This is a genomic window from Tateyamaria omphalii (assembly GCF_001969365.1).
GTDB classification, from domain to species: domain Bacteria; phylum Pseudomonadota; class Alphaproteobacteria; order Rhodobacterales; family Rhodobacteraceae; genus Tateyamaria; species Tateyamaria omphalii_A.
In genome coordinates this window covers 3,695,001-3,752,284 of the sequence record NZ_CP019312.1, presented here as the reverse complement: position 1 = coordinate 3,752,284, position 57,284 = coordinate 3,695,001, and the positions used below count along the sequence as shown (strand labels likewise).

Below are 57,284 nucleotides of genomic sequence, written 5' to 3'. Positions count from 1 at the left end.
GCCGGAACTCGACGGATTCCCAACGGGGCGCGAGGGCGGGAACTGCAAACTGATGATCCCCGATCAGGATGAGTCGAAAACAGATTTCGCCGCACGCCTTCGTGACGGTCCAGCCCCGGTCCGCCGCACCTATACTGTTCGGACATTCGATGCTGGCCGCCAAGAGTTGACGATCGACTTCGTGGCCCATGGCGACGAGGGTCCAGCGTCACGATGGGCGAGCCGCGCAAAACCCGGTGACTTTCTCGGCTTTGCCGGGCCGAGCACGCCCAAAGTCACTCAGTTTGACGCGGATTGGTATCTTGTGGCGGCGGACCCTTCAGCCATCCCGGTCGCGGCGGCAACACTTGAGGCGATGCCACGCGACGCCAAAGGTGTGGCAATCTTCGAAGTGACCGCACCCGAGGACAAACAAAAGATCGCCATACCTGCCGGCTTCGATGTGCATTGGCTGATCCACCCTGATCCGCATACGCCGTCGCGTGCTCAGGAAGACCTCATTCGGTCGATGGACTGGCCCAAGGGCCGGGTCAAAACCTGTATTGCCGGTGAATCTGGCGTCATCAAATCGCTGCGCGCATTTCTGATGAACGAACGCAAATTGCCAAAGGAGGACATGTACATTTCAGGCTATTGGAAAATCGGTCTGGTCGAAGATGAGCATCAAAAGGCCAAGCGCGATGGAAATGCCTGACGCCGTCTTTTCCTGGAGCTTCCCGTCTCGGATGCACCAGTGATACAGGCCGCTTTCTGGCGGCTTTATGACCATAGCGATGCTCACATGCCCATTGGTGTTGATCTTTCGCGGCTGGCCTGGCGTGCAGTGGCCGAGAACGAACCGGGGTTGCGTCGGCGCCTCACGCAGAACGATGGGCCTGTCAGGACAACACGTCATTCCGCGCACACTGCCAGAGCGGCCGGTATTGACCTTCGCATCAATGAGACAGCATCCAAGGACGCGACGACTGCGTGCTTTTCGTCCCATCGGCCGCACGGTGAGATTTGCTGCGGATCCTGGGACCCGAGGGTGTCAGTCCATTCGCCTTGGCTCGCCTTGGGCTGTCCGATGAACGCTCGTTGACGCCGTGCGCTTTACGGGCAAGCGGAGCGAGCGTTGAAAGCTGCGGTACGGTCAGGGCGCGCACGGAACTTGCACCGCAGACGGGACAGGCGCACGGCGCGTCAAAGCGGCTGACAGGCGCCATTTCCTGAAACACGCCATGTTCGGCACAGATGTAGTCATAAAGGGGCATTTCAACTCCGTGTGCAAAGAGCCCTGCGGCCTGCGTGAGACCGCAGGGCATGTGTTCTAGAGGTCCGGCGCGGTGGGGATGTCGATTGAGCCGTCGAGATACTTCGTTGGCCCGTCCGGCCCCGGCATCAAGTCGCCCTCGAAAATATCCGTGGGCAGCCAGAGGGTTGCGCAGGCATTTGGATAGTCGACGATGCCAGACACATGTCCCTGCACGGGCGCGGTTCCAAGGATGGCGAGGCCCTGTTCACGCGAGTAACCGAACTTGGTCATGTAGTTAATCGCGTTCAGGCAGGCCTGGCGGTACGCCTCGGTCATATCGACATAATGTTGGTTGTCATCCTCATCGACCGAGATGCCTTCGAAGATCAGATAATCGTCATATTTCGGCGTGATCGGCGATGGTTTGAACATCGGGTTTTTGACGCCGTATTTCGCAATCCCGTCCTTGATAATGCTGACTTTGACGTGCAGCCAGCTGGCCATCTCGATACCGCCGCAGAAGGTAATCTCACCGTCGCCCTGACTGAAGTGGGTGTCGCCCATCGAAAGACCGCCGCCCTCCACATAGCAAGGGAAGTAACAGACCGAGCCGCGGCTGAGGTCCTTGATATCGCAATTCCCCCCGTTCTCGCGGGGCGGCAATGTGCGCGCCGCTTCGGCGGCGGCGGCATCACGGGCCTCGCCGGTCATTTTCCCCATATGGGCCGCTTGGGTGTTGGGCAGTTCTGCCAACGCTGGCACGCGGGTGGGGTTCGTGTCGAACAACGCTTTTTCGCGGGTGTTCCACGCGTCCAGCATCTTGCGATCCGGCAATGTGCCGATCAGACCCGGATGAATGAGGCCCGCGTAGCGTACGCCTGGAACGTGGCGCGACGAGGTGAACATACCCTTGAAATCCCAGATGGATTTCTGCGCGGTCGGGAATTGCTCCTGCAGGAAACCTCCGCCGTTGTTTTTGGAAAAGACGCCGTTGAAACCCCACTGGCTGCGGTCCAGTGGGCCAACATCCAACAGCTCGACGACCAGCAGATCGCCGGGTTGCGCACCGCGCACGCCGATTGGTCCGGACAGGTAGTGCACCTGCGGCAATTCCACGTCGCGCACATCCGCGGCGTCATCGTTGTTGGCAATTTGGCTGCCGGTCCAGTCATAGGCCTCGACAATGAAATCGTCACCGGCATCAACCCATTCGACAATCGGGATATCCGGGTGCCAACGGTTGTGAATTTTCTCGTTGGTGTGCGGGCTCTCATCCAGATCGACCCGGATCAGCGTGTCCGCTGAATAAGACGCCATAGGTGTTTGATAAGTGTCAGGCATTGGTATCCTCCAAGTTGGGTTTGACTACACGGACAGGAATTTTGTGACCTTGGCCTCGTCGAGGCTGTCGCGCGGACTGTCATGAACAAAGCGGCCATTCTCGATCACCATGACGCGGTCGGCGACATCGAGCGCAAAGCTTAGCACCTGTTCTGAAACGACGATGCTCAGGCCCTTTTGGTCGCGGATTTTACGCAGCGTGCGGGCCATTTCGCGGATGATTGAGGGCTGGATGCCTTCGGTCGGCTCATCAAGCAGAAGGACTTTGGGGTTTGAAGCCAGAGCCCGTGCTATGGCGAGCTGTTGCTGCTGTCCACCAGACAGGTTGCCGCCGCGCCGGTTCTTCATCTCGAGCAGAACCGGGAACAGTTCGTAAATGTCGTCCGGTACGGTTTTCTGTCCCGTGACAGTAAGCCCGGTTTCCACGTTTTCCTTCACCGTCATGGCCGAAAAAATCATGCGGCCTTGCGGCACATATGCGATGCCCCTGGCGACGCGTTGGTGTGACTTGAGCCCGGTGAGAGCCGTGTCACCAACTTGAACCTCTCCGCCACGTTCGGGCATGATGCCCATCAGCGTTTTCATCAGCGTGGTTTTGCCCATGCCGTTGCGGCCCATGATGGCAACAATTTCGCCCGGTTTCACATCAAGGTCGAGGCTATGAAGCACCTCGCTCTCGCCATAGGAGGCACGCAGGGATTTGACATTCAGCATGGCGGCTCTCCTCAATGACCCAGATAGACTTCGACAACTTTGGGATCGTTCTGCACACGCTCCATTGACCCTTCGCTGAGCGTTTTGCCCTGGTGCAGCACCGTAACCCGGGTCGCGATGTCGGCGACGAACCCCATGTCGTGCTCGATCACGATGACCGAACGATCCTGAATGATGCGGTTCAGCAGTTCTGCGGTTTTCTTGCGTTCGGCCACCGACATGCCCGCCACCGGCTCGTCCAGCATCAACAGCTCCGGGTCCTGGATCAGCAGCATCCCGATCTCCAACCATTGCTTTTGCCCATGGCTCAGGAACGCCGCCTTTTCATCAAGCTGGTTGTCGAGAAAGATCGTCTTGGCGATTTCGATGATACGGGTCTGGATCAGATCGTCGCGCCGGAACATCAGTGCACCAAAAACGCTGTGGCCCTTGGGATAACTAAGTTCCAGATTTTCCGAGACGGTAAGGTCTTCATACACGCTGGGTGTCTGAAACTTGCGCCCAACGCCCGCATTCACGATCTGGTCCTCGCGCATTGACAGCAGCTCTTTGTCCTTGAATTTGACCGTGCCGCCGGTGGCCTTGGTGCGCCCGCAAATGAGGTCCAGCACCGTGGTCTTGCCCGCCCCGTTGGGCCCGATGATCACCCGGCATTCGTTTGGTTCAACATAGAAACTGAGTGCATCAACGGCCTTGAACCCATCGAAGGACACCGTGAGTTCCTCAACGCTCAGAATGAAACGGTCTGACATCGACAAATCTCCTTATTCTGCCGCGGCGCGGGACGACGGGGCAGCGCTTTCAGCGGGTTCAACCGGTTTGGATTTGCGGAAAAGCCCCTCAAGCTGCGGTTCGATCTTTTCGGACCACAGCCCGGCCAACCCGTTGGGAAAAAACATCACGACCGCGATGAACAACCCGCCCAGACCCAGCAGCCAAAGCTCTGGAAACGCTTCCGAAAATGAAGTTTTGGCCCAGTTCACCAACAGCGCGCCATAAACCGCTCCAAGGATCGAAAGCCTGCCGCCAACGGCGCAAAAGATAACCATCTCGATCGAAGGAACGATGCCGACCAGTGTGGGCGACATGAAACCCACCTGCAGCGTGAACATCGCCCCGCCGATACCGGCAAAGGCAGCCCCGAGACAGAAGATGAAGATCTTGAAATTGGCGACGTTGTAGCCCGAAAAGCGCACGCGATCTTCTTGATCGCGCATAGCAATCAATAGCCGCCCAAGTTTGGATTTTCGTACATATTGCGCGATCAAGAGAACGGCGAACAGCAGCACGCCGTTGACGAAATAAAGCGTCGTCTTCGCTTCATCCGTGCGGATATCCCACCCCAGAAGCGTGCGCAGGTCCGTGATGCCGTTGACGCCGCCGGTATAGCCCTGTTGCCCGATGATCAGGATTGTAAGGATCGCGGCAAAGGCCTGGGTGATGATCGCGAAGTACACCCCACCCACACGCCGGGTGAACATGGCAAAGCCGATGATGAAGGCGAAGGCCACCGGCACAGCAACCACCGCCAGCAGGGCCAGAGGCAGGCTATAGAAGGGCTGCCACCAGACAGGCAGTTCCGTCAGCTGGTTCCAGTCCATGAAGTCGGGAATGCCGGGGGTGGACTGGATCGACGTATTCTCGGGCGTCGACGCTTCGAGCTTGAGAAACATCGCCATGCAGTAGCCGCCCAAGCCGAAAAAGACGCCCTGCCCCAGGCTCAGGATGCCGCCCGCGCCCCAGCACAGCGCAAGGCCAACCGCGACAAAGGCGTAGGTGAGGTATTTGCCAAAGAGGTTGAGGCGGAAACTGTCCAGTACCGCTGGCAAAAGCACGAAGATCACCGCCGCGAGGATCAGGAAACCGATCAGCTCTTTGCGGGTCATGAAGGAAGTACGTGTCATCAGAGCGGCCCCTTACTTACGCAGTTTCATGGCAAAGAGACCCTGTGGGCGGATCATCAGGATGCCGACGACCACCAGAAGCGTCAGAACCTTGGCCATCGAGCCGGAGAGGAAGAACTCCATGATGGATTGCGCCTGAGAGATTGAGAATGCCGAGGCAATTGTGCCCAGCAGCGACGCGGCGCCACCGAAGACCACCACCAGGAACGTGTCGACAATGTACAGCTGCCCTGCCGTGGGGCCGGTCGAGCCGATCATTGTAAAGGCCGAGCCCGCAACACCCGCGACCCCGCAGCCGATGCCGAACGTCAAACGGTCGGTCCATTCGGTGTTGATGCCAACGGCGCCCGCCATCACCCGGTTCTGGTTGATCGCGCGCACCTGCTTGCCCCAGTTCGAACGGAACATCATGATGTAAACGCCAACCGAGATGCTGACCGCCAAAACCATCACGAATATGCCATTGATGGGTATTTCAATAAGGTCCGTCACGGGCATGGACCCCATCATCCAATCCGGAATGGACACGCCCACCTCGCGCGCACCAAAAACACTGCGATAGACCTGCTGCAGAATAAGGCTCAGCCCCCAGGTCGCCAAAAGCGTATCAAGTGGCCGTTTGTAGAGGTGCCGGATCATGGCCCATTCGACCAGTAACCCCAGCGCGCCGGACGCGATGAACGCCAGAAACATAGCGACAAAGAAGTACATGCCGAACAGCGCCGGCACATGGTCGGCAAACAGGTTCGACATCAGGTAGGTGACATAGGCGCCAAGGATCATGAACTCCCCGTGCGCCATGTTGATGACGCCCATCTGACCAAAGATGATCGCCAGACCAAGCGCCATCAACACGAACACAGAGAAAAGGATCAGGCCAGCAAAGCCTTGCATGGCAAAGATCGCGCCAAGTTCGGGCCAGGAATAGTCGGCAAACATGTTGCAGCTCCAACGAGACGAATAAGACAGGGAGAGGGGCGGCTAGGGCGACCCGGCGTAGGAACCAGGTCGCCCATCAGCAGATGCTTATTGGTAGCCTTCCGGGAACGGGTCCGGCTCAACAAGCTCTGCGGTCTCGAATACGACCTCGTATTGTCCGTCCGCCTGCGCCTTGCCGACGCGGGTCTTGGACCAGAGGTGGTGGTTTTCATGCACCTTGACGTAGCCTTCGGGTGCAGTGGTGAGCTCGATACCCGGTGAGGCCGCGCGCACCTTGTCCACGTCAAAGCTGCCGGCCTTCTCGACTGCCGCTTTCCAAAGCCATGGACCAAGATAGGCGGCCTGGGTCACATCGCCGATCACGATGTCATCGCCCCACATCTTCTTGAATTCTTCCACGAACTTGACGTTGTTCTCGTTTTCAAGCGACTGGAAGTACTTCATGCAGGCATAGGCGCCTTCGATGTTCTCGCCGCCGATGCCGCGGATCTCATCCTCGGTCACCGAAATGGTCAGCACGATCGGGCTTTCCTCCGTCGGATCAATGCCCGCCGCCTTCAATTGCTTGTAGAACGCCACATTCGAGCCACCCACGACGATGGCATAGATCACATCCGGCTTGCGCAGGCGGATCTTGTTGATGACCGAGTTGAACTGCGTGTGGCCAAGCGGGTAGTATTCCTCACCCACGACCTTGCAGCCTTCCATGAAGTTTTCGATGTGCTTGCGCGCGATCTTGTTCGACGTGCGCGGCCAGATGTAGTCCGACCCAAGCAGATAGAATGTCTTGGCATCCTTGGTCTGGTTGACCCAATCAAGGCCCGCAATGATCTGTTGCGTGGCCTCCTGGCCGGTGTAGATGACGTTGGGGCTCTGCTCGAGGCCCTCATAGAAGGTCGGATAGTAGAGAAACCCGTTATGCTGCTCGAACACCGGCAGAACCGCTTTGCGGCTGGCCGACGTCCAGCAGCCCATGACCGACGCCACCTTGTCGTTAACAAGCAGCTTGCGCGCCTTCTCGGCAAAGGTCGGCCAATCAGAAGCGCCGTCTTCCTGGATGTACTCGATCTTGCGACCCAGGATGCCGCCCTGCGCGTTGATCTGCTCAATCGCCAGCTTTTCGGCCTGAACGGAGCCTGTCTCGGAAATCGCCATCGTTCCAGTGACCGAGTGCAGGATGCCGATGGTCACGGTGTCGTCCGTGACGGCCAGGCCGGTGGTGTTGATCTCGGCGGTCGGAAAATCGGCGGCTCTCAGATCTTTCGGCAGGAACAAGGCAGCGCCGAGTGCCGTGCCCCCGGCAAGGATCTGGCGCCGGGATAGACCTGCGGCATTCGTCTTGGGTGTCTCGTCTGGCATATCGCCTCCTTCGCAAAGCGGTAAAAGAATGGACGATTCTTGTTCGCCCTCCGCAAATGAGCATCAGAGTGATTGCTGCGGCGCAGTATACGTTAATTGACGTATATGCCTGCGCGTTTTGCGCAGTAGGGTAGTTGTCACTCTGCTTGGAGACACTGGGGGCGCGAGAAGCGGTATGATCCGTGATTGCAAAATGCGCCCGCTTACAAGGACACCAGAATGGCTAGGGCGCTTGGGGCAACGCGCGAAAAGCGCACCTACAACCGTTGGGTCGCCAACGAAACGATGGAGGATTTTGCCCTGCGCTTCACAGCGCGGCGTGCGCGACGGTGGAGCTATGGTCGCGTGGCGAACACGGCGATCGGCTCGATTTCATTTCTGGCACTGGAAGCCATCGGCGGGGCCATCACCCTCACGTACGGCTTTGACATCGCAATCGTGGCGATCATGGTCGTGGGGGTGATCCTGTTTTTGACGGGGCTGCCCATTTCCTACTACGCGGCACGCTACGGGCTCGACATCGACCTTATGACGCGCGGGGCAGGCTTTGGTTACATCGGCTCGACCGTCACCTCGCTCATCTATGCCTCATTCACCTTTATTTTCTTCGCGCTGGAGGCCGCGATCCTGGCATTGGCGTTGGAATTCACACTCGGGGTGCCGCTGTTTCTGGGCTATGTCGCAAGCTCACTTGTGGTGATCCCATTGGTCATCCATGGCTTTTCCAAGATATCAACGTTTCAGACATGGACCCAGCCGCTTTGGGTCCTTCTGCATATGTTGCCCTTCGTCTTTCTCGCCTTTGTGGGCTACGACATCGACAACTGGACGTCCTTCGCCGGACCAGAGGAAGCCTCTGACACCTCCCGTCTCTTGATGTTTGGCGCCGCCTCCGGCGTGGTGTTTTCCTTGGTGGCACAAATCGGCGAGCAGGTTGATTTCCTAAGGTTCTTGCCAGAACCCAAGACAAAGCAGGACAGGCGCAAATGGTGGCTGGCACTTCTGGCCGCCGGGCCCGGCTGGTCGATTCTGGGTGTGCTGAAAATGCTGGCTGGGTCCTATCTCGTCACATTGGCCATCCGCGAAGGCGTGTCAGGCGAGGATGCCTCTGACCCGACGCGCATGTACTACGTGGCCTTTGACCAGCTCATCAATTCGCCGTTCCTCGTCCTGGCACTGACAGGTCTGTTCGTGATCCTGTCGCAGCTCAAGATCAACGTCACCAATGCCTATGCAGGCTCCATCGCGTGGTCGAATTTCTTCTCCCGCCTGACGCATACCCATCCCGGGCGCGTTGTCTGGCTTGTGTTTAACGTCTGTATCGCATTGCTGCTGATGGAACTGGGCGTGTTCACCGGGCTGGAGCATGTATTGGGCGTATACTCCCACGTGGCCGTGGCCTGGATCGGCGCGCTTGTCTCTGATCTGATTGTCAACAAACCCCTCGGCCTCAGCCCAAAAGGCATCGAGTTCCGTCGCGCGCATCTCTACGACATCAACCCGGTCGGCATCGGGTCGATGTTGATTGCCTGCCTTCTGGCGTTCCTGTCCTATGGCGGTCTGTTCGGGCCTTTGTTCCAGGCGTTTTCATCGTTCGTCGCGCTCGGGTCGGCCTTTGCGCTGGCCCCCATCCTCGCATGGGCGACCAAAGGCAAATACTACATCGCCCGCCCAAGCCAAGAGTTTCCAGAGGCTTTGCATTCCTGTTCGGTGTGCGAATTCCGGTTCGATCCCGAGGATATGACCAACTGCCCGTTCCATGCCGGTCCCATCTGCTCGCTCTGCTGCACGCTGGAGACCGCCTGCCACGATGTCTGCAAGCCCCACGGCCGTGTCGACCACGTCATAAGGCATTGGCTCTTTACATACCTGCCCGACCAGATCGCCCGTGCGTTGATGACCCGGCATGCCCATTTCGTCATCGCCACAATTGTCATTTCACTGGCATTCGGCGGGGTGCTCAACCTTGTCAGCAGCTTCGCCTCGGCCCCCAATTTCGACGGCGTGCTTACCGTGATCTTCGGCACCGTCAGCATTGTCATTGGCATTTCGGTCTGGATGTTCCTGCTCAGCGGCGAAAGCAGGCGCAGCGCAACCGCCGAGGCGGAGCGCCAAACCGAACGTCTGCTCAAGGAAATCCGCGCCCACGAGCGCACTGACCGCGCCTTGCAAAAGGCCAAGGAAAAGGCAGAGGCCGCAAACCTGGCCAAGACACGCTATATGTCGGGGCTAAGCCATGAGTTGCGCACACCACTCAACGCGATCTACGGATTTGCACAGCTACTTGAAAAGGATGCGCGCCTTGAAAACTGGCGACCTTCCCTGACCAGCATCCGCCGCTCCAGCGAGCATCTCGCGGGTCTCATTGACGGGCTTCTCGACATCGCGCGGATCGAGGCAGGGCGCCTTGAAATCATGCGTGACCAGATCAACCTGCGGGTGTTGCTGACCCAGGTGACCTCGATCTTTGAGGAAGAGGCGCGCATCAAGAATATCGCGTTCGAGCTGCGGACCGAAGGATTGCTTCCAGCCTTCGTACGGTCTGATGAAAAACGCCTGCGCCAGATCATTATCAACCTGCTGTCCAACGCCATTCGCTACACCGAAGAAGGGTCAGTGGTGTTCAAACTCACCTATCGCAATGAGGTGGCCATCATCGAGGTTACCGACAGCGGCATTGGCATCGCCCCCGAACATCTCGACCGCATATGGCGCCCGTTCGAGCGGGGGGAGCAGCGTGACATCCATGGATCGGGGCTGGGGCTGACGATCACCAAATTGCTGGTCGAGATCCTTGGCGGCGAGATCGACGTCGAAAGCGCCGTCGGCGAAGGCAGTCGCTTCCGTGTCCGGCTTATGTTGCCTTCGGTCACGCAGAACGTGTTTGACCACAGAACCATGAACCCGGAAAGCGACGCCCTGCCCGTTGACGGCTACGAAGGACCGCGCAAGACGATCCTGGTGGTGGATGACGACTTCAACCACCTGGCGCTTGCTGAAAGCTTCCTGACAAGGTTCGGGTTTGTTGTCCTCTGCGCGTCCTCTGTGGACGTGGCCAAGACGATGCTTGCGGATGCGCGTCCCGACATCATCCTGCTCGATATTGACATGCCCGGTCACGACGGCTGGAGCTTTGCGCGCGCATTGCGGACCGGCCACCATCAAAACACGCCCATCGTGATGATCTCGGGCCATGCCAATGAGGAAGGGCTGCACCGGGCAGAGATTGGTCTGCATGACGCGTTTTTCGCCAAACCCTACAACCTTGATGAGTTGCTGCTGCAGATCGCCGAATTGCTCAAGGTCAAGCTGATCATGGGGCAAGAGCGGTCTGCCCCCGTTCTGCGCACCATGACCGACAAGGAACGCAAGACCCTGCTGGATGCAGCACAGATCGGTCACGCGCGCGCGCTGCGCACCGCGCTCGATGACCTTCGAACCGCGGGCGTTGGACCAGTATCACTGATGCGCGCGCTTGATGCGTGCTTGGAACAATTTGATATGGAGGGCCTCGCCCGCCTGCTTGAGGACGATCATGAAAACGCTTGAGACAGGTGACAAAAGCATCGCGCTTGTTGTCGATGACAACCCGGACTCGCTGGGCATGGTGTCAAGCGCCCTTGAAGCGCAAGGCATGACCGTCCTTGTCGCGCGCGACGGATATTCAGCCATCAAGTTGACCCACAGGGTGCAACCTGACGTCATCCTGATGGATGCCATCATGCCGGACATTGACGGGTTTGAAACGTGCCGTGTACTCAAAACCGGGCCCAATCCGACCCTTGCGCCGATCATCTTCATGACCGGCCTCTGCGATCAGGAACATGTCGTCAAAGGCTTGCAAGCTGGCGGCGTCGACTACATCACGAAACCGGTAGTGATCGAAGAGATGATCGCGCGCCTTAGCACCCATGTCGTCAACTCCCGCATGTTGCAAAGCGCCCGAGAGGCGATTGATGCGTTTGAACGCCCCGTGCTGGCGTTCGATGAGAATGCCCAGTTCGCATGGGGCTCCAAAAGCGCTCTGGATCTATTGAAAGAGACCGAATTTGCACTGGACGAACCCGCGTTCCAGACTTGGCTGCTTGGCTGCGTTGTCCGCCCGGTTTCTGATATCAACCCACATGTAAGCGAAAGCATTGCCGCTCATTTCATGGGCCTGTCGGCCACACGTGAAATTCTGGTCAAGCTGGCCATGCAGAACGACGCACGCAGGGAAGACAGGCTGCAAACTGCCTTTAACCTGACGGCACGCGAAGCCGAAGTGCTCTACTGGCTGACACTGGGCAAAACCAACCGGGACATCAGCGCAATCCTGAGCCTGAGCGCACGGACAGTGAACAAACATCTCGAACAGGTGTTCCAGAAAATGGGCGTCGACAACCGTACATCCGCCGCAGTGCTGGCCGACCGGCAACTGAGCAGCCGCGGCTGAGCGTGCATGGATCTCAATCTCGGCTTCGGTCCAGAGGTCCGGATGCCTCCACAAACGCAGCACATGACCGGTTCCAGCCCGTGCCGTTTTTCACAGCGATCATAAAGCGCAGAAATTGTGCGGCGGCTTCGTTCCGCCTCGCGGTCCTCGATTTTACATCTTCTACGGCGGCCTTGCGAGACTTTCTTACCATTGATTGTATTCCACAAAGCGCTCGTTTAACGGGATGGTTGGGAAATTCTCGCCAAATAGTTGACGGCTTGGGGCACCCACTAGCGGGCGGCCCCATAGAACGTAGAGCAAATGGAAAGCACAATCACGACCTCATCGAATGGGAATACTTGGGAGATTGTGCCTGCCAATACTGTCGCGGCAATAATTCTCGCATTGCTATTTTTCTACCTGTTTTTCAGGCACATGCTTTTCACCCTAATGTTAATGGACCTTATTCTTGGTTGGCTTCGCAAGTTTCGTTGGTTCCCAAAAGAAGGCAAGCGCCACAAAACCATCATTCATTGGTTTATCGCGCTAGGTCTATTCTTGGGGTTCCTCGGTGCTGCAGGTTCTGCGGGTTGGCTAGAGTTCATTCCTAAGTAAATCACAGCGTCTTCAGTGGGTGGGTATGGGCTCCAAGCAGTCATTGGCAGACTTGGCACACCCCTTGGCTCGGTGCACGGATGTCCGCCCCCAAACGGCAAAACACGCGCATTTGCACGCCCATTCGCGCAACCCACGCTCTCATCACAATCCGCGCCACATCGCTGGTCTCCGCAAAACACGTCGCGGCCCCGATTGGCGGCGCGCGGCCTGCGGGCACGCCATCGGCGTGTCAACCACCCCGCACCGATGCTGTGCGAAACTGCTTGTGGTCACTGGCGCACACGCTCTCTAGCTTTCAAGGTAAAGGAGACACCGCATGACCGCCCAAGTCCCCGCAGAAACGCGCGTCGGCCACATCCACCTCAAGGTAACCGACCTCAACCGGTCCATCGCCTTCTACAGCGACGTGCTCGGCTTTGCGCTCACCCAGCGCTACGGGGATCAGGCGGCTTTTTTGTCGGCGGGCGGATATCACCACCACATCGGTCTCAACACCTGGCACACGCGCGGGGCAGGCCCGGCGCCCAAGCGCGCGGCCGGTCTTTACCATGTCGCCTTCCTGTTCCCGGATCGCGCGTCGCTTGGTGCCGCCCTCGCCCGCGTGCTGGATCACGGCACCCCGCTCGATGGTGCCGCCGATCACGGCGTGTCCGAAGCGGTCTATATCCGCGATCCCGATGACAACGGCATCGAACTCTACCGCGACCGGCCAGAGGCCGATTGGCCGCGCGATGCGCAGGGCCAACTGGTCATGGTCAACGACCCGCTCGATGTCGCGGCGCTCTTGGCCGAGGGGCGTTAACCCTCTGGTCATGTTTCGCACCGTACGCCCCGTTAATCCCGGTTCCAGTGCATATGCGGTGTACGGGCTGTGCACAGGGTGTGCACGCGCCGTGCATCGTCAAAACCCCTGTTTTGCTTGGCGTTAACCGTGATTCGCGTCGAAATGATCGAACACTCCACCGAACGTTGCGCGGCCGCACGTTTTCCGCCACGTTCAACCCCAAAACCGGAGGGGACATGAGCACCGCATTATTCTGGGACGAGCGCACCATGTGGCATGGCGGCGGCAACTATGCCTTCACCGTTCCCTTGGGCGGTCTGGTGCAACCTCTGGCCGCCGGGGGCCTGCCCGAAAGCCCCGAAACCAAGCGCCGGATGAAGAACCTGATGGACGTCACCGGCCTCACGAACGACCTCCATGTCACCTCTGCCGAGGCAGCAACGCACGACCAACTCCTGCGTGTGCATCCGCAGGAATACCTCAGCAAATTCAAGGCCCTGTCTGATGATCAAGGCGGCGAAATCGGCCACCACGCCCCCTTCGCCAAAGGTGGATACGAGATCGCAGCCCTCGCCGCTGGCCTCACCACAGCTGCCGTCAAAGCGGTGCTGAAAGGCGACCACGAAAACGCCTACGCCCTCGCCCGCCCGCCGGGCCATCACTGCGAGGCGGACACCCCCATGGGCTTCTGTCTCATGGCCAACATCGCCATCGCGATCGAGGCGGCCAAAGCCATCCGGCCCGACCTGCGCGTCGCCGTTCTCGACTGGGACGTCCACCACGGCAATGGCACGGAGTCCCTCTTCTATAACCGCCCAGACATCCTCACCATCTCCCTCCACCAAGAGGGAAATTACCCTTTAGATACCGGTCACTTAGCCGACCGCGGCACAGGCGCCGGAGAGGGCGCGAACCTCAACCTGCCGCTCCCCGCGGGCACCGGTCACACCGCCTATCTTCACGCCATCGACCGCGTCGTCACCCCAGCCATCGAAGCCTTCAATCCCGACCTGATCATCGTGGCCTGCGGCTTTGACGCCGCCGCCGTCGACCCCCTTGCCCGGATGCTCGCCACCGCAGAAACTTTCCGCGAAATGACATTGAAAATCAAAACACTAGCGGAACGCCTGTGTGACGGCAAACTCGTCCTCAGCCACGAGGGCGGGTACTCCGAAATCTACGTCCCCTTCTGCGGCCACGCCACGCTCCAAGCGCTCTCTGGCAGCAAGATCACCGCCCCCGACCCCATGGCCCGCGCCCTGACCAACCGCCAACCGGGACCAAGGTTCGACGCCTTCCTGCGTGGCGAAATTGACCATATGGCGCAACAACTTAACCTCTAACCCCTTGACGTCGCAGCCCTTCGCCACGACATGCAACCCAACATGTAAAAAGGCGTAACATATGCCCGCGAAAAACCAAGCCGCCCTCGATTTCCTCCTCACCCGCCGCTCCCGCCCGGCCAAGACGCTCACCGAACCCGTCCCCGACCGCGCGACACTCGAACAGCTCCTGACCGCCGCCGCCCGCACGCCAGACCACGGAAAGCTGGAACCCTGGCGCTTTATCGTACTGGGCAAAACCGCCATGCCGCGCCTGGCCGAGGCGGCCGAAAAACGCGGGCAATCCCTCGGCCTCGACCCCGATCAAATCGCCAAAGGTCGCAGCCAATTCGACCAAGGGCACCTTGCCGTTGCGGTCATCGAAATCGACCGGAAAGTCGAAAAAATTCCAACACTTGAAATGACTTACTCGGCGGGCGCCGTCTGCCTGTCGCTCCTGAACGCGGCCCTCGCCGCAGGCTGGGGCGCCAATTGGCTCAGCGGCTGGCCCAGCCACGACCGGGGGTTTATGACCGACGCACTCGACCTCGCTGACAACGAACGCATCGCCGGTTTCATCCACATCGGCACCGAAACCTCCACTCCGCCAGAACGCCCCCGCCCCGACGTGCCCGCCATCACAACATGGGTCGACAGATGATCCTCACCGCCTTCTTCTCGGCCCTCGGCCAGATCAGCGACCCGCGCTTCCGCCGGGTCCTGCTCTTGGGCATCGCCCTGACCATCGCGCTGCTGGTCGCCGCCACCACCGGCTTTGTCTGGTTCATCGGCTGGCTCACGGCTGACGGGGTGTCACTGCCATGGATCGGCACAATCACATGGTTGGGCGACATCATCACCTGGAGTTCGTTCTTCCTGTTCCTGGTCCTGTCCATCTTCCTGATGATGCCCGTAGCGTCAGCGATCACCTCGATGTTTCTGGACGAGGTCGCGCAAGCCGTTGAAGACAAACATTATAGCCATCTGCCACCGGCGCAAAACGTCCCCTTCGGTGACGCGCTTGTGGACACGATCAACTTCCTCGGCGTGCTGATCGGGGCCAACATTCTGGCGCTGATCCTCTACGTGATCTTTGCCCCCGCGGCCCCGTTCATCTTCTGGGGGCTGAACGGGTTCCTGCTGGGGCGGGAATACTTCACCCTCGCCGCCATGCGCCGCGTGGGGCGCGCACGGGCCAAGGAGTTGCGCAGCGCTCACAATGGCACCATCTGGCTGGCGGGCACGCTCATGGCGATCCCGCTGTCAATTCCGCTGGTGAACCTGCTGATCCCGATCATCGGGGCCGCCACGTTTACCCATATCTTTCATGCGGTTACAGCGGCTCCAGCGCCCGGTCAAAGAAGTTCATATCGTCCAGACTGATCCACCCGGAAAAGATGATGCCGGCGATGATGATCCACAAAACCAGCGACACCCACGTCACGATCCACGCCTTGCGGCGTGTGTGGTGATGTTCGGGCGCGCCTGCATGGGTGCCCGGCTCGATCTCGCCCAGATCACCTTGGGTCTGCACCTTGATGGGCAGGGCGATCAGGAAACACAGCCACCAGATCACGGCATACAGAACAAGGGCCGAGGTGATGCCCATCAGACCTGCTCAAGCTCGGTCAGGGTGCCGTTCATGTCCTTGGGATGCAGGAACAAAACCGGCTTGCCATGGGCACCGATCTTGGGCTCTCCATCCCCCAGCACACGCAGGCCGCTGGCCTTCAGGTGGTCGCGGGCAGCGATGATGTCTTCGACCTCGTAGCAGACGTGGTGGATGCCGCCCGAGGGATTCTTGTCCAGAAAGCCCTGGATTGGAGAGTTGTCCCCGAGCGGGTAAAGCAACTCGATCTTGGTGTTCGGCAACTCGATGAAAATGACGGTCACACCGTGATCGGGTTCATCCTGCGGCGCACCCACATTGGCGCCCAGCGCGCTGCTGTATTGCGCGGCGGCGGCGTCAAGGTCGGGGACGGCGATGGCGACGTGGTTCAGGCGACCGATCATGTTCATGGGCTCCTTTGGCTTGCGTTTGCGCCCTTATCACCAAGCATCGGGCGAGGTGCAATGTGACGTTAACGCGCTGTTAGGCATGGGCACGTAACGATGAGTCGCAAGAGATTTTGGAGGATCTGATGGACACGACGGACCCGTTCAAGCCAACCTACCCTGCCCCCACGCCCTTGCGCCCCTTGCTGGGCCTGACCGTTCTTGTGATCGAAGACAGCCGCTATGCCTGCGAGGCGATGCGCTTGTTGTGCCTGCGCAGCGGAGCGCGCATCCGGCGGGCCGACACAATGCGCGCCGCCCGGCGACATTTGCAGGTCTATCGACCTTCGGTAGTAATCGTTGATCTGGGCCTGCCCGATGGCAACGGGGCCGATTTGATCCACGAACTTGTGGGTGCCGCGCAACGTCCCGATGTGATCCTTGGGATTTCAGGCGATGCCGACAGCGAGCGTCGCGCCCTTGATGTCGGTGCAGACGGATTCATGGAGAAGCCCGTCGTGTCACTGGCGCAATTTCAGGAATCGATCCTGACCCACCTGCCGGACGACCGCCAACCCCTGGGCCCGCGCGCCCTGCCGGAGGGAGAGGTTGAACCCGATCCTATCGCCTACCGCGATGACATGGTTCACGTCGCCGACGTCCTTGAGGATGCGCAGGATACGCGCGCACTGGACTACGTGGTGCAATTCCTGGGCGGCGTTGCGCGCAGCGCGCAAGATACCGAGCTGTTACGCGCAACTGATGCGCTGGCGGCAAAGCGGGCGCGCGGCGATGCAGCCGCATCCGAGACCGCGGTGATTGCGGGATTGGTGCAGGAGCGTTTGGCCGAAAAGATCGCGATCTAGCCGCGGCTTAACTCCGCCGCGCCCATCGGATCATCGGTCACCCGCACCAACCGGGTCAGGTCGGACAGGCGTTCTTGCTGCACTCCGTCAGCGTCAAAATTGCTGTCCGCCAGCCAGGCACCAAAGGCTTCCTTGAGCGCGGGCCATTCCGCGTCGATGGCGGCAAACCACGCGGTGTCCCGGTTGCGGCCCTTGACGACCGTGGCCTGCCGGAAAATTCCTTCGTAACTGAGGCCCAGCCGCTGGGCCGCGCGGCGCGATCCACCGTTCAACGCGTCGCATTTCCATTCGAACCTGCGATAGCCCGCCTCGAACGCCCACCCCATCATCAAGTACAACGCCTCGGTCGCGGCGCGCGTTTTTTGCAAGGCTGGGCTGAAATTGATGTGCCCCACCTCAATGCTTCCCGCCTCTGGCGCGATGCGCAGGAAACTCGCGACGCCCTCGTAGCATCCGGTCGCGATGTTAAAGACCGCGTAGAATTGCAGGGACGGATCCTGCTCCATGTCGCGCACCCAGCGGTGGTATTGCGATGATGACGAAAAGGGGCCGTAAGGGAGAAAGTCCCAAACCCCATCGTGGCCAACATAGGCGCGGTACAGCAATGCCGCGTGGGTGTCAGCGCGCAACGGCTCAAGCCGCGCATGGCTGCCTGTCAGAACCAGCGTTTCGTCGGGCACAGGTGGCGGCGTCCAGTTTCGAACCGGCGCGGCATTCACGGAATAAATCGCAGTCATGCCGGGACGTTAGGCAAGGTTCTGCCCAAGGCCAAGAGGATTGTCGCCGCTCACAGCAGAAGGCCGGGATCGCCCCCCATATCAAGGCCCGGGAACACCGCACCTTCCAACACGCCCCGATCCAAACCGGTCAATCCGCGCATGACCCACGCCGCATGGGCCCGAACATCGCCCGTCGGCATCAGATCGCGCTGCTGGTAGAGGTCCCCATCGCCAAGGCCTGGCCATTGACCAAAGACATGACCGCCCTTGATCGCGCCACCGGCCAGGAGCATCAGACCACCGGTGCCGTGATCCGTTCCACGGGTGCCGTTCTGTCGGGCCGTGCGGCCAAATTCCGTCATCGCCACGACTGCCGTCTTGCTCCACGTGTTGCCGCGCATCTTGCCACGCAGGGTCACAAGCGTTTCTGCCAGCCGTGTCAAAGCCTTGTCCAGGTGCCGTTCCTGACCCGCATGCGTGTCCCACCCGTTGAGCGAGAATGCCGCGATGCGCGCATCTTCGGACAAGCGGGCCGCGGCGAACTGTGCAATCTCCAGATGCTCGCCCTTCAACTGCTCATTGTCGCTATCGCTGACCTGCGACAACACCTGCGCCTCTGCCAGTGCTGCATGCAGCGCCGGATCGCTTTCGGTGACAAGCTCAAGCAACCGAACCGCCTGCGGGCTGATGTCCAACTCGGCCTCCGGCGACCAATTCGCCACCTCCGCACGGCCCTGGACAAGGCGCATGTCGCTGTGACCAAGGGCAAAGGCCGTCTGCGACGTCACCCCCGGAACGGCCTGCAACATGCGGTTCAGCCATCCGTCCCGCACCCCGGCCATGGTCGTCGTTCCCGCCTCAAGCAGATCCTGACCGTCGAAATGACTGCGCTTGTCGCGATAGGGGGTCGACACTGCATGCACGAAGGACAGCTGGCCCGCATCCCACATCGGCATCAATGGCGCGAGGCTGGGGTGCAGCGCAAAATAGCCATCCAGGTCCAGCGCACCGCCCTCGGGGCCTGGGGACATTTCGCCTCGCAATGCCCGGAAAGCAGGATCGCCATAGGGCCGCACGACGTCCAACCCGTCCATCCCGCCGCGCAGGATGATCACCACGAACCGCGTGTCCCAAGGGGCTGCGGCAAATGTGACGGGCGTCAAAAGCGGACTGGCCGCCAACGAACAGCCGATCAACCCGGTGCGGGCCAGAAAGTCGCGGCGAGAGACGGAAGAGGGCATCACGTTCTCCTATCTGCGCTGAAACGCGGGGGACATCAGGACGAGGCCAATGGCTTCTGACCGCGTTTCGGCGGCCCCGGCAGCAAAGCGCACCGGCTCAGTGGCAAAATCGCCAAGCGCATGGTCCACAAAGTCGCGCGGATCCGGCAACGGATCGACCAACTCGCCCGGAAAGGCCATCGCCCAGGACACGCGCAGGGCAAGCCCCTGCGGCGTAATCCATTCCGGGTCTTCCTCGGCCCACCCATCTGGCCCGCTCGGTGTTTCCCACCGCTGGCCCATGTTGAACAAGGGCTGCATGAAAATGCGTCTGATCCACCGTTGCTCTTGATCGGCAAAGGACGCAGGCGGCACCGCAAGTGCGCGCAGCGCAGAGGACATGAAATCAATGGGCGGCTTGATATTGGACAGCTCGCGTGTCCACACGGACGGATGCGACAACAGCGCCTCGTAAACAGGCATCAAAGCGCCATTATGTTCCAAAAACGCTGTCTCCATCGCATCAATCAACGCGGGATCCGGCGCGTCGCTGCCAAAATGTATCGCCAGCTTGGTCGCAATGTGGCGGGCCGTTGCAGGATGGAGCGCAAGGTCCGTCAAAACCGTACGAACTGTGTTCAGGTTTGCAGTCTCGCTATACGTGACGCCCAAAACAGTCTCTGCGCCCGGTTCCGCGAGCCGCTTTTGAAATTTCATCCCGTTGCGCGCGTCAAACGTAAGCCCGGTCAGCAACTCTGCAAGTTCGGTCACGTCCGTCTGGGTATAAGGCCCATCCACGCCCAGAGTGTGCAGCTCAAGCAGTTCACGGGCGAGGTTTTCGTTCAGCCCGACCTTGCGGTTCTGGCCGATACGCTCTGCACGCTGGCTGTTTGGCCCGATGGACACCCGTTGGTCCAGGTAATCGACCATCAGCGGATGCGTCACCGCCTCGATCAGCAATTCTTCGAAATTGCCTGCAATGAAAGGGCGAATGGCATCCTCGATGTAAGGGGACGTGCCGCGCCGGATGACACCCCGCTTGCCCATGGCCGTGAAATGATCGGCCCAAAAGGCCACGATCCGCTCGCGAAAGGCGGTTTCGGTATGAGCCCGCCGCAGCATTGTATGACCAAGCCAAACGGCCAGATCCTCGCGCGCTTCCTTGTTCAGCACATTGCGGCGCTTGCGCGCTTCCGCTGCCAGCGGCGTGCCACGGTTTTTTCGGCGAATGGCGACCTGCTCACTCACCTCGACCATGCGCGATCGAAAGTCGTGAAAGCTCTGGATCGGAAATCTTTGCGCCATCACGTCCGGACCGGTCAGCCCGGACAGCATGGCCGACACGTCCTGTGGCGCCGCATATTCCGGCGACACACCATAGCCAAAACGGATTTCAGCAAGTTGAGGGTCGAAAGAACGCACGACAGTCACCCGGTGCTGTGGACTCACGACGCAAAGATAGCATCGCAGCCCCTCTTTTGCACCGGGGACCGCGATAACATGTGCGTTTCTTTGCCTAGTCCTGCGGAATGACCCGCAGGCCCAGTTCCATCAGCTGATCGCTGGTGGGATCGTTGGGCGCGTCCATCATCAGGTCCTCGGCCCGCTGGTTCATCGGGAACAGGATCACCTCGCGGATATTCTGTTCGCCCGCCAGCAGCATCACGATCCGGTCGATACCGGCTGCACAGCCACCGTGGGGCGGCGCGCCGTATTGGAACGCGTTGACCATACCGCCGAACCGCTTGCGCACTTCGGCCTCGTCGTAGCCTGCGATTTCAAACGCCTTGAACATGATCTCGGGACGGTGGTTCCGGATAGCGCCCGACACCAGCTCATAGCCGTTACAGGCAAGGTCATACTGGTAGCCCAGCACCTTCAGCGGATCGCCCTGCAGCGCCTCCATCCCGCCTTGAGGCATGGAGAACGGGTTGTGTTCAAAGTCGATCTTGCCGGTTTCCTCGTCCGCCTCGTAGATCGGGAAGTCCACGATCCAGGCAAACGCAAAGCGATCCTGGTCGATGAGGTTCAGCTCTTCGCCGATGACGTTGCGGGCGCGGCCCGCGATGGCCTCGAATGCCTTGGGTTTGCCGCCCAGAAAGAAAGCCGCGTCACCGACGCCCAGACCCAATTGCTGCCGGATGGCTTCGGTGCGTTCGGGGCCGATGTTCTTGGCCAGCGGGCCAGCCGCTTCCATTCCCTCGCCCTGATCGCGCCAGAAGATGTAGCCCATTCCGGGCAACCCTTCCTTTTGCGCATAGGCGTTCATGCGGTCGCAAAACTTGCGGCTGCCGCCCGTGGGCGCGGGGATGGCGCGGATTTCGGTGCCGTCCTGCTCAAGCAGCTTGGCAAAGATGGCAAAGCCGGAGCCGCGGAAATGCTCCGACACGACCTGCATCTTGATCGGGTTGCGCAGGTCGGGTTTGTCGCTGCCATACCACAGTGCCGCATCACGGTAGCTGATCTGCGCCCATGTCTCGGGCGCATCCACCTTCTTGCCGCCACCGAACTCTTCGAACACACCGGCCAGCACAGGCGCAACGGTGTCGAACACGTCCTGTTGCTCAACAAAGGACATCTCCATGTCCAGCTGGTAAAAGTCGGTGGGCGAGCGGTCGGCGCGCGGGTCCTCGTCGCGGAAACAGGGCGCGATCTGGAAATACTTGTCAAAGCCCGACACCATCAGCAGCTGCTTGAACTGCTGCGGCGCCTGCGGCAGGGCATAGAACTTGCCGGGATGCAGACGCGAGGGCACAAGGAAATCGCGCGCACCTTCGGGTGAGGACGCCGTGATGATCGGCGTCTGGTACTCGCGGAATGCCTTATCCCACATGCGCTTGCGGATCGACGCGACAACGTCGCTGCGCAGCTTCATGTTCTCCTGCATCTTCTCGCGCCGCAGGTCCAAATAGCGATAGGTCAGGCGCGTCTCTTCCGGGTATTCCTGATCACCGAACACCATCAGCGGCAGTTCCGCCGATTGGCCCAGAACCTCCAGATCGCGGATATAGACCTCAATCTCGCCCGTGGGCAGCTTGGGGTTGATCAGGCTTTCGTCCCGCGCCTTCACGTTGCCGTCGATGCGGATGCACCATTCGCTGCGCACCTTCTCGACCTCTGCAAACACCGGGCTGTCAGGATCACACAACACCTGCGTCACGCCGTAATGGTCGCGCAGGTCGATGAACAGCACGCCACCATGGTCGCGGACCCGGTGGACCCAGCCCGACAAGCGCACGGTATCACCCACATTGGCCGAGGTCAGAGCGGCGCAGGAGTGAGAACGGTAGGCATGCATGGCGGTGTCCCTTCGGGGCTACGGTTTTGATCGGCGCAGATACACCGGGGGCGGGGTGGAAAGTCAAGGCGACAACGCGGTTTGGGCCATGCTATCACGGACAAAAGGGAGGGTCAGATGGACGACAAATGGGCCAAGGGTATGAGGGTGCGCCGCACGGTGCTGGGCGACGCCCATGTGGACCAGGCAGAGGCTGTTAAAACCCCCTTCGATGCGCCGTTCCAGGAGTTGATCACCGAAGGGGCCTGGGGCACGGTGTGGGCCAGCGACGCCATCCCCCTGCGGGAACGGTCGATGCTCACCCTTGCCGTGCTGGCCGCGACCGGCAATTTCGACGAAATCCCAATGCACATCCGCGCCACCGCACGCACCGGCGCCACGCCAAGCGACGTGGCCGAAGCGCTGCAGCATGTTGCCGTCTATGCGGGTGTCCCACGCGCCAACCGCGCCCTGAAGATCGCCAAGGAGACCTATGCCGAGATGGAGGCCGAGGGTGACTGACCCGCTCAACCCCCGCGACCGCACTTGGCACCCGGCCGCCTATTTCCCCGACTACAAATCCAGCATCCACCGGTCCCCGCAAAAACCGCTGGTCAAGGTGCCGCAATCCCCCACCGAGGATCACGGACCCGTATTTGGGCACGATATACTCGGTCCCCTCGACAACGACCTGATCCGCAACTTTGCCGCTCCCGAGCAGATGGCCATTGGCCCGCGACTGATCGTGCATGGGCGCGTCATGGACGAAAACGCACGGCCCGTGCCCGGTACGCTGGTCGAGGTCTGGCAGGCCAATGCAGGCGGGCGCTACCGTCACGCGAAGGAAGGCTACCTTGCCCCGCTCGATCCGAACTTCGGCGGCTGCGGGCGCATGATCACCGATGACGAAGGAACCTACCGCTTCATGACGGTCCAACCCGGCCCCTACCCATGGGCAAACGGCCCTAATTCCTGGCGGCCCCCGCATATCCATTTCTCGGTCTTCGGTCACAGCTTTGCGCAACGCCTGATCACACAGATGTATTTCGAAGGCGACCCGCTCATCCCGCTGTGCCCCATCGTGCGCGCCATCTCGGACCCTGCGGCCATCGACCAACTGACGGCCCGCCTCGATATGGCGGGCGCAGCACCAATGGACGCGCTCGCCTACCGATTTGACATCATTCTGCGGGGGCGCGGATCGACCCTGTTCGAAAACCGGATGGAGGGGAATTGATGCCCGCACAACAGCTGAAGGAAAGCCCGTCGCAAACAGCGGGGCCTTACGTGCACATCGGCTGCACCCCAAATTTTGCTGGTGTGACAGGCGTGTATGCTAACGACCCGGGCGCCACGATGATAACGGACACGGTCGAAGGTCAGCGGGTCACCATCACCGGCACCGTGTTCGACGGACAAGGCGCGCCGCTCACCGATGCGCTGGTCGAGATCTGGCAGGCGGACGCAACCGGCCGGTTCGGCGCGACAAACAGCGGCTTTACCGGTTGGGGCCGATGCCCAGCAGACCAAAGCACCGGGCAATGGCGGTTCGATACCATCCGGCCAGGCCCAACAGGCGCCGGTGCCGCGCATATCACCTTCTGGATCGTCGCGCGCGGCATCAATGTGGGCCTGCACACGCGCATGTATTTCCCCGATGACCCCCTGCTGGCCAGTGATCCATGGCTGTCAATTGTCGAGGACGTACGCCGCGACACCCTGATCGCCAAAGGGTCTGCCGACGGGCAATTCCACTTCGACATTCACCTGCAGGGGCGGAACGAAACCGTCTTTTTCGACGCCTGAAACGCAAAACGCGGGCCACAAAGGGCCCGCGTCTCACGTTATTCATAACCGCTTACAGCAGATCGAAACGGTCGTTTTCCATCACTTTGGTCCAGGCAGCGACAAAGTCCTTCACGAACTTCTCGGCGTTGTCGTCCTGGGCATAGACCTCGGCATAGGCGCGCAGGATCGAGTTCGAGCCAAAGACAAGGTCTGCGCTGGTCGCGGTGAACTTGATCTGGCCGGTCGCACGGTCCCGCAGCTCGTAGGTGCCGTCGTCAATCGCGTGCCAGCTATAGGCCATATCGGTCAGGTTGACGAAAAAGTCCGGCGTCAACTGGCCCACACGGTTGGTGAACACACCGTGGTTCGACCCGCCATGGTTCGTGCCCAACACACGCATCCCGCCCAGCAGAACGGTCATCTCCTGCGCGTTCAGACCCATAAGCTGCGCCCGGTCCAGCGTCATTTCCTCGGGGCTGATGGCCAGATCGTTCTTGGCATAGTTGCGAAAGCCATCGGCATGCGGTTCCAGCACATCAAAGCTTTCGGCATCCGTCATCTCGTCCGTGGCGTCGCCCCGACCAGGGGTAAAGGGCACGTCGATGTCGAACCCGGCCGCCTTGGCCGCCGCTTCGACACCCACGTTGCCCGCCAGCACGATCACATCGGCAACCGACGCGCCTGTGTCCGCCGCAATCGGCTCAAGGGCTGCCAGCACGGCATCCAGACGCTCGGGTTCATTGCCTTCCCACGTGCGTTGGGGGGCCAGGCGGATGCGGGCACCATTGGCACCGCCCCGCTTGTCCGATCCACGGAAGGTGCGGGCGCTGTCCCAGGCCGTCGCGATCAGATCGGCGTGGCTGATGCCGCTGTCGGCAATCTTCGCCTTCACCGCGTCCACATCATAGCTGGTGGGGCCTGCGGGGATCGGATCTTGCCAGATCAGATCCTCGGCGGGGACGTCGGGGCCGATATAGTTGGCGCGGGGGCCCATATCGCGGTGGGTCAGCTTGAACCACGCGCGGGCGAACATGTCGCGGAAGTACGCTTCGTCCGCCATGAACTTTTCGCAGATCGCGCGATAGGCCGGGTCGACCTTCATCGCCATGTCGGCATCCGTCATCATCGGCATGGTGCGGGTCGTGCCGTCACCGGCATCAACGGGCATGTCCTCTTCCTTGATGTCGATGGGCTTCCACTGATGGGCGCCAGCGGGCGACTTGGTCAGTTCCCACTCATACCCGAAAAGCAGCTTGAAATAGCCCATATCGAACTTGGTCGGCTCGGTTGTCCAGGCCCCTTCGATGCCGGACGTGATCAGCGAATCCGCCTTGTCCGTCTGGCTGGGGTTGGTCCAGCCCATGCCCTGCGACTCGATTCCTGCACCTTCGGGCTCGGCCCCCAAGGCACCCGCGTCGCCATTGCCGTGCGCCTTGCCGACAGTGTGGCCACCCGCGGTCAGGGCTGCCGTCTCCTCGTCATTCATCGCCATGCGGGCAAATGTTTCGCGCACGTGCAGCGCGGTGCGGGCAGGATCAGGATTGCCGTTCACACCTTCGGGGTTCACATAGATCAGGCCCATGTGTACAGCCGCGAGCGGGTTCGCCATGGTCGACGGATCGTCCAGATCCTCGTACCGGTTTTCGGACGGAGCAAGCCACTCGCCTTCCTCCCCCCAGTTGATGTCGATACCAGGCGCCCACGTGTCAGCGCGGCCAAAGCCAAAGCCAAATGTCTTCAAGCCCATGGATTCATAAGCAATGTTACCGGCCAGCAGCATCAGGTCGGCCCAGGACAGGGCATTGCCGTACTTCTTCTTGATCGGCCACAGCAAACGGCGTGCCTTGTCCAGGCTGGCGTTGTCCGGCCACGAGTTCAGCGGGGCAAAGCGCTGGTCACCGGCCGAGCCGCCACCGCGACCGTCCTGCATCCGGTAGGTACCCGCCGCGTGCCAGGCCATGCGGATCATGAAGCCGCCGTAATGCCCCCAATCCGCTGGCCACCAAGGCTGGCTGTCGGTCATCAGGGCGTGCAGGTCGGCTTTGACAGCGTCGAAATCCAGCCCCTTCACCGCTTCGCGATAGTCGAAATCGGGGTCCATCGGATCGACCCGTGCGCCGTGCTGGTGCAGCACCTCGACCTTCAGGGCGTTTGGCCACCAATCCTTGTTGGTGCGTCCGCCAAATGTGCTGGCCAGGCTTGCGCCATGCATGACGGGGCATTTGCCAATATCGTTGCCGTCCATGTCAGTCTCCGTTTTTGCTGCTTTGGTGTCGGTGCTGCCGCGACATCTAAGGCCAGTTGAGAATCATTCTAGACTTGTCTTCAGATTCATTTGCCGCCCCGCTGCCGCGCGTCTGGATGCCTCCGATTCGGTTGAAGTATCAGTGAACCGGCAGTGTGTACGTCGCACGATAAAGCCCATCATTGATTATGAGAAGTTGCATTTTTCAATCGCTGTAATAACTAAATCCTATGAATATTACGCTCCGACAATTGCGATACTTCAAAGCGCTCACGCAAGAACTGCACTTTGGCCGTGCCGCCGAAAGATGCGCCATTTCCCAACCCGCCCTGTCTGTCCAGATCCGCGAATTGGAAGACGCTCTTGGCCTTGAGCTTTTTGAACGTCAGCCCCGGGCCCTCCGCCTCACCCCACGGGGCGAAGAGTTTGCGGGGCAGGCCAACGCCATCCTGCAAGGGGTGGACGAGTTGGGCGACTGGGCCGCATCGGCACGGGACAGCGCATTGGGCCGCCTGCGTCTGGGCGTGATACCGACCGTCGCGCCCTACCTGTTGCCCAATCTCATCAGCCAACTGACCCAAACATACCCGCAGATTGACCTGCATGTGCGCGAGACCGTCACCCCCCGCCTGATCGACGAACTGACAGATGGCCAGCTTGATGCTGCCATCGTCGCCTTGCCATTGGACGAACCCACGCTGGTCGAAACGCCTGTTTTTTCCGAAGAAATGGTACTGGTCAGGCCCGACACCGATGCCGATGCGCGCCCCGTGGCGCTTGATGAACTGGCCAAGATGCGCCTGCTGCTGCTGGAAGAAGGGCACTGTTTCCGCGACCAGGCCATGTCGTTCTGCAACATCAACCCCAACCGGCCACGCGGGGGCCTCGATGGCAGTTCGCTCGGCACGCTGGTGCAAATGGTCGGCGCAGGGATCGGGGTGACGCTGATCCCGGACATGGCCATCGACGTCGAAACCCGGTCGGCACCGGTCTGCATCAACCGCTTCTCCGGCGCGGCCCCCGGTCGGTCCATAGGTGTCGTATGGCGCGCCACCAACCCGATGGGGCCAGCATTGCAGGATCTGGTTCCACTGGTGCGACAGGCTGCCGGGCATGAGGGCTGAAACGGGAAACGCCGCCCCGAAGGACGGCGTTTTTGGTTGCGGGAGGGCGCAACCGCGGCAGCCTACCCCCGCTGAAATGTCTGGTCTAGATTGATCACATGTTTGATTTAGGGTCAGGACCCATTGATTTCCGCTTTGCAGCGTGAGCGCGCTTTGTCCTGAGAACTGTGAGTTCGCTGCACTTCAGGCTTTGCACCCGCAGCGAAAGTCCGGAATGACGGGCCGCGACGCAGCATGTTGACCATGTGGTGGAGGTCCGCAATGGGCCGCTCTCATCAGAGTGTGGCCAGGTCGGCAGCGCGATGTTGCACTGGCGCCGAAGTCGGCTGAGCGCCCAAACGATCGAATGCTGCACTGCGTGCCAATGTCCGCTCTTCAAGTAGCGGTTAAAAACACGACAGAACCAAAGCTGGTTTTTGCCCAGGGTTTGTGCTCCAGGATTTTCCAGAGCTTTCAGCATGCAGCCAGCCCCTGCTAAAAACCACTAATTTGTACAACTGCGGACAGATTACAAAACCTTTGTGGTCAAGGCCGCTTTGAGATGGCGCATCGACAGAGCCCCCAAGTGGCGTGTTCGGTTGCAGCCTGAATGTCGACCTGTGCAAATCAAGTCTACGCCTCTGTTTTCGCTCACTTAGCCGCTACTGGGAGATCGGCCCCACCTCCGCCGGCTTCATCGATTCAGCACTGCAGACTTGCACAGAAATTCGACTCTACGCGAAAAAATGCCACCCGATTGCTCGCGTCTGTCGTGTGCTTGCTGGGCTTTTTGCAGCATCGCACTATACCCGTGATGCGTGTATGTTACTTGCAAGTTGCGTCGCCGTGACGAGATTCTATTGTGAATGCTGGTCGTTGGTCGCGCTTGAAAACATTAGCTCAGCGCGATGAAGCTATGATCTGAATGCGGTTCATCAGGTTGCGCTATCGATGAATTCAGAACGTCGCCGGAGAAACCTTACTTCGCTTCCGTTTCCAGCAAGGTGAGTTTTTCAAGCAAATCTGATTAAGAGATTGAAGGACACCGACCGTGGCAAACGTGACAGGCAGTAACAACACTGGCGGTGTTAACCAAGACCCCGACAACACGTTTGAAGCGGGTAACTTTTGGTTTGAATGGATTGAATTCCCAAGCTTGTCCAACAACAGCCTGGCAGCAGCGGGCTTCAACATCTCTGACGGCTCATTGGGTCCCGGCCAAACGGTCTATAACGCAGGTACGTCGGACACCCTGAACTTGCCCACCCAGTCCGGCACACTGGGAAACGACAACAATTTCTTTGGGCTTCGCATCTCCACGACCCTCGAGGTCGAGAACGGTGGCGAATACACATTTACGCTCAATTCCGACGACGGTTCGCGGCTATATGTGAACGGCCAGGAAGTCGTTGAAAGCGATCAGGCGCGGCCCGTCGGAACAATCGAAACAGGCAGTGTGACGCTCGGGCCCGGCCAACACGAGATCGTCATCATCTATTACGAAGCTGCCGGACAAGTTGGCCTGTTTTCCACGATTGACGGACCGGACTATGCGGGACCGACGGATCTGGAAGACGCCAATATCTCCGCCAACGCCGGGGATGATACGATTTCCACCGGCGAAGGGTTCGACAACGTCTCCGCAGGTGACGGCGCAGATGTCATCACGGATGACGGGGATGGCGGCAGCTTTAGTGGAGGCGCTGGAAACGACACGATAACGGTTACTGGCAATGTCGTCACTGTCGACATTGATGCCGGAGCAGATGATGACGCAGTCACAGTCTTTAACGCAGTCGGATCGTCGAACACAATCAATCTGGGTGACGGGAATGACACGTTTACCGGGGGTGACGCCGCCGACACGGTCACCGGCGATGAAGGTGCTGATGTCATCAGCTCTGGCGCTGGAAACGATCTGCTGGATGGTGGTTCCGGTGATGACACGTTCAATCTGTTCACAGGAGACGACACGATAACCGGTGGCCTCGGCAACGATGTCTTCAATGAAGGTGCCGGTGAAGGCGCAGACATCATTACCGATTTCAATGTCGGCAACACCGGCTCGATCAATGACGGAGACCAATCAAACAACGACTTCGTAGACCTAAGCGGTTTCTATAACACAACAACGCTGACCGGTGTGAATGGGGTCGGTGGCAACTTTGGAAATGCTCTGGCCATGATGCGAGCAGACGCCGCGGATGGCCAATTGGATGGCATCATCGGTGGGGTCAACTACACGGCGCAAATCGGAGATGTTGATCTCACTTTGCAAGACGGTGCTGGCGGCACGGTGACTGGCGACGACCTGACCTTCGACAACACCAATGTCGTTTGTTTCGCCAAAGGGACATGGATCAAAACCGTAAGGGGGGAGCGGCACATCGAGGAACTGCGGATTGGTGACCGTGTCTTGACGATGGACAACGGATACCAGGACATCCGATGGATGGGCGGCACACAGGTCTCCTCTGAAACACTTTCCGAAAATCCGAAACTGAGACCAATCCGCATTCGTGCAGGGGCACTCGGGAGCGGTCTTCCGAATAGTGATCTGATGGTTTCGCGACAGCACCGCGTCCTGGTGCGATCAGCGATTGCGATACGAATGTTTGATGCCGATGAGGTCCTCATCCCGGCAATCAAGCTATTGGATATCGAAGGCATCGATATTGTCGACGATCTGCAAGATGTCACATATTTTCACATGCTCTTTGATCGCCACGAGATTGTGTTTTCAAATGGCGCGCCGACGGAAAGCCTGTTTACCGGCCCCGAAGCACTAAAATCTGTGTCCGGTGATGCACAAAGGGAGATTGCAAACTTGTTCCCCGAAATCTTGGACCCTCATTATGTCGCGACGAGCGCCCGCTTTATCCCCGAGCAAGGCAAACGGATGCAAAACCTGGTAAAAAGGCATCAGAAAAATCGCAAGTATTTGCTATCATTCAAATAAGAAAGTGTGCGTAACAAAAGACCTCCGGTTACTGGGGTGGACATGTACCGCAATGAGGAGCAAGTGCGGGTGAACAGCAGCCTGAACATGGCTTTCTACCATTAGCGCAATTCGCTGCGGTAGAGACACGCGCTGGACTGACCCAAGAACTCAGAGATCAAACCATCGGACTGCACGCAACCTATCCGTCCACATGATCGAAGGAGAGTGCTTGCAGCGTTTACGGGTTTGGACGAACTGCGCCTTAGGCTCTGGACTCATTGAGTTTCACAGCCAGTAGATTACGAGTGCAGCCGTCGCATCGATCATCACGGTCTTCTCTTCGCCGTTCTCGGTGGACAGCTCGCCCGGTTCGTTGCGGCGATGATTGGTTGTTCCCCGATGCCGCAAGTACCGTCAAACGCCGACAACGGGCCCCGCCATGAGCAACCGGTCAACACGTCGGCGGAACTTCCAATCAGCACGCTTCGGCGGTTCAGCGTCATTCCGCTGGCGTTGCCTCCGGCTCATCTGCATAGGCGCGACTGTCGCGCCATTTCTGCAGGTTGGCCCAGTCGAAATAGATCGTCAGCGCCGATGGCAGCACAAAGATCGTCAGGAACGTCGACGACAGCAGGCCGAATGCCACAGCCGTCACAAGCGGCACCATGGTCTGTGCCTGGGGCGAGGTCTCAAAGATGATCGGCAGAAGACCCACAAATGTGGTGCTAAAGCTGAGCAGGACCGGGCGGAACCTGTGACGCACTGCCTCGATGGCGCCTTTGGCCGCACTGTCCTCGCTCTCCATCTCAAAGAACGTCAGAAACAGGATCGCGTTGTTGACCACGATCCCGGCGAGAGAAGCAAAGCCGACAAAGCTGGGCATCGCAAGGTCGATCCCCACGACCATGTGGCCCAACACCACCCCAATGATCGCAAATGGGATCGACAGCATCACCACAAAGGGCATCGTGTAGGAATGGAACTGGTAGGCAAGGATCAGGTAGACGCCGATCAGACCTACCAGAAGCGCCGTTACAATCGAGCTTTGCGTTTCCTGCTGTGCCTCCGTGGCCCCGCCGATGCCGACGCTGACATCCGGGTAAAGTTCCATAATCACCGGGGCGTATTCCGTCAGGACCACGTTTGAGATCGCGGTGGACGTGGTCGCCCCGCGATCAATCTGGCCGATGATCCGCGCAATTGCCTCGCCGTTCTGGCGGGTGATCTGGGTGTAGCCTTCCACGGAAAGGATGTCTGCCACCTGCGCCAGCGGCGTGCTGCCGCCCGATGGCAGCACGATGGGGAACTGCTCTAGCTCCGCAATGGTAGGCACGGTATCCGCTATCTCGACCCGCACTGCGATATCGGAAAACCCCTGGCTGAACTCATCGGTTTCAGAACCAGAGAATGCGGCGCGCAGCTGGCCTGTCAGGTTCTGGGGTGTCAGACCAGCCGCCGCACCGAAATCGTTCAGGTTCAGCTCTATCTGCGCCTGACCGCCGGAGAAGTCGTTGTAGGCCCCCGTCACATCCGGGCGCGCGATGAGGCGGGCATAGAGATCAGCCGTGGCCAATTCCAGCTGCGTCAGATCGCGGGAGGACAGCTGAACGTCCAGGTCCGACCCACCCGGCGTGCCGGATGTCTGGATGAAGCTGGACTGAGCGATGTCGGCCAAGGGCCCGGTCTTGTGCTCCCAGAGGGCCGCGACCTCGTCCGCCGTGACGTTGCGCTGCGCGCTTTCCAGCAGGTCCACAGTCACAGTCGCCGTATGCGGACCATTGCTTCGGACGTCTGAGTTGGTGGCATAGCGCACGAGCACCCGTTCCACGAGGGGCTGGCTGCCGTCCGTCAGTGGGGAGAGTTCCGCATCAACAGCCTCGATACCGTCGAGGATCCGCGCCACTGTCATCTCGGTTCGCTCCAGCGGGGAGCCGGCGGTCAATGCAATTCGGGCTTCAATCGTGTCGCCTTCGGTCGTCGGAAATCCGACCACCTTGATCGTGCCGGACGTGATCAGCCCGACGCTTGCGATCAAAACACCGAATGTCAGACCCAAAGTCGCATAGCGCCATTCCACGCAGAAACGGGTGATAGGTAGGACGGCCTTTTCCACGAGCGCTTCGATCATGCGGGGCACAAAGCGCCGGTTCTGCTTCTCTCGGTTTGCATGCACGTGGCTCAGGTGGTTGGGCAGCACCAGAAATGCCTCGACCAAGCTGACGGCCAGTACGACCAGCAGGACGATGGGCACGACTTCAAGGATCGAGCCAAGCTCCCCCGACAGAAACATCAGCGGCGTGAATACGCAGGCAGTTGTCAGGAAGGACGAAAACACGCCAGGTGCAACTTCGGCAGAGCCCTTGTAAGCGGCCTGCTTGTCGCTGCCCCGTCCCCGCCATTTATCGATGTTGTCGGCGATGACGATGCTGTCGTCCATGATCAAACCCACAGCCATGAGCATCGCGATGAGCGAGATCATGTTGATGGTGATCCCCATCGCATTCATGATGAAGAACGCGCCGAGGAAGCTGATGGGCAGGGTCGCCGAAATCCAGAAAGCTTCCTTGAAGCTGAAGACCAGCGACATCACGAGCAGCACCAGCACAAGCCCGACACCGGTATTTGTCGCGATGACGCGAATGCGGTCCTGAATATTCTCGGTCTCGTTGTTGACGATTGTGATCTCGAACGGGTCCGGGAGGCGTTCCTCCTCCACGTCGATGATTTCCTGCACTTGCGCAAAGGCATCGATGGCATCGGCAGGTCCGGTTTTCAGCACGCGGATCGTTGCGGCGGTCTGTCCGTCGATGATGGATTGCAGCTCTGGCTGGGCGTCGATCAGCCGGACGTTCGCAACGTCCGAAACCCGGACGAAGCCGCCGACGCTGGTTTCGCGGATGACGATGTCTTCAATACTCACCGCCGACCGCCGGACACCCTCATAGCGCAGCGTGACGTCGAGCGTATCGGTCTGCGCGGTGCCCAGCGGTTGGTTGAACGACCTAGCATTGATCGCATCAATCACGTCGCGTGCGGACATGCCATAGCGTCGCAACGCCGACTGATCGAGGGCGACACGGAACTCCTGCTGGCTGATCCCGCCCACCTCCGCGTCGGCGACCAGAGGCAGCGCGGACAGGCGTACGGCCAGTTCGTCGGCATAGCGCAACAGCCCGCCTTGCCCGTCGATTCCGGAGATAGCGAGCAAGAGGATCTGCTCCTCTTGGCCCGCGATGGCGACAGTCGGCTCTTCGGCATCAGCCGGTAGTCCCTGTATCGCCTGCACGTCCGAAAGCGCATCGTTGAAGAACTGCGAGATATCGCCGTCTTCTACCATCGTCAGGGTCAACGTGGCCCGCCCTTCGGTAGATTCGCATTCGATATCGTCTAACTGCGAGAGACCATTGAGCGACGCATCGAGTTCGGCGCAAACCTGTTCATCCACATCAATGGCGGACGCGCCAGGATAGAGGACAGTGACCGTCACCCGCGAGGGCGTGAACTCGGGGAAGCTTTCCCGCTCGATCCCGGTTAAGACGCTCAGACCCAGAATGACCGCAGCAAGCATCAGGATGTTCGCCGCAACCGGATGCAGCACGAAATAGCGGATCATTGCGAGATATCCTGCGCGGCCGTCTGAACGCTGTCCCGGACGGGGGCGAGAAAGGTGCCCAGAATGGCGGGCTCCGGTGGGGTCAGGACCAGCGTATCGCCAGCCGCAAGACCGGACGAAATCACCATGTCGCCTGCGCTGCGCCCCGCAACGGTCACGTCTCGCCGCGCGAGGCGCGTGTCGTCGTCGACGACATAGACGTAAGCACCGTCCTCTTCCTCGATAAGCGCGGACCGGGGCACGACGGCCTGCGGCTCTTGCGTTGATCCCTGGAAGAGGACGGCGACAAAGGCTCCGTTCGTGAGTGGTGGGCGCCTTGTTGCGGGGTCCGGTATGCCGGCACCGTCTACTTCGGCAACGATGCCGATTGTGCCGGTCGTGTTGTCGACGGATCCATCCAGCCGGACGATCCGGGCCGGGTAGCGGTAGTCGGTCCCCTGCGACAGAACGACCGTCGCCGAGATGCCAGCGGCGTTCAGAGCGTTGATCGCCGCATCCGTCTCGAACGGGTTGAACCGCTCGATGACGTCAGCCGCGTCGGGGATCAGCAGCGCAAGGGCAGACGACATCGCTGCCGGTTGCACCTCGGCCACGATCTCGACCGTGTCGCCGCCCGCAATCGTCAGCAACCTGTCTCCGGGCCGGATGTAGACGCCTTCGGCTGCGTTCTCCTCCAGAATCCGCCCATCGAACGGCGCGATGATGCGCGTGTCCGAAAGGTTGCGTTCGGCCTCTTCCACGTCAACGCGACGCGATGCGAGTGTCGCCTCGGCGCTTTCGCGCTGCACAGGAAAAAGCGCAAGGGCGTTTTCAAGGTCCAACACCCGCCGCTGCTGCGAAATCAGGTCTCGCTGCACTTGTTCCAGCGATGCGATCGAAGTTGACCCGCTTTCCACGAGGGCTGCCCTGCGATCCACATCCGCCTGAACAACGGCCTCGATCTGTTGCTCCAGCGCCAGCTGTTCGGCAGTGTTTTCTTCTTGGGCGTTCAGTTCTGACAACTGGGTTTCGGCGATAGCCAAGTTGGCCTCGGCGCGCGCAAGCGCGATCTCGTAGTCCCGTGGATCAACCTCGATTATCACCTGGCCTTCGGACACAAATCCGCCCACGGCTAGGTCCTCGGTCGTCGAGATGATTTGCCCGTCGACCTGGCTGATCGCCTCCCAAGTACGGACGGGCTCGACCCGGCCATATCCCGTCACAGAGACTTCGACAGGTTCAAGGACAACCTCTGCGACCCGCACCGGAACCAGTGGCCGTACCCCATTGCTTGTCGCGGGCTCAGGACCCCGATTGTTGATGATCATAAAGGCCCCGATCCCCACGGCGATTGCAGGGATGAACAAGAGGATACGCCAATTCATAGAAGTGCCTTCAGGTTGCGATCCATCGGGTAGATGGCATCGATCAATTCAGGGACGTGGTTTTTCAGGGTGTCCCATCCCATGGCCTTGCGTGTAATAGCCTCGGCCGTCAGGAAGAACGTCGTCTGGCCAATGATCGCGAGCGCCCGCAGACGTGCGATAGGGCTGTCAGCCGGAAGGTCTTCAGCGCAGGCGACAAGCGCGGACATCAGATCGATGTGACCCCCCAACACCTCCTTCAAAAACAGGTCCGCGCCACGACCGTTCATCAGGATCTCACGGCGCATGAACCGACCTTCCGAGCGGGACGATTGTTTTTGAGCATCGCGAAGGACCGCCCCGACAATCACTCGGATCGCGCTGCGCGCCTTCTCCGGCGTCAGCAGAGCGGGATCATCGGCAAGCAGGTCGAGCATCTCTCCCGGGCCTTCGACGTTCATGCGCTGCGCGACAGCAACGACGCAGGCGTCGTACAGCCCTTCCTTGGATCCGAAGTGATACTTGATGGAGGAGATATTGTGCCCCGCGTCTCGCACAACGGCCCGCACCGAGGTCGCCTCGAACCCGTGCTCCCCGAAATGCGCCAAGGCCGCACGGACCAAGTCGGCCTTGGTCGTCCCCTCGTCAGGCGCGCTCTTCGCTGGCTGAGTTTCGCCCATCCGCGATGCTCCCTTCAAACATTCGTTTGACTCGTTCTAGCGGGCGAATATACCTCAAACAAGTGTTTGAATCAGGAGATGCACATGTCCTTCAAGATCCTGCCGGTCCTCTGCGCCATCGCCCTCGCTACGCCGACCGGTGTGGCCGCAGAAGGCGACGCCGCCATCGCGGAACACATCACGGGCAACTCCTTCGAGATGCGGCGCATGGGTATGCGAATGCAGATGACGTTTCTCGAAGGTGGCACGTTAAGCATGCAAGGGCCGATGGGCGAGCGAAGCGGGAGCTGGTCCCTTTCGGGGACGGAGCTTTGCCTGACCACACCCCGCGGCGATCAATGCGGCACTGTGTCGGTGGCGGCCAATGGTGGCCTCACGATGGGCAACGGCCAGACCCTGAATCCCGCAAACTGAACACGTCTACGAACAAAGGCCTACGCAGTATGAAACTCCAACACTCGGTCATCGCTCTGCTCATTTTGGCGTGTGGCCTTTCCCCGGCTCTCGCGCAGCAAACCCCGGAAGGGTTTTCCCTCGGCGTCGGGATGGCCTATTCAAACTCGATCTTCACAGGCGAAGGCAGCGACGTCCAAGCCCTGCCGCTGTTGCGCTACGAGTCTGAACGGTTTGGCGTCGGCATCCCCGAAGGCCTCCGGGTAACAGTATTCTCCAACCCACAGGTCCGCCTGAGCGGCGTCATCTCCCCACGCTTTTCGGCCCTGGATGACCCGGACAGCGCGTTTCTGGATGGGATCGACCGAGACATCACTGTCGATGGCGGGGCCCAGTTGCGCTACAGCTTTGCCCGCGGAACGCAGTTGCAGCTTCGCGCTGTCACCGAACTTACCGATGAGCACGGCGGCCAGGAAATCTCGGCAGAGCTAAGCCAGGCGATCCCGCTCGGTCGAACGCCGCTGCTTGTCTCTGCGGGCCTCACATGGCTCAGCGATGACCTCGCGCGGTACTCCTACGGTGTTCTTGCAAGCGAAGCCTTAGCGGGCCGACCCGAATACGATCCTGGCGATGTCATCATCCCCCATATTGCACTGACATCGGTCTTTCCGATCAATGATCGCGTCAATCTGGTCGGCTCGGTGCGTGCAGAATTCCTCCCAGACGAGGTCACCGACAGCCCGATCGTCGACGAAGACATCGGTGTGAGCACGTTCCTGGGACTGACCTATCAGTTTTAGGAGTTCCAGGGCTTGGTGCCGTAAATAGAGTCGGCACATAAAAGCTGAGCCTGACTTAGGTTGGTATTTCCTCACAAAAAGACCAGGCCTTCTTTTGTCGTACTTGAATGGTCACCAAGCGGGACAAAACCGACCTGAGGTTTTCAGCCTTTGCTAACGCAGCATCGCACTGCAATTGTGACGCATTTCTTGCTGCATTGCGCCCCATGTCGCGGAAGCGGTTTTTGACTGTAGGTTTCGAACGCATGATCAAGATCGCACTTTCGAGGCATTTTGTTGGTCGATCCAATATCTCGCGTCTGTTGCCGGGCAGACCGATGTTGAGTGCCCTAGGCACATCGGTCACCAGCATAGCGTAAAAGGTGGCTAAACGTCTATGAACGCTATTCTTATTGAGCTCAAACGGAACGAGAACGACGTTCTGTGCCAGACTGCGCAGAATGCTTTTAACAAAATACATGCTCACACCGGGCTCAGACGACTTTTGTCAAAAAAAGAACAAGGCGCCACTGGGCCACCGCGGTCTGTTCAACATGTGCCAGCACGCAGCCCCACCATTACGGCATGTCAGGAGAAAAGAATGTCCGCGAGAGCGTTTCAACATCGCGGATCGGGGGTTGGCCAAACAGGCGATGATATTCCCGGCTGAATTGGGATGGGCTTTCGTATCCGACCGAGAATGCGGCTTCGGCAGCGGTCCGGTTCTGAAACAGCATCAACCGCCGCGCCTCATGCAGCCGCAATTGCTTGTGGTACTGGAGCGGGGTCATCCGGGTGATATCCTTGAAATGTTGATGCAGCGCCGAGTGTTGCAGACCTGAGAACTCGGTCAGTTTTTTCATCTCGAACGGCGCGCGATAATTCTGGCGCAGCCAAGTGATGGCCCGCGCGACCTGCGCCCCACGGCCAAGGCCGAGCACGTTGTACACAGCCAGTTGCCCCTGTTGGGTCCGCATCACCCGGTAAAGCAGCTCGCGCTCGTAAAGCGGGGCCAGAACAGCGATGTCGTCAGGGGTCTCGACAAGACGTGAAAGGCGATCGGCGGCACCCAAAACCTTGGCGGTCGTCTCGCCCAAACACAGACCTGGACAGGAAGCCGGCCGCTGAACGGTCTTGTCCGTGCTTGCCAGACACTCGGTCGCCAGCTGCGCAAGCCGATCCGTAGACACGTCAAGCCGCAGGCACAGATAGGGGCGGGATGGCATGGCCTCGATCACTTGCCCGACAATGGGCAGATCGAAGGACACCAGCAGATGGTGCGCGGGATCGTACTGGATGACCTGATCCGCCAAAACGACCCGCTTCGCCCCCTGAACAACGATGCAAAGGGCGGGCGCATGGACTGTGTGAATTTCCTGGGTTGGATGCGCGCTGCGTATCAGGTGCAGACCCGGTACATCCGTTTGGTGCACGCCATCGCACATGGCGTATCGAGCAATACGCCGCGCCAGGGTGTCAAGCGACACAGCGGTGGTTGCGTCATCCATCATGGGCCCGATCAATATGGGGCGCGGGCGCTTTGTCGACCAGGTGTCGCGCCATCATGCCGCGCGCCGGAGGATCAGGCAACAATCCCGTTTGATCGGTCTATCAGCACCCCGAGCGGCCGCATACCTCTGCGGTTGCGGCAAGGGTGACCTTGTACGCACGCATGACATCAGGAGAACACCATGGACAAAGTCATCCTTATCACCGGCGCATCCAGCGGCATCGGTGAGGGCATTGCACGCGAATTGGGCGCGGCGGGTGCCAAGGTCCTGCTGGGCGCGCGGCGCGGCAACCGGATCGAGGCACTTGCCCAAGAGATCGCCAACAATGGTGGCACGGCCAGGTCGATGACGCTCGACGTGACCGACCGGGATGCAATGCAGGCGTTTGCCTCACAGGCCATCACAAATTGGGGCCGCATTGACGTTCTAGTGAACAACGCCGGTGTCATGCCGCTGTCCCCGCTGTCCGCCGTGAAACTCGATGAGTGGGACCAGATGGTAGACGTAAACGTCAAAGGCGTCTTTTGGGGCATTGGGGCGGTCCTACCGCAGATGGACAAGCAGCAATCCGGCCAGATCATCAACATCGGCTCCATCGGCGCGCTTTACGTCGTGCCGACCGGCGCGGTCTATTGCGCAACGAAGTTTGCGGTGCGCGCGATCACCGACGGATTGCGGCAGGAAAGCCCGCATATCCGCACCACCTGCGTCAATCCCGGCGTGGTGGAAAGCGATTTGGCGTCGACCATCACCCACGAAGAAACCAAGGGGGCAATGGATGCGTTCCGGTCCATCGCCTTGCAGCCCGCCGACATAGCCCGCGCCGTCCGACAGGTGATCGAGGCACCAGCCGACGTCGACACGACCGAAATCACCATCCGCCCCACGACATCCGCCGCGTGATCCGGATGCCATGCAGGAGAACAACACGATGACACTCAGACAAATCGTCCTTTTCTTTGGCGGTGCCTTGGCGATGACCCCGACAGCGAGCCTCGCGCAGACACCCGCAACCACCGCTGAGAACGAGCGTATCATCACCGAGGCGTTCGAGACCTGGCAGCAGGGCACCTATGTCTTCGGCGATATCCTGTCCGACAATATCGTCTGGACGATACACGGCACCGGACCCGTCGCAGGCGTTTACACGGATTTCGATGCTTTCATCGAAGAAGCCTCCCGACCGGTCACAAGCCGCCTGACCGCACCCCTGTTGCCCGAGGTGCACCATATCTGGGCCGACGGCGACCAAGTGATCGTTCGCTGGGACGGCAGCGCACCGACAACGGGCGGAGGCATCTATGAAAACCAGTTTCTCTGGATCATGACGATGCAAGATGGGCTGGTCACGCACGCCGAAGCCTTCCTTGATCTTCGCGCCTATGACGCGCTGGTCGACAACAATGAACCGCGTTCCGAATGATCCGGACAGGGGCGCATCCCGCCTCGTTCACCTTTGTTGCAAAGGCGGCACCATGCACATCCACCGCCATTCCAAACGGAGACTAAACCATGCCTTGCGCACCTTTTTTCTCGCAATCGTGGCCACGCTAATGGCGACGTCAAACTCCCACGCACAGTTTGTGACGACAGACTTTCCCCGCTCGCCGCGCCCGGCCGAGGAAACGAGCCCACAAGATCACGCCTTCATCGGCATGTGGATCACCGAAGACGGCCATATCCGCCACGAATTGCTACCCAATGGCCGCTACGACGAAGCTCGCGGCACAAGACAAAGCGCCTACCGTGGCCGCTATCGTGTCACAGGCGATATCATCCAGTATTGGGACGACACGGGCTTTTATGCCGATGGGCGGTTCCGCGATGGGGTCCTGTACCATGCGGGCTATGTCTTTTACCGAGAGACCGAATAGGAGAGCGACGTAACGGTCCCGGTGCGATCCCGGAGTGGATTTTGGCGACCCAAGTCCCACAACCACACGATCATCTTGAATGCTTGAGTCCTATGGGATCTGCGCACGCGTCACATCAAATCTTCAACCCGGATCGGCAAGTGCCGCACCCGTCGCCCTGTCGCATGGAACACCGCGTTTGCAACCGCCGCGCTGACACCAACCATTGCAACCTCACCGATGCCTTTGACGCCAGATGCGTTCAGCGCAAGATCCGGCTGGTCCAAAAGCTCGACCGAGATGTCGCCGATATCCGCGTTGACCGGCATGACGTAATCGGCAATGTCGTTGTTCAACACAAACCCATATCGCGGGTCGATCTCTGCAACCTCGTGCAGCGCCGCGCCGATCCCCCAGACCACACCGCCATGAATCTGACTGGTCGCTGTCCGGTGGTTCATCACGCGCCCGCAATCGGCCACGGACACGACACGGGGCACCCGGATCTGCCGCAGCGTCGGATGCACGCGCACCTCGATGAAATGCGCAATCCAGCTGAAGGCGACCAAATCGTTGTATTCCGGTCCGATGGCAGCGGGCGCGCCGCGCAGCATCCGGTCAAGATGCGCCTGCGTCTGATCCAGACCCAATTGCGTGACCGACACCTCCAGATAGGGGCGCCGCACCGCCATCAACCTGGCATGGACGTCGTCGCCCGGCTCAAGAGGGCCTAGCAGTTCCGTCAGTGCGGCGTGCATACGCTCCGCCACCGCACGGGTCGCCGGAACCGCACTGCCCGTGCCCCATGATCCTGCGGTCAGGTGTTGCGGTGCCGCGCGCGTATCACCCATCCGGATCTCCATCCGGTCCGGATTGACGGCCAGGACCTCCATCAACTCGGACGCCACCGCACTCCGAATGCCCTGACCCATCTCGTGCCCGGTGATGGCCAGTTGCGTCACACCATCCGCCCGGATGCGCAGCCGCGCAATCGCCGGGCACATGGATCCCTTATACGCACCGGCAGCGACGCCCCAGCCGATTTGCGACCCGTCCTCGGCCCGCATCGAGCCCGGCGCAGGCACGCGCCTATCCCAGCCAAAGCGCGCGGCGCCACGCTCAAGGCATTCGTTCAACGTCCGGCTGGAATAGGGCTTTCCCGTGATCGGGTCGCTGCCCGCGTCATTTGCCAGGCGCAGCGCGACGGGGTCGATCTCCAGCGCATAGGCCAGTTCATCCATCGCGCTCTCAAACGCGTAGCTCGCGGGATGTTCGTGTGGCGACCGCATGTGGCCGGGCGGTGAGCTGTCAACCCTCACCAGCCGTTCGCGCCCTGTCCAGTTGGGGATCCCATACACGCGGCTCACCGTCTCGTTATGCGCCGAGCCTAGAAATTGGTCATAGCGTCCGTTTTGCTGATCGCTTTCATAGATGGCTCCGGTGATCTGACCGTCTCGCGCCGCGCCCAGCTGAATGCGGTGGTGGCTCGCAGGCCGATGAGAGGCCGTGTGAAACAGCTGCGCACGCGGCATCACCAGCTTGACCGGACGGCCAAGTGCGATGGCCGCCCGTGTCACCAGCACCGACTGTAGTTGCAGCACATTCTTTTGGCCAAAACCGCCGCCCGTATAGGGACTGAGCGCATCGACCAAATCGGGATCCAGACCAAGCGCCCCGGCGGTGCCAAATTTGATCGCCGCCGTGTTCTGGGTGCCTTCGCGGATGACGATGCGCCCCTCTTCAACCAGCGCCGTGGTCGAGATCAGCTCCATCGGGTTGTGGTGGTTCTGCGGATGGTCATACGCGGCCTCGATCGTGATCTCAGCCGCGTCCAGCGCCCCGGTCGCATCGCCCGCCTCGATCGTGGTTTCGAACGGCTGCGGTTCTGCCCCGGGCGCGCCCATTGAAGCGGTGAAGGGCGCTGGCGCATAACTCACATGCACCAGCCGCGCCGCCTCTGCTGCCGCTTCCAGTGTCTCCGCAACCACCATCGCGACGGGCTGACCCCGAAACAGGATGTCGGTCCCGGTCATCGGCTGAAATCCGGGCTGGTTGCCGCCAAGGGTGGCAGGGGTCACGCCAATGTCGCCGAAGTCTTCGTGCGTGAAAACCCGAACGACACCGGGCTCTGCGATGGCCTCGCGCGTATCAATCTGCGTGACACGGCCCTTGGCGATGGTCGCAGGCACCGTCATGGCGTGCAGAAGGCCCGGGATCGGCACATCGGCGGCAAACAGCGCGCGGCCCAGCACCTTGTCGCGGGCATCGGTCCGGGGGCGGTCGGGGGTCGAGGTCAGAGTCATGGCAAGCTCCTTCCGACCCGGCAGGGGTGCCAGGCCGGTGCTAGAGAGAGTGGGGTCAGCGGGCGACAGTCAGCATTTCGTGGGCGTCGACATCGCCGGCACCGGTTTCAGTTGCACCACCGATGGTAAAGATGCGCGTATCTATGGCCGCAGCGGCCAATCCGTGGCGCGGCACGTTCAGGTCCGGCATCGCCGCCCACGCGTCGGTCGCTGGATCATAGACCCAGCCATCGGCGAACACCTCTTGCGAGGGGCTCCATTGCTCGCCGCCAAAGACATACAGCTTGCCATCCACGGCTGCGGCAGCCAGACCGCCTGCCCCTCGGGGCATAGGCGCGCGCACGGACCATAATCCGGTTTCGGGGTCAAAGACTTCAAGTGCCGCGACATTTACATTGACCCCGGACCCATCGGCTTGGCCTAGGTACTGACGCCCGCCCACAACATAGATCTGTCCGTCGATCACGGCGCTTGCCGCGCTGTTGCGCGCAGTTGGGGCGTCTATGCCACGCGACCACATGCCGGTCGCGGGATCAAAGACATCGACGCGCCCGGTATCCCGGTGCTCGGTAAAGCTTGCCGCCCCTTCGGTTCCGCCCACGCGGCCCCCGATAACGAAAATGCGCCCGTCCGCGACGGCAGACACGTGCTCTCCGCGCGCGACGGGCAGATTGGGGAGATCCCGCCATTCACCCCGGGCCAGATCGAACGCATAGGCGGACGCCTCGGGCCGCCAGTCCGGAAAGCCCCCCGAAAATCCGCCAACGGCATAGATCACATCGCCCAGCGTCGACAGCGTGATATGGTGGCGCGCCGCCGGAAGATCGGGCAGCTCTCGCCAGCTGTCGCTGGTCGGATCATAGGCCAGAAAGTCATCCCGCACGGCAGACGCACCTTCGGCGAGCCCGCCCGCTGTAAAGATCAGGCCCTCATGCGTGGTTGCGTAAATCTCTTGCCGGGGGGACGGCATGGCGGCCGCGTTGGACCAGCCGGGCTGGGCGTGACCGGTGCCGCCAAGCGACAGCGCGCCCGCGGCACACAAGGTAATTGTAACGGGGAAGGTGAATGAACGTGTCATATGATCCGTCTTCCTTTCTGTAAGGTGGTTGGTTTTGGAAAGTCTGGTCAGGTCATTGCGCGGCCCGGTGGGCGGCGATCATCACGGCATCGGCGATCACTTCGGCCCCGAGGGTCAGCTTGAATGCGTTCTGACGACCGGGCCGCGCCCGGGCAAAGGCTGCTTGGCCCGCCGCAAGCGCACGGGCGCGGGTCAACGGCTGGCCATCCAGCATTGCTTCGGTCTCGGGCGCGTGCCATGGGATCGTGCCCACACCGCCAAGGGCCACGCGCGGGCGCCGCATGATGTCGCCGTCCATCTCAAGAACGACCGCAGCCGACGCCAGTGCAAAGGCGTAAGAAGCGCGGTCACGAATCTTGTGATAGGTTGATCCACGCGCGGCCGTCTTGGGCACCGTGATGGCTGTGATGATCTCACCCGGAACGAGGTTGAACTCGAAATCAGGCGTCGCCCCCGGCAGATGGTAGAGATCTGCGATGGGCACCGTCCGGATACCGTCAGGCCCCAGGAGGTCGATGGACGCATCAAGGGCCAGCAGCGCGACAGGCCAATCGCCGGGCGACACGGCTGTGCAGGCATCCGATGTGCCCAGCACCGCCTGCCCACGATCCCGCCCACCAAGAGCCGCGCATCCCGATCCCGGCGCCCGCTTGTTGCACGGATACGTTCCGTCGGCTCCATTGCGAAAATACATGCAGCGGGTGCGTTGCAGCAGATTGCCGCCCACCGTGGCCATGTTCCGCAACTGTTGCGACGCCGCCGTGGTCAGAGATTCAGCCAGAACCGGATAGTCGTCCCGGACAACGGGATGCGCCGCAACATCAGCCATCAACGCCATCCCTCCAAAGTGCAGGCTGTCGCCGTCCGTGTCGATCCCGGTCAGGCTCTCGATCCCGCTCACGTCGACAAGGTGGTCGTGGTGCTCGATGCCCAGCTTCATCAGATCGTAAAGCGACGTGCCTCCGGCAATGTACCGTGCACCGGCACCGGCGGTCCTGAGCGCCTCGATCGCAGCTTCGGGCGTTGTGACACGTGTATACCTCAGCGCCTGCATCAGCTGTCTCCCATCCGCGCGGCGGCGTCCTCGACCGCTGCGATGATCCCGACATAGGCGCCGCACCGACAGATATTGCCGCTCATGTACTCGCGGATCCGGTCGGGGCTGGTGGCATTGCCTTCGCGCACGCAGGCGACCGCCGCCATGATCTGACCGGGTGTGCAGTAGCCGCATTGCAGCGCGTCATGGTCGATAAAAGCCTGCTGCATCGGATGCAGGCTGTCGCCGTCCGACAGCCCCTCGATCGTCGTGACCACGCGACCGTCGATCTTGGCCGCCAGCGTCAGGCACGACGCGACCCGGCGCCCGTCTATGTGAACGGTGCAAGCACCGCACTGGCCGTGGTCGCACCCTTTCTTGGCGCCGCTCAGACCCAGGCGCTCGCGCAGCAGATCAAGCAGCGAGGCGCGCGCGTCAATCTCAAGCGCATGTGCCGTTCCGTTGATCATCGTCGTAACGGGCACTGTCCAACCCGGCTCGGTAACGGGTACGGGGTCCGGCGCGGCGCCCTGGGTCAGGGCCTTCCGAGGCAAAAGCGCGCCAGTCGCTGCCGCGGTTCCGGCGCCCAACGCGCCCCGCCGGGTCAGTCGAACACAAGATATTCGATCATCGTCGCTCATAAAGACCTCCAGTCTCCGGTGCGTGCCGGGCCTGCCTTGGGCGGGTCGGCGACGCGTTGCGTGTCTGTGCTGAAGGACTTGTGGATGCGCGATTATTCCTCAACATCGGCATATGAAAATCCGTTATCCGGTTTGCGGATAACGTGAGGACCAAAGCACACCAGAACCAGAGGGCCGGGCCGCATGCTTGAACAGGACTTTCGGAAGATCGACCTCAACCTGCTTGTCGTTCTGCGCAGCCTTTTGACGACCTTGAGCGTGGGCCAAACCGCCAAGCTGCTTGGGATGAGCCAGCCGGCCATCAGCCGCGCGCTCGCATCGCTGCGCGAGTTGTTCGATGACCGCCTGCTGGTGAAAAGCGGATCCAAGATGACGGCGACACCCCGCGCGCTGGAATTGCGCGCCCCGCTCGAGGACGCGCTGGCAAACGTTCTGCGTGTTCTTGAACCCGCTGCGGTGTTTGAACCGGCGCACTCCCAACGCAGGTTTCGGATCGCGACCACGGATTATGGCGCAACGGTCGTCTTGCCGCGCCTTGCGGCGCGTTTCTTTCGGCAGGCACCCAAGGCAGAGCTGGATATCAAACCTCTGACACCCACGTCATTCGACGAGTTGGGCAGCAACGATCTGGACCTGATGTTCTACAGTGACAATCCGGTACCCGAGGCCCTGCGCGCCAAGGAAATGTACCGCGAACGATTTGCATGCATCGTGCGGCCGGGCCATCCGCTTGCGCGCACGGCTGACAGGGCCATCGGTCTGGACGATTACTTGTCCTATGCGCACATCCTGGTGACAGTCACGGGTGGGCGCACCGGTCCCGTTGATCGAGAATTGGCTAACTTGGGAAAAGAGCGGCACATCGCGCTGGTCCTGCCATATTTTGCCGTGGCCGCGCTGGCCGCAGCAAGCTCTGATCTGCTTCTGACGATGCCGTACCGTGCTGCCAAAACCTTTGCCGATACGATGAACCTGACGCTGCTTGAACCGCCGGTCGAACTTGGCGACTTCGGGTATCGCGTCGTTTGGCACGAACGCGTGCAGAACGATCCCGGACATGTTTGGCTGCGCCGCATGATCAGCGACGTCATGCACTCGAAATCGGGCGATAGCAGCTGACGAAACGGGCCGGATGTGGCGATACGGTGCCCAAATGTGGCCCAATCGCTTTTGTGGTTCTTTCCCTGCACCTTTGATTGCAGTATATACGAAGCATTTACATATCGTATATCTCTTACAGGGGCAGCCATGGGACTGGTCAAAATCGACGAAAGCCTGCACGAAGATGTTCGGCGTGCCAGCACAGTGATGTGTCGATCCATCAACGCGCAGGCCGAATTCTGGATGAAGATAGGAATGCTGGCAGAGGCCAACCCAACCCTCGCGTTCACCGACATTGTCCAAATGCAGCTTCAATCAGCCACAGCCGCAGCCGAAACCGATGTCGCCTGAGCGATCATGCCTATGACCCGCCCAAGGCCTATGTTCCAGGACGAAATCACGGCCTTTTTCGCCAGTTACATCGACGCCTTCGCACGCGAAGATGCCGCCGCCCTGAGTGAACTATGGGACGACGTCGGCCTGTTTCCCTCCCCGACCGGCAATTTTTCAATGGATCGCGTGGCGTTCCGAACCCATTGCGAAATGTTGATGGGCTTTTACCGCAAGCAAGGCGTCGTCACACCCAGTGGCGACCTGCTGTCGGCACAAGAACTGTTCCCCGGGGTGGCGCAGGCCCGGATGGCGTACCGGATGCTCGGCGCGAACGGCACGATCATCGTCGCATGGGAACATGTCTATATCCTTCGGAAAACGGGCGAACGCTGGCGGGTGTCATTGACCATCGCCGATGACGAGATGGCAGCATGGGCTGCTGTCGGTGCGGAACTTTGAAAACCGGCCGTTTTGTGCCGCGGGCTACGAGTTCACCACCCGATATGCACTGCTTCCTCAATGGATGACCGTTCCCTTCGCTGTCCAGCAGCAGAGGCCCTGTCACACATTTGCGTTTTTTCTTCGCCACTCACACGCGCAGCAAAAAACTAAAAAATCTCCTTTGGGCTCTGTTTGGACCCTGACTGAAATCCGCATCAACAAACGACCACGGGACAAGGGGTGACCCTGCTGCGAACAGCCCAAGGACCGCTTTCAAACTTTACTCTTCGAACTGGCCGATAAGCCAATTTTTCACTGCATTGATCGCCGGTGTGGGTGCCATGCCTTTGGGTCGTACAAACCAATAGGCGTGGCTAGCATCCAGCGAGATAGTGAAAGGGGTCACGAGCCGTCCGGTTGAGATGTCATCCGCAACAAGCAACGAACGCCCGAGGGCGACCCCTTGCCCCTCGACCGCCGCCTGCAGGATCGCGCCATCGTCCCCCAGGCGCGGACCCGTGGGTGGAGGGTGCGAACACCCGGCGGCGTCGAACCACGCGGGCCAGTCTTCAGGAATGTCCCCACACAAAAGCGTGGCGCGGTACATGTCGGCTGGCGCGCGCAACGCGTGTTCTTCGGCATAGAGTGCAGAGCACACGGGCGTCACTGTTTCCGTGCCCAGTTTGAGTGCGTCCAGATCGCGTAAGGGCGCCGGGCTGTACCGAATGGCGGCGTCAACGCCTTCCGCCGTAAAATCCACGAGATGCCGGGAGGCCGTGATGCGCAGATCAATGTTCGGGTGCGCCGCCATGAACGCGCCTAAACGCGGTGCAAACCAACGCGCCGCGACCGATGGCAGCATCGACAGCGTGACAACCTGATCGGACGCCCGCGCATCGGCCACGGCAGACCACGTGCGCGCGAAAGCATCCCCAAGCTGGCGCGCCAGCCGCTCGCCCGCCGGGGTCACGCTTAGCCTTGCGCCCTTCCGTCGAAACAGCGCAACACCGAGCGTTGCCTCCAGATCCGACACCTGACGCGACACACCGCTTTGAGTGATGCCAAGCTCCTCACCAGCAGCGGTAAAGCTGCCACACCGAGCTGCAGCCTCGAAGACCTGAAGGGATCGAAGCGGTGGCTTTGCATGAGTCTGGCGCATGCTGGCTCTCATGTTTTCTCATTTAGCCGGAGTTCAGCTTGCGTTTAACATGAGTTTTACTCAGATAACAGATCGGACCCACCATGGCAGATGCGTCTTCGACACAGCCCACATCCTCCAGTCTAAAAAGCTATGCGCCGGATTTGCCGCTTGTGATCTGGATGGTGCTCCTGACACTGATGCTTGGGTTGTCCGCCGGTATGGGTGCAGACGAGGTTGTCGGGGTGTTCAACAGCGGCTTCGGACGCGCCCTCGGCGAGTTTGCCTTGATCCTCTTGCCCTCGTTTACGCTGGCGGCGGCACTGTCGCGGCAGAACATCGCGTCAAATGCGGCGGGCCGGACGGTCGCGCTGGCCTCACCGTTTGCGGGCGCAGGCATGATCTGTCCCGACACCGCCTATGCCGCTCTTTCTCCGGCGGCAGGGCGCTACAAGATGGATACGGCATTCGGCGCCTATGCGGGGTTCAAGCTGCTTTATCCTGCAGGTCCCTTGATTGTCGCGGCCGGGCTTGGTGTCACGGGTGCGGCCGGGGTCGAACCCGCCATCCTGCTCTTGTTCGGCGCGCTGTTGACGCTGCCGGTTTGGGCGGCGGGCGTGATCTGGGGGCGCTTCGCGACCCGAGGCAATGCAGCGCAAATCGAAGCGGAAAGCGGGGTGGACAACGGGCGCTTGCTGAGGGCCTTCGCACCGTTTTTGGTGATGGCTGGCTTGCTGGTCGCGGGCGGTGTTGTCGGCCCGACGGGTATCGGAGCATTGGACTTTCTCTTGCTGCCCAAGGGTGCGCTGATCACCGCCGCGATCCTCGCCCTTTTGCAAACGCCATCGGACGAGAGGCGCGCGTGTCTGGACAGCGCGGTTCGACGAACAGGGTCCCTTCTCCTGGTCATCGGGGCCGCAAGCGCCTTCGGGGCCGTGCTGACGGGAATGGTGGCGCTGAACAATCTGGTGCCACAGGGCGATGGGGCGCTCACCCTGATTGCGCTCTTTGCTTTGACTGTGTTGTTCAAGCTGGCCCAGGGATCGTCGATGGCGACCTTTGCCGCCATCGCACCCGTCGCGGCGCCGATTGTGCTGGCCAGCGGCGTCAACGAGATCGCTGCCGTTTTTGCGATCTGTCTCGGATCATTCATCGCGATCTTACCCAACGATAGTTACTACTGGCTGGTCCGGCGGGACGCGCTGCCTGATGAGCAAAGCGAAGGGCGCGCCATCGGCATCCTGACGGGCGGAGCAGTGCTGCAGGCGTTGGTCGGAATGGCCGTTCTTCTGGCGGTGGTGGCCCTATGGCCCTGATAGACATCACAACCCGAAGACCGGAATGATCTGAGGCCGCAGTAGCAGTTTTCGATGCAGAAGGCCCGGCAAAAGGTCACGTCACCTTCCGGGATACGTCGCACGACTGGCGCGGCTTCAATGCGCGTTTTCTGACCAAATGCGAACTTCCCCTGATTGCAAAGACGGCAGGACTGTCGCTGCCTGGGCTGGTGTCAGCTCAATCTCCACCCGCCCGGTCTGCCAAGGCGTGGGTGATGCCTCGGTCAACGTGCCGCCTGCGGTAAGGATGTGGGCTCGGCCGCCTTTTGATGGACGATTTAGTATTGGCGTCCGGGAACGCCGGAAACAGGACGCTGGTCGCCCAGATCTTCCCGGAGAACGAAACCAGCCTGTCACTCCATGCAACCTTGGGATTCGAGGCCATCGGCACGAGGGAAAAACCGGGAAAGATGAGCTACGGCCCCTTAGAAGGCCGGTGGCGAGACGTTCTTACGCTGGAAAGGCGACGTGAGGTCATCCGGTGAAAAAGCTGACGTAGACGTTCATGCAAGCCGCAACATCGGCAAAAGTGGGCTCTTCGCCGACCTCACGACTTCTTTGAATGACGACCTCGCTCGGCCGAAAGCGACGGAGGCGCTGCGCGACCTGGTGTCAGAAGTTCGGATGGTTTCCGATGACGATGACGAACATGGACATGCAATTGAGCTTTATGGGGAGTTCGGGGCGGTTCCAAGTCTGGCGGATGATGGAAACGACAAACCCCGCCGTTTGACGGGCGGGGTGTCGGTTCCAATGGTTGCGGGAGTAGGATTTGAACCTACGACCTTCAGGTTATGAGCCTGACGAGCTACCGGGCTGCTCCATCCCGCGCCATTTGGTTCGGGTGATGTACGCCGAGTCGCGGGGGACCGCAAGACCGTCCCCCACATTTGCTGTCAGAAAACCGTCATAAATTCGCGCACCTATTCCCAGAACTCGGCCTGCCATTCCAGGTTCGGCAGTTCTTCGACCACCTCGAAGGCAATCGTGTCGCGATATACCCGGTCGTGGCGGTCGGTCACGGTGATCTCAACCGTGTGCAAGCCGACAGGCAGGTCGTTTGGCATGTCCAGACGCCACAGGTGGCTGCTGTTATCGGTCAACATCCAACCCTGAAACGGGTTGGCCTTGCCGCTCCACGACGTGCCCTGCCAGGTGGTGAAACCGGCGGTCTCATCGCCACCATCGACCGACCGCGCGGCGATAGACCCTTGGGTCGACTGCATCGCAAGCGCCAGCGGGTCGGCATAGTCCACACCTTCCAGCTTCTCCTCGCCCGTGCCGGACTGGGTCCGCTCGGCCGGCATCGCGTCACCGCCATTCAGGCTTGCAAACACGACGGACGAGGCCGAGCCGTTCCAGACATTGACAGTCAACCACGTGCCCTCGGCCAGATCATCCGTGGTCAACATCAGCATGTCGCCCAGATCACGGCGCACCACAGGGGGCGTCTGGTCAAACTCACGCTCATAGAGCGCGCGATACGTCAGCAACCGCTCAGCCCACTCGCGAAAACGCGGCGTGTTGAAAGACGCGTGAAACTGTTCATCCTCATGGGTGTGGAAGGTGCGGTAGGTGTCGACAAACTCCGGCCCGTTGAACGCCAACTCATAAAACCCACGCGGGCTGCCCAGGCGCTGCGTGCCATGCGGTACCCCTTGGGCGTTCAGATCACCCGCCCACCAGCTGCCCGACAGGCCGCCTGCGATGATCTGGTGAAAGGGCGCGGGACCCACATTGGTGTTCTCTTCCCACCCGTGGAAATGCTCGCCTTTTTCAATGTTTTCAGTGGTATGCGTGTGACCCGCCAAACCCAGAACCGGGCGATCGCCCAGCACGGCAACCAGTTCATCCAGGTTGTCGGTCTGGTGTTTGGCAGCCGTGTTGTCGGTAAAGGTCTGAAACGGAATATGCGCTGTCAGAACAATCAACTTGTCCTCGGGCACGTTGGCCAGATCATTCTCCAGCCATTCCAGCTGTCGGCCCGTGATCACACCGTTATAGGTGTGGTTGGCGTCCGTTGCACAAAACGGGTGCGGATCGACGCCGTTGCAAGGGTAACGCACGTTGTCCAGACCGACGAAATGCACATCGCCGATGTCAAAGGAGTAGTATTCCGGGCCCCACTCACGTCGGAACGTGTCAAAGCTGTCCTTGTCATCCTCGGCATCAAAATCAATGTCATGGTTGCCGCCGACAAAGTATTGCGGGGTCTGGCCCACGGCGATGATGGACTTGAACCGGGGATAAAGCGACAGATCATCGCCCATCACGTCACCTGCAAAGATCAGGCATTCGGTGTCGGACAGATCGGCAGTGGCCAACATCTGGCCTGCGGTGTCGCGCACATAGCCAATCTCGCGATTGGTATAGGCCTGTGCATCACCAAAGATCAGACAGTTGAACTCGGCTCCCACCGCGTCCTCGATCAGGGGGAAGTTGACGGCCTCGGGCAGCGGCCCAGTTGGATCAATCCCACCAAAACGCAGGTCGGGCGACCCATCAACCTTGTGAATATAGGCGAATTGCGGAACCATATCAGCGCTCACCGGGGTCGCGTACCCGGCAGGCTTTGTGACCATCAGGTTCATGTCGTCATAGGCGGGCAGCTCATACGTGCCATCTTCGGCCGTCAGAACGACCTCGCGCCCGTTGGACACCTGCACATTGGGCAAACCCGCCTCACCCGGGTCAAGTTGCGCGTTGCGATTTTCATCCAGAAAAACTGTGCCGCGCGCCATGTCGGCGCCGTCACCAGCACCACGCACGACATGAACGCCGCCGATATAGGTGGGATCCTTCGCCAATACGGCACCCGCAAGGGTACACAGAGCGGTCAGTGTCAAAATTCGATGCATGGGAAAGCCTTTCGCTGGAACGTGCAACAGGCATAGTCAGGCGAGTCGGTGACGCCCATTCAAGCATACCGTGAATTTTGAACGACAGATCTGTGACAGGCGGCGGTCTGCCGATACGGGCGGTCAGACGCCCTGGCAGCGGGCACAGTAGTACAATGTGCGGGCCGAGATTTTGGTCACTTCAACGGCGGATTCGCAAGTTGGGCACGCCTCTTCTGCATAGATGTTGACGCGCTCCTGGATGTCCTGACCTGCAGCGGGCAGTTCGCCATTCGTGATGATGGAATTGTAGGTTACACCAATCTGCATCAGCGAACGCATCTCCGTCCAAAGCCGCTGCAATGTGTCTTCGGGCACATCACATCCGCGGGCGAACGGGTTCAAGCCCATCAGCCAAAGGATTTCAGTCCGGTAGATGTTGCCGATGCCGGATATCACCTGCTGGTTCATCAGCAATGTTGCGATGGGCGCGCGGCTTTTGCGGATACGGGCGATGGCACGGTCGGGCTCGTCCGGCTCCGCCAACAGGTCGGGCCCATACTTCATCCGAAATGCCGTCAGATCATCGGCCGTCAAGATCTCACAAACCGCAGGTCCGGTGATGTCGATGACGTGCGACACGGATTCCATGCGGATACGGACGACATCGCGCGGCGGATCGGCAGGTTGTACATTGCGATAAATGCGACCGGCAAGCCCCAGATGGATATGAAGGTGATCTCCACCTTCAAACTGATACAGCAGATGCTTGCCCAACGCCTCAATGGCGGTGCAAACCTGCCCGTCAATGCGCAGCGCACCTTCGGCAAAGCGACCCTGCGGCGATGTCGCAGCGATGCGTTTGCCCACCAGCATTGGGCGCTGGTCTTGTGCAGCGCGGTGTATCGTGTGGCCTTCGGGCATGGGATGATACTCACAAAACAGTCTTGCTTAGACACAGCGACGTAACGCAAAGCGTTGGCTGTTAAAGGCTGGATTGTGGGGTAAATGTCATCGTCAGAGAGATACACTTAAAGGGCTTTTTAGGTTTGGCAGTGACCTACTCTCCCACGCCTTAAGACGCAGTACCATCGGCGCTACAGCACTTAACGGCCGGGTTCGGGATGGGACCGGGTGTTTTGCTTGCGCTATGACCACCAAACCGAAAAAGCCCTTTAAGTCCAAGTCATGTACGACTGTGCCAGCCGCCTCAAGTAGCGAAGCGGTAGGCAATTGAAGTGTGTGTATGCTCTTGATGTATCTTTCGAAGTCTTGCTTCTACTGGATCAAATCAAGCCTATCGGACAATTAGTACCAGTCAACTGAACGCATTACTGCGCTTACATCTCTGGCCTATCGACGTGGTGGTCTACCACGGTCCTCAGGGATACCTTGTTTTGAGGGGGGCTTCCCGCTTAGATGCCTTCAGCGGTTATCCTGTCCGATCATAGCTACCCAGCACTGCCGTTGGCACGACAACTGGTCCACCAGTGGATCGTTCACCCCGGTCCTCTCGTACTAGGGGCAACTCCTCTCAAGTATCCTACACCCACGGAAGATAGGGACCGAACTGTCTCACGACGTTCTAAACCCAGCTCACGTACCTCTTTAAACGGCGAACAGCCGTACCCTTGGGACCTGCTCCAGCCCCAGGATGAGATGAGCCGACATCGAGGTGCCAAACACTGCCGTCGATATGGACTCTTGGGCAGTATCAGCCTGTTATCCCCGGCGTACCTTTTATCCGTTGAGCGATGGCCCTTCCACTCGGGACCACCGGATCACTATGGCCGTCTTTCGACTCTGCTCGACTTGTCAGTCTCGCAGTCAGGCTGGCTTCTGCCATTGCACTCAACGAGCGATTTCCGACCGCTCTGAGCCAACCTTCGCGCGCCTCCGTTACGCTTTAGGAGGCGACCGCCCCAGTCAAACTACCCGCCACACAGGGTCCCGGATCCGGATAACGGACCGCGGTTAGACATCAAGCAATGCAAGGGTGGTATCTCAAGGGTGGCTCCACAAAGACTAGCGTCTCTGCTTCAAAGCCCACCACCTATCCTGCACATGCATGGCCTGATGCCAGTGTGAAGCTGTAGTAAAGGTGCACGGGGTCTTTCCGTCTAACCGCGGGAAACCTGCATCTTGACAGGTAATTCAATTTCGCTGAGTCGATGTTGGAGACAGCGGGGAAGTCGTTACGCCATTCGTGCAGGTCGGAACTTACCCGACAAGGAATTTCGCTACCTTAGGACCGTTATAGTTACGGCCGCCGTTTACCTGGGCTTCAATTCAAGGCTCTCACCTCTCCTTTTAACCTTCAGGCACCGGGCAGGCGTCAGACCCTATACGTCGTCTTGCGACTTCGCAGAGCCCTGTGTTTTTAATAAACAGTCGCCACCCCCTGGTTTGTGCCCCCAGCCCCTAGTTGCCTAGGAACCGGGCCTCCTTCTCGCGAACTTACGGAGGTATTTTGCCGAGTTCCTTCAACATCGTTCTCTCAAGCGCCTTGGTATGCTCTACCAGTCCACCTGTGTCGGTTTAGGGTACGATCTCACGGAGGGCTATTTCCTGGGACTGATTAGCGGCCCACCCAATCCGATAAGGGTGAACAACCTTCACAATCCGTCACATCCTCCTGGCCCAGGAATATTAACCTGGTTCCCATCGACTACGCCTTTCGGCCTCGCCTTAGGGGTCGGCTTACCCTGCTCAGATTAGCTTTAAGCAGGAACCCTTGGACTTTCGGCGAGAGTGTCTCTCACACTCTTTGTCGCTACTCATGTCATCATTCTCACTAGTGATCTCTCCACCGGATCGCTCACGCGCCGGCTTCACAGAAAGCTCCTTGTGTCCAATCCGCCCGAGGACGGTAAGGACACATGGAACTATGTCACACTACGCTCTGCTACCATGCCTTACGGCATCCTAAGCTTCGGCTCATGGCTTGAGCCCCGTTACATCTTCGCCGCAGGACAACTTATTTAGACCAGTGAGCTGTTACGCTATCTTTAAAGGATGGCTGCTTCTAAGCCAACCTCCTGGTTGTTTTGGTCGTCCCACTTGCTTTCCCACTTAGCCATGAATTGGGGGCCTTAGCTGTAGGTCAGGGTTGTTTCCCTCTCCACGACGGACGTTAGCATTCGCCGTGTGTCTGCCATCTAGTACTCCCGGGTATTCGGAGTTTGGTTAGGATCAGTAAGCCTGTGGGGCCCCATTACCCATCCAGTGCTCTACCCCCCGGGGTATTCGGATGACGCTCTACCTAAATAGATTTCGCAGAGAACCAGCTATCTCCGAGTTTGATTGGCCTTTCACCCCTAGGCACAATTCATCCCGACCTTTTTCAACAGGTGTGGGTTCGGCCCTCCAGTAAGTGTTACCTTACCTTCAGCCTGATCATGCCTAGATCACTCGGTTTCGGGTCTGATCCACCTAACTCGACGCCCTATTAAGACTCGCTTTCGCTGCGCCTACACCTAACGGCTTAAGCTTGCTAGATAGACCAAGTCGATGACCCATTATACAAAAGGTACGCTGTCAGGCCGCAAGGGCCCTCCAACTGATTGTAGGCGTTCGGTTTCAGGTACTGTTTCACTCCCCTCGTCGGGGTGCTTTTCACCTTTCCCTCACGGTACTGGTTCACTATCGGTCAGTAAGGAGTACTTAGCCTTCGAAGGTGGTCCTCCGATCTTCAGACAGAATTTCACGTGTTCCGCCCTACTTAATACGTCCAATCATGCTTCCTATACGGGGCTGTCACCCGCTATGGCCGACCTTTCCAGGTCGTTCTAGTCACACTCATGGCTCGACTGGTCCCCGTTCGCTCGCCGCTACTAGGGGAGTATCAATTGATTTCCTTTCCTCCGGGTACTTAGATGTTTCAGTTCCCCGGGTTTGCTCTTATAAACCTATGTATTCAGTCTATAAGTACCTGGTTCAGCGACATATTGAGTGCTTGCGCAACAATATGAAACTGTCAGGTGGGTTGCCCCATTCAGAGATCCATGGATCAAAGCTTATTCTCAGCTCCTCATGGCTTATCGCAGAGTATCACGTCTTTCATCGCCTCTTACTGCCAAGG

48 protein-coding genes, 1 tRNA gene and 2 rRNA genes (2 of these 51 cut by a window edge) are annotated in these 57,284 nt (G+C 60.0%); 22 read left to right on the top strand and 29 right to left on the bottom strand.

Going from position 1 to position 57,284, the window contains the following annotated elements:
• Positions 1-694, top strand: partial view of a siderophore-interacting protein gene (locus tag BWR18_RS18775; RefSeq protein ID WP_368073627.1) — the 3' portion only. 125 nt of this gene lie to the left of the window's left edge; only the last 694 of its 819 coding nucleotides appear in the window; its start codon lies beyond the left edge, outside the window; its stop codon occupies positions 692-694.
• Positions 695-935: 241 nt separating this feature from the next.
• On the opposite strand, the gene BWR18_RS22420 is transcribed toward BWR18_RS18775, so the two are convergent.
• From BWR18_RS22420 to urtA, 7 genes are all read right to left on the bottom strand, one after another.
• Entirely contained in the window at positions 936-1,253 is a 318-nt protein-coding gene (locus tag BWR18_RS22420) for a zinc ribbon domain-containing protein (protein ID WP_076629922.1), read from the bottom strand.
• A gap of 56 nt (positions 1,254-1,309) precedes the next feature.
• Positions 1,310-2,575 (bottom strand): formamidase, encoded by a 1,266-nt coding sequence (fmdA, locus tag BWR18_RS18765; RefSeq protein WP_254684899.1) that lies wholly within the window; start codon positions 2,573-2,575, stop codon positions 1,310-1,312.
• A 24-nt stretch (positions 2,576-2,599) separates the two neighbouring features.
• Positions 2,600-3,289: an urea ABC transporter ATP-binding subunit UrtE gene (gene urtE / locus BWR18_RS18760; protein ID WP_076629920.1), complete on the bottom strand. Its 690-nt coding sequence runs from the start codon at positions 3,287-3,289 to the stop codon at positions 2,600-2,602.
• Between the two features lie 11 nt (positions 3,290-3,300).
• The gene (gene urtD / locus BWR18_RS18755) at positions 3,301-4,041 is read right to left on the bottom strand and encodes an urea ABC transporter ATP-binding protein UrtD (protein WP_076629919.1); all 741 of its coding nucleotides are present in this window, start codon (positions 4,039-4,041) and stop codon (positions 3,301-3,303) included.
• 12 nt (positions 4,042-4,053) lie between these two features.
• Positions 4,054-5,193 carry an urea ABC transporter permease subunit UrtC gene (gene urtC / locus BWR18_RS18750; RefSeq protein WP_076629918.1) on the bottom strand — a complete coding sequence of 380 codons (1,140 nt, stop codon included), beginning with the start codon at positions 5,191-5,193 and terminating at the stop codon, positions 4,054-4,056.
• Between the two features lie 12 nt (positions 5,194-5,205).
• Positions 5,206-6,132 (bottom strand): urea ABC transporter permease subunit UrtB, encoded by a 927-nt coding sequence (urtB, locus tag BWR18_RS18745; RefSeq protein ID WP_076629917.1) that lies wholly within the window; start codon positions 6,130-6,132, stop codon positions 5,206-5,208.
• 87 nt (positions 6,133-6,219) lie between these two features.
• On the bottom strand, positions 6,220-7,491 hold the full coding sequence (urtA, locus tag BWR18_RS18740) for an urea ABC transporter substrate-binding protein (protein ID WP_076629916.1): 1,272 nt from the start codon (positions 7,489-7,491) through the stop codon (positions 6,220-6,222).
• Positions 7,492-7,710: 219 nt separating this feature from the next.
• On the opposite strand from urtA, the gene BWR18_RS18735 reads away from it, so the two are divergent.
• From BWR18_RS18735 to BWR18_RS18705, 6 genes are all read left to right on the top strand, one after another.
• The gene (locus BWR18_RS18735; RefSeq protein ID WP_076629915.1) at positions 7,711-11,040 is read left to right on the top strand and encodes a hybrid sensor histidine kinase/response regulator; all 3,330 of its coding nucleotides are present in this window, start codon (positions 7,711-7,713) and stop codon (positions 11,038-11,040) included.
• On the top strand, positions 11,027-11,926 hold the full coding sequence (locus BWR18_RS18730; RefSeq protein ID WP_076629914.1) for a response regulator transcription factor: 900 nt from the start codon (positions 11,027-11,029) through the stop codon (positions 11,924-11,926). Before BWR18_RS18735 ends, BWR18_RS18730 begins: the two co-directional genes overlap by 14 nt.
• Before the next feature lie 916 nt (positions 11,927-12,842).
• Complete coding sequence (locus BWR18_RS18720) at positions 12,843-13,328, top strand: VOC family protein (protein WP_076629912.1); 486 nt, start codon at positions 12,843-12,845, stop codon at positions 13,326-13,328.
• A gap of 218 nt (positions 13,329-13,546) precedes the next feature.
• Positions 13,547-14,653 (top strand): class II histone deacetylase, encoded by a 1,107-nt coding sequence (locus BWR18_RS18715; RefSeq protein WP_076629911.1) that lies wholly within the window; start codon positions 13,547-13,549, stop codon positions 14,651-14,653.
• A gap of 61 nt (positions 14,654-14,714) precedes the next feature.
• Positions 14,715-15,293 (top strand): nitroreductase family protein, encoded by a 579-nt coding sequence (locus tag BWR18_RS18710; protein ID WP_076629910.1) that lies wholly within the window; start codon positions 14,715-14,717, stop codon positions 15,291-15,293.
• On the top strand, positions 15,290-16,015 hold the full coding sequence (locus BWR18_RS18705) for an EI24 domain-containing protein (protein WP_157598837.1): 726 nt from the start codon (positions 15,290-15,292) through the stop codon (positions 16,013-16,015). The genes BWR18_RS18710 and BWR18_RS18705 overlap by 4 nt, the downstream gene beginning before the upstream one ends.
• Here BWR18_RS18705 and BWR18_RS18700 read toward each other — a convergent pair.
• Complete coding sequence (locus BWR18_RS18700) at positions 15,966-16,241, bottom strand: DUF1467 family protein (RefSeq protein ID WP_076629908.1); 276 nt, start codon at positions 16,239-16,241, stop codon at positions 15,966-15,968. The genes BWR18_RS18705 and BWR18_RS18700 overlap by 50 nt on opposite strands.
• The gene (gene mce / locus BWR18_RS18695) at positions 16,241-16,645 is read right to left on the bottom strand and encodes a methylmalonyl-CoA epimerase (RefSeq protein ID WP_076630425.1); all 405 of its coding nucleotides are present in this window, start codon (positions 16,643-16,645) and stop codon (positions 16,241-16,243) included. Before mce ends, BWR18_RS18700 begins: the two co-directional genes overlap by 1 nt.
• Before the next feature lie 128 nt (positions 16,646-16,773).
• Between mce and BWR18_RS18690 the strand changes: the two genes are divergently transcribed.
• Positions 16,774-17,493 carry a response regulator gene (locus tag BWR18_RS18690; RefSeq protein ID WP_076629907.1) on the top strand — a complete coding sequence of 240 codons (720 nt, stop codon included), beginning with the start codon at positions 16,774-16,776 and terminating at the stop codon, positions 17,491-17,493.
• Here BWR18_RS18690 and BWR18_RS18685 read toward each other — a convergent pair.
• From BWR18_RS18685 to aspS, 4 genes are all read right to left on the bottom strand, one after another.
• Positions 17,490-18,230: a GNAT family N-acetyltransferase gene (locus tag BWR18_RS18685; protein WP_076629906.1), complete on the bottom strand. Its 741-nt coding sequence runs from the start codon at positions 18,228-18,230 to the stop codon at positions 17,490-17,492. The two genes, BWR18_RS18690 and BWR18_RS18685, sit on opposite strands and share 4 nt — an antisense overlap.
• A 50-nt stretch (positions 18,231-18,280) precedes the next feature.
• A complete protein-coding gene (locus BWR18_RS18680; protein ID WP_076629905.1) occupies positions 18,281-19,453 on the bottom strand; it encodes a DUF1501 domain-containing protein in 1,173 nt (390 codons plus the stop codon).
• 9 nt (positions 19,454-19,462) lie between these two features.
• Positions 19,463-20,854 (bottom strand): DUF1800 domain-containing protein, encoded by a 1,392-nt coding sequence (locus tag BWR18_RS18675; RefSeq protein WP_076630424.1) that lies wholly within the window; start codon positions 20,852-20,854, stop codon positions 19,463-19,465.
• Between the two features lie 94 nt (positions 20,855-20,948).
• Entirely contained in the window at positions 20,949-22,730 is a 1,782-nt protein-coding gene (gene aspS, locus BWR18_RS18670; protein WP_076629904.1) for an aspartate--tRNA ligase, read from the bottom strand.
• A gap of 117 nt (positions 22,731-22,847) precedes the next feature.
• Between aspS and pcaC the strand changes: the two genes are divergently transcribed.
• The 3 genes from pcaC to pcaG are packed head-to-tail and all read left to right on the top strand — an operon-like array spanning position 22,848 to position 24,515.
• Positions 22,848-23,231 (top strand): 4-carboxymuconolactone decarboxylase, encoded by a 384-nt coding sequence (pcaC, locus tag BWR18_RS18665; RefSeq protein ID WP_076629903.1) that lies wholly within the window; start codon positions 22,848-22,850, stop codon positions 23,229-23,231.
• Positions 23,203-23,946, top strand: coding sequence for a protocatechuate 3,4-dioxygenase subunit beta (pcaH, locus tag BWR18_RS18660; protein WP_076629902.1), 744 nt, complete (start codon positions 23,203-23,205; stop codon positions 23,944-23,946). The genes pcaC and pcaH overlap by 29 nt, the downstream gene beginning before the upstream one ends.
• Complete coding sequence (gene pcaG, locus BWR18_RS18655) at positions 23,946-24,515, top strand: protocatechuate 3,4-dioxygenase subunit alpha (protein WP_076629901.1); 570 nt, start codon at positions 23,946-23,948, stop codon at positions 24,513-24,515. Before pcaH ends, pcaG begins: the two co-directional genes overlap by 1 nt.
• A gap of 52 nt (positions 24,516-24,567) precedes the next feature.
• On the opposite strand, the gene katG is transcribed toward pcaG, so the two are convergent.
• Complete coding sequence (katG, locus tag BWR18_RS18650) at positions 24,568-26,742, bottom strand: catalase/peroxidase HPI (RefSeq protein ID WP_076629900.1); 2,175 nt, start codon at positions 26,740-26,742, stop codon at positions 24,568-24,570.
• A gap of 230 nt (positions 26,743-26,972) precedes the next feature.
• Between katG and BWR18_RS18645 the strand changes: the two genes are divergently transcribed.
• Positions 26,973-27,866: a hydrogen peroxide-inducible genes activator gene (locus BWR18_RS18645; protein WP_076629899.1), complete on the top strand. Its 894-nt coding sequence runs from the start codon at positions 26,973-26,975 to the stop codon at positions 27,864-27,866.
• A gap of 1,030 nt (positions 27,867-28,896) precedes the next feature.
• Entirely contained in the window at positions 28,897-30,804 is a 1,908-nt protein-coding gene (locus tag BWR18_RS18640) for a Hint domain-containing protein (RefSeq protein WP_076629898.1), read from the top strand.
• 481 nt (positions 30,805-31,285) lie between these two features.
• Here BWR18_RS18640 and BWR18_RS18635 read toward each other — a convergent pair whose 3' ends face one another.
• From BWR18_RS18635 to BWR18_RS18625, 3 genes are read right to left on the bottom strand one after another with little or no spacing between them, the layout of a single operon-like run.
• Entirely contained in the window at positions 31,286-34,399 is a 3,114-nt protein-coding gene (locus BWR18_RS18635) for an efflux RND transporter permease subunit (protein WP_076629897.1), read from the bottom strand.
• Positions 34,396-35,763 carry an efflux RND transporter periplasmic adaptor subunit gene (locus tag BWR18_RS18630; RefSeq protein ID WP_076629896.1) on the bottom strand — a complete coding sequence of 456 codons (1,368 nt, stop codon included), beginning with the start codon at positions 35,761-35,763 and terminating at the stop codon, positions 34,396-34,398. The genes BWR18_RS18635 and BWR18_RS18630 overlap by 4 nt, the downstream gene beginning before the upstream one ends.
• Entirely contained in the window at positions 35,760-36,422 is a 663-nt protein-coding gene (locus tag BWR18_RS18625; RefSeq protein WP_076629895.1) for a CerR family C-terminal domain-containing protein, read from the bottom strand. Before BWR18_RS18625 ends, BWR18_RS18630 begins: the two co-directional genes overlap by 4 nt.
• An 84-nt stretch (positions 36,423-36,506) precedes the next feature.
• On the opposite strand from BWR18_RS18625, the gene BWR18_RS21930 reads away from it, so the two are divergent.
• Together BWR18_RS21930 and BWR18_RS21925 are read left to right on the top strand one after the other, a co-directional pair.
• Positions 36,507-36,836, top strand: a complete 330-nt coding sequence (locus BWR18_RS21930; RefSeq protein WP_172839406.1) for a hypothetical protein — start codon at positions 36,507-36,509, stop codon at positions 36,834-36,836.
• 29 nt (positions 36,837-36,865) lie between these two features.
• Positions 36,866-37,615: a MipA/OmpV family protein gene (locus BWR18_RS21925; protein WP_172839405.1), complete on the top strand. Its 750-nt coding sequence runs from the start codon at positions 36,866-36,868 to the stop codon at positions 37,613-37,615.
• Between the two features lie 55 nt (positions 37,616-37,670).
• Here the strand turns inward: BWR18_RS21925 and BWR18_RS18610 are convergent, their stop codons facing one another.
• Both BWR18_RS18610 and BWR18_RS18605 read right to left on the bottom strand, forming a co-directional pair.
• Positions 37,671-38,075, bottom strand: coding sequence for a hypothetical protein (locus tag BWR18_RS18610; RefSeq protein WP_076629892.1), 405 nt, complete (start codon positions 38,073-38,075; stop codon positions 37,671-37,673).
• A 97-nt stretch (positions 38,076-38,172) separates the two neighbouring features.
• The gene (locus BWR18_RS18605; protein WP_083957790.1) at positions 38,173-39,105 is read right to left on the bottom strand and encodes an AraC family transcriptional regulator; all 933 of its coding nucleotides are present in this window, start codon (positions 39,103-39,105) and stop codon (positions 38,173-38,175) included.
• A gap of 180 nt (positions 39,106-39,285) precedes the next feature.
• Between BWR18_RS18605 and BWR18_RS18600 the strand changes: the two genes are divergently transcribed.
• The 3 genes from BWR18_RS18600 (at position 39,286) to BWR18_RS18590 (ending at position 40,979) form a co-directional block, all read left to right on the top strand.
• On the top strand, positions 39,286-40,008 hold the full coding sequence (locus tag BWR18_RS18600; RefSeq protein ID WP_076629891.1) for an SDR family oxidoreductase: 723 nt from the start codon (positions 39,286-39,288) through the stop codon (positions 40,006-40,008).
• 28 nt (positions 40,009-40,036) lie between these two features.
• Positions 40,037-40,528, top strand: coding sequence for a nuclear transport factor 2 family protein (locus tag BWR18_RS18595; protein ID WP_216637309.1), 492 nt, complete (start codon positions 40,037-40,039; stop codon positions 40,526-40,528).
• Between the two features lie 160 nt (positions 40,529-40,688).
• A complete protein-coding gene (locus tag BWR18_RS18590) occupies positions 40,689-40,979 on the top strand; it encodes an Atu4866 domain-containing protein (protein ID WP_254684898.1) in 291 nt (96 codons plus the stop codon).
• Between the two features lie 110 nt (positions 40,980-41,089).
• Here the strand turns inward: BWR18_RS18590 and BWR18_RS18585 are convergent, their stop codons facing one another.
• Genes BWR18_RS18585 through BWR18_RS18570 form a run of 4 tightly spaced genes read right to left on the bottom strand, consistent with a single transcriptional unit; the run spans position 41,090 to position 46,016 of the window.
• Positions 41,090-43,261: a xanthine dehydrogenase family protein molybdopterin-binding subunit gene (locus BWR18_RS18585; RefSeq protein WP_076629888.1), complete on the bottom strand. Its 2,172-nt coding sequence runs from the start codon at positions 43,259-43,261 to the stop codon at positions 41,090-41,092.
• Between the two features lie 55 nt (positions 43,262-43,316).
• Positions 43,317-44,339 carry a Kelch repeat-containing protein gene (locus BWR18_RS18580; RefSeq protein ID WP_216637308.1) on the bottom strand — a complete coding sequence of 341 codons (1,023 nt, stop codon included), beginning with the start codon at positions 44,337-44,339 and terminating at the stop codon, positions 43,317-43,319.
• A gap of 52 nt (positions 44,340-44,391) precedes the next feature.
• Complete coding sequence (locus BWR18_RS18575; protein ID WP_076629887.1) at positions 44,392-45,393, bottom strand: FAD binding domain-containing protein; 1,002 nt, start codon at positions 45,391-45,393, stop codon at positions 44,392-44,394.
• Positions 45,393-46,016 carry a (2Fe-2S)-binding protein gene (locus BWR18_RS18570; RefSeq protein WP_076629886.1) on the bottom strand — a complete coding sequence of 208 codons (624 nt, stop codon included), beginning with the start codon at positions 46,014-46,016 and terminating at the stop codon, positions 45,393-45,395. Before BWR18_RS18570 ends, BWR18_RS18575 begins: the two co-directional genes overlap by 1 nt.
• A 183-nt stretch (positions 46,017-46,199) precedes the next feature.
• On the opposite strand from BWR18_RS18570, the gene BWR18_RS18565 reads away from it, so the two are divergent.
• From BWR18_RS18565 to BWR18_RS18555, 3 genes are all read left to right on the top strand, one after another.
• Positions 46,200-47,135 carry a LysR family transcriptional regulator gene (locus BWR18_RS18565; protein WP_076629885.1) on the top strand — a complete coding sequence of 312 codons (936 nt, stop codon included), beginning with the start codon at positions 46,200-46,202 and terminating at the stop codon, positions 47,133-47,135.
• A 129-nt stretch (positions 47,136-47,264) separates the two neighbouring features.
• Positions 47,265-47,468: a ParD-like family protein gene (locus BWR18_RS18560; protein WP_076629884.1), complete on the top strand. Its 204-nt coding sequence runs from the start codon at positions 47,265-47,267 to the stop codon at positions 47,466-47,468.
• A gap of 30 nt (positions 47,469-47,498) precedes the next feature.
• Positions 47,499-47,909, top strand: a complete 411-nt coding sequence (locus tag BWR18_RS18555) for a DUF4440 domain-containing protein (protein WP_076629883.1) — start codon at positions 47,499-47,501, stop codon at positions 47,907-47,909.
• 262 nt (positions 47,910-48,171) lie between these two features.
• Here the strand turns inward: BWR18_RS18555 and BWR18_RS18550 are convergent, their stop codons facing one another.
• Positions 48,172-49,050 carry a LysR substrate-binding domain-containing protein gene (locus tag BWR18_RS18550; RefSeq protein ID WP_076629882.1) on the bottom strand — a complete coding sequence of 293 codons (879 nt, stop codon included), beginning with the start codon at positions 49,048-49,050 and terminating at the stop codon, positions 48,172-48,174.
• A gap of 83 nt (positions 49,051-49,133) precedes the next feature.
• Here BWR18_RS18550 and BWR18_RS18545 point away from each other — a divergent pair, with 83 nt between their 5' ends.
• A complete protein-coding gene (locus BWR18_RS18545; RefSeq protein ID WP_076629881.1) occupies positions 49,134-50,345 on the top strand; it encodes a GntT/GntP/DsdX family permease in 1,212 nt (403 codons plus the stop codon).
• 775 nt (positions 50,346-51,120) lie between these two features.
• Here BWR18_RS18545 and BWR18_RS18535 read toward each other — a convergent pair.
• From BWR18_RS18535 to BWR18_RS18515, 5 genes are all read right to left on the bottom strand, one after another.
• Positions 51,121-51,197, bottom strand: a tRNA-Met gene (locus tag BWR18_RS18535).
• A gap of 92 nt (positions 51,198-51,289) precedes the next feature.
• Positions 51,290-53,224: a calcineurin-like phosphoesterase C-terminal domain-containing protein gene (locus BWR18_RS18530; protein ID WP_076629880.1), complete on the bottom strand. Its 1,935-nt coding sequence runs from the start codon at positions 53,222-53,224 to the stop codon at positions 51,290-51,292.
• A gap of 123 nt (positions 53,225-53,347) precedes the next feature.
• A complete protein-coding gene (locus tag BWR18_RS18525; protein ID WP_076629879.1) occupies positions 53,348-54,127 on the bottom strand; it encodes an Fpg/Nei family DNA glycosylase in 780 nt (259 codons plus the stop codon).
• A 123-nt stretch (positions 54,128-54,250) separates the two neighbouring features.
• Positions 54,251-54,365: ribosomal RNA gene (gene rrf, locus BWR18_RS18520) — 5S ribosomal RNA — on the bottom strand.
• A gap of 125 nt (positions 54,366-54,490) precedes the next feature.
• Positions 54,491-57,284: ribosomal RNA gene (locus BWR18_RS18515) — 23S ribosomal RNA — on the bottom strand; it runs 31 nt beyond the window's last position.

What these genes read in the sequence shown, in the direction of transcription:
- BWR18_RS22420 (WP_076629922.1), bottom strand. Translation starts at nt 1,253, where the DNA reads ATGCCCCTTTATGACTACATCTGTGCCGAACATGGCGTGTTTCAGGAA.
- fmdA (WP_254684899.1), bottom strand. Translation starts at nt 2,575, where the DNA reads ATGCCTGACACTTATCAAACACCTATGGCGTCTTATTCAGCGGACACG.
- urtE (WP_076629920.1), bottom strand. Translation starts at nt 3,289, where the DNA reads ATGCTGAATGTCAAATCCCTGCGTGCCTCCTATGGCGAGAGCGAGGTG.
- urtD (WP_076629919.1), bottom strand. Translation starts at nt 4,041, where the DNA reads ATGTCAGACCGTTTCATTCTGAGCGTTGAGGAACTCACGGTGTCCTTC.
- urtC (WP_076629918.1), bottom strand. Translation starts at nt 5,193, where the DNA reads ATGACACGTACTTCCTTCATGACCCGCAAAGAGCTGATCGGTTTCCTG.
- urtB (WP_076629917.1), bottom strand. Translation starts at nt 6,132, where the DNA reads ATGTTTGCCGACTATTCCTGGCCCGAACTTGGCGCGATCTTTGCCATG.
- urtA (WP_076629916.1), bottom strand. Translation starts at nt 7,491, where the DNA reads ATGCCAGACGAGACACCCAAGACGAATGCCGCAGGTCTATCCCGGCGC.
- BWR18_RS18735 (WP_076629915.1), top strand. Translation starts at nt 7,711, where the DNA reads ATGGCTAGGGCGCTTGGGGCAACGCGCGAAAAGCGCACCTACAACCGT.
- BWR18_RS18730 (WP_076629914.1), top strand. Translation starts at nt 11,027, where the DNA reads ATGAAAACGCTTGAGACAGGTGACAAAAGCATCGCGCTTGTTGTCGAT.
- BWR18_RS18720 (WP_076629912.1), top strand. Translation starts at nt 12,843, where the DNA reads ATGACCGCCCAAGTCCCCGCAGAAACGCGCGTCGGCCACATCCACCTC.
- BWR18_RS18715 (WP_076629911.1), top strand. Translation starts at nt 13,547, where the DNA reads ATGAGCACCGCATTATTCTGGGACGAGCGCACCATGTGGCATGGCGGC.
- BWR18_RS18710 (WP_076629910.1), top strand. Translation starts at nt 14,715, where the DNA reads ATGCCCGCGAAAAACCAAGCCGCCCTCGATTTCCTCCTCACCCGCCGC.
- BWR18_RS18705 (WP_157598837.1), top strand. Translation starts at nt 15,290, where the DNA reads ATGATCCTCACCGCCTTCTTCTCGGCCCTCGGCCAGATCAGCGACCCG.
- BWR18_RS18700 (WP_076629908.1), bottom strand. Translation starts at nt 16,241, where the DNA reads ATGGGCATCACCTCGGCCCTTGTTCTGTATGCCGTGATCTGGTGGCTG.
- mce (WP_076630425.1), bottom strand. Translation starts at nt 16,645, where the DNA reads ATGATCGGTCGCCTGAACCACGTCGCCATCGCCGTCCCCGACCTTGAC.
- BWR18_RS18690 (WP_076629907.1), top strand. Translation starts at nt 16,774, where the DNA reads ATGGACACGACGGACCCGTTCAAGCCAACCTACCCTGCCCCCACGCCC.
- BWR18_RS18685 (WP_076629906.1), bottom strand. Translation starts at nt 18,230, where the DNA reads ATGACTGCGATTTATTCCGTGAATGCCGCGCCGGTTCGAAACTGGACG.
- BWR18_RS18680 (WP_076629905.1), bottom strand. Translation starts at nt 19,453, where the DNA reads ATGCCCTCTTCCGTCTCTCGCCGCGACTTTCTGGCCCGCACCGGGTTG.
- aspS (WP_076629904.1), bottom strand. Translation starts at nt 22,730, where the DNA reads ATGCATGCCTACCGTTCTCACTCCTGCGCCGCTCTGACCTCGGCCAAT.
- pcaC (WP_076629903.1), top strand. Translation starts at nt 22,848, where the DNA reads ATGGACGACAAATGGGCCAAGGGTATGAGGGTGCGCCGCACGGTGCTG.
- pcaH (WP_076629902.1), top strand. Translation starts at nt 23,203, where the DNA reads ATGCCGAGATGGAGGCCGAGGGTGACTGACCCGCTCAACCCCCGCGAC.
- pcaG (WP_076629901.1), top strand. Translation starts at nt 23,946, where the DNA reads ATGCCCGCACAACAGCTGAAGGAAAGCCCGTCGCAAACAGCGGGGCCT.
- katG (WP_076629900.1), bottom strand. Translation starts at nt 26,742, where the DNA reads ATGGACGGCAACGATATTGGCAAATGCCCCGTCATGCATGGCGCAAGC.
- BWR18_RS18645 (WP_076629899.1), top strand. Translation starts at nt 26,973, where the DNA reads ATGAATATTACGCTCCGACAATTGCGATACTTCAAAGCGCTCACGCAA.
- BWR18_RS18635 (WP_076629897.1), bottom strand. Translation starts at nt 34,399, where the DNA reads ATGATCCGCTATTTCGTGCTGCATCCGGTTGCGGCGAACATCCTGATG.
- BWR18_RS18630 (WP_076629896.1), bottom strand. Translation starts at nt 35,763, where the DNA reads ATGAATTGGCGTATCCTCTTGTTCATCCCTGCAATCGCCGTGGGGATC.
- BWR18_RS18625 (WP_076629895.1), bottom strand. Translation starts at nt 36,422, where the DNA reads ATGGGCGAAACTCAGCCAGCGAAGAGCGCGCCTGACGAGGGGACGACC.
- BWR18_RS21930 (WP_172839406.1), top strand. Translation starts at nt 36,507, where the DNA reads ATGTCCTTCAAGATCCTGCCGGTCCTCTGCGCCATCGCCCTCGCTACG.
- BWR18_RS21925 (WP_172839405.1), top strand. Translation starts at nt 36,866, where the DNA reads ATGAAACTCCAACACTCGGTCATCGCTCTGCTCATTTTGGCGTGTGGC.
- BWR18_RS18610 (WP_076629892.1), bottom strand. Translation starts at nt 38,075, where the DNA reads ATGTATTTTGTTAAAAGCATTCTGCGCAGTCTGGCACAGAACGTCGTT.
- BWR18_RS18605 (WP_083957790.1), bottom strand. Translation starts at nt 39,105, where the DNA reads ATGATGGATGACGCAACCACCGCTGTGTCGCTTGACACCCTGGCGCGG.
- BWR18_RS18600 (WP_076629891.1), top strand. Translation starts at nt 39,286, where the DNA reads ATGGACAAAGTCATCCTTATCACCGGCGCATCCAGCGGCATCGGTGAG.
- BWR18_RS18595 (WP_216637309.1), top strand. Translation starts at nt 40,037, where the DNA reads ATGACACTCAGACAAATCGTCCTTTTCTTTGGCGGTGCCTTGGCGATG.
- BWR18_RS18585 (WP_076629888.1), bottom strand. Translation starts at nt 43,261, where the DNA reads ATGACTCTGACCTCGACCCCCGACCGCCCCCGGACCGATGCCCGCGAC.
- BWR18_RS18580 (WP_216637308.1), bottom strand. Translation starts at nt 44,339, where the DNA reads ATGACACGTTCATTCACCTTCCCCGTTACAATTACCTTGTGTGCCGCG.
- BWR18_RS18575 (WP_076629887.1), bottom strand. Translation starts at nt 45,393, where the DNA reads ATGCAGGCGCTGAGGTATACACGTGTCACAACGCCCGAAGCTGCGATC.
- BWR18_RS18570 (WP_076629886.1), bottom strand. Translation starts at nt 46,016, where the DNA reads ATGAGCGACGATGATCGAATATCTTGTGTTCGACTGACCCGGCGGGGC.
- BWR18_RS18565 (WP_076629885.1), top strand. Translation starts at nt 46,200, where the DNA reads ATGCTTGAACAGGACTTTCGGAAGATCGACCTCAACCTGCTTGTCGTT.
- BWR18_RS18560 (WP_076629884.1), top strand. Translation starts at nt 47,265, where the DNA reads ATGGGACTGGTCAAAATCGACGAAAGCCTGCACGAAGATGTTCGGCGT.
- BWR18_RS18555 (WP_076629883.1), top strand. Translation starts at nt 47,499, where the DNA reads ATGTTCCAGGACGAAATCACGGCCTTTTTCGCCAGTTACATCGACGCC.
- BWR18_RS18550 (WP_076629882.1), bottom strand. Translation starts at nt 49,050, where the DNA reads ATGCGCCAGACTCATGCAAAGCCACCGCTTCGATCCCTTCAGGTCTTC.
- BWR18_RS18545 (WP_076629881.1), top strand. Translation starts at nt 49,134, where the DNA reads ATGGCAGATGCGTCTTCGACACAGCCCACATCCTCCAGTCTAAAAAGC.
- BWR18_RS18530 (WP_076629880.1), bottom strand. Translation starts at nt 53,224, where the DNA reads ATGCATCGAATTTTGACACTGACCGCTCTGTGTACCCTTGCGGGTGCC.
- BWR18_RS18525 (WP_076629879.1), bottom strand. Translation starts at nt 54,127, where the DNA reads ATGCCCGAAGGCCACACGATACACCGCGCTGCACAAGACCAGCGCCCA.